Annotated in this window: 58 protein-coding genes and 2 pseudogenes; 41 read left to right on the top strand and 19 right to left on the bottom strand. The window is 74.9% G+C overall.

Features of this window, described 5'->3' with window-relative positions:
* The first annotated feature begins 42 nt into the window (after window positions 1–42).
* A complete protein-coding gene (locus ABZ444_RS24875; RefSeq protein ID WP_358001202.1) occupies window positions 43–513 on the top strand; it encodes a MarR family transcriptional regulator in 471 nt (156 codons plus the stop codon).
* A 26-nt stretch (window positions 514–539) separates the two neighbouring features.
* On the opposite strand, the gene ABZ444_RS24870 is transcribed toward ABZ444_RS24875, so the two are convergent.
* Entirely contained in the window at window positions 540–1,385 is an 846-nt protein-coding gene (locus ABZ444_RS24870; protein WP_358001199.1) for an alpha/beta fold hydrolase, read from the bottom strand.
* A 59-nt stretch (window positions 1,386–1,444) separates the two neighbouring features.
* Window positions 1,445–2,404 (bottom strand): DsbA family protein, encoded by a 960-nt coding sequence (locus ABZ444_RS24865; RefSeq protein WP_358001196.1) that lies wholly within the window; start codon window positions 2,402–2,404, stop codon window positions 1,445–1,447.
* Between the two features lie 57 nt (window positions 2,405–2,461).
* On the opposite strand from ABZ444_RS24865, the gene ABZ444_RS24860 reads away from it, so the two are divergent.
* The 6 genes from ABZ444_RS24860 to ABZ444_RS24835 all read left to right on the top strand — a co-directional run bounded on the left by ABZ444_RS24860 (window position 2,462) and on the right by ABZ444_RS24835 (window position 7,113).
* The gene (locus ABZ444_RS24860) at window positions 2,462–3,025 is read left to right on the top strand and encodes a TetR/AcrR family transcriptional regulator (RefSeq protein ID WP_358001193.1); all 564 of its coding nucleotides are present in this window, start codon (window positions 2,462–2,464) and stop codon (window positions 3,023–3,025) included.
* Between the two features lie 192 nt (window positions 3,026–3,217).
* Window positions 3,218–4,192 (top strand): small ribosomal subunit Rsm22 family protein, encoded by a 975-nt coding sequence (locus tag ABZ444_RS24855; protein ID WP_358001190.1) that lies wholly within the window; start codon window positions 3,218–3,220, stop codon window positions 4,190–4,192.
* A gap of 29 nt (window positions 4,193–4,221) precedes the next feature.
* Complete coding sequence (locus tag ABZ444_RS24850) at window positions 4,222–4,371, top strand: hypothetical protein (protein ID WP_358001187.1); 150 nt, start codon at window positions 4,222–4,224, stop codon at window positions 4,369–4,371.
* A 44-nt stretch (window positions 4,372–4,415) separates the two neighbouring features.
* Window positions 4,416–5,303, top strand: a complete 888-nt coding sequence (locus ABZ444_RS24845; RefSeq protein ID WP_358001184.1) for a pentapeptide repeat-containing protein — start codon at window positions 4,416–4,418, stop codon at window positions 5,301–5,303.
* A 29-nt stretch (window positions 5,304–5,332) separates the two neighbouring features.
* Window positions 5,333–5,812, top strand: a complete 480-nt coding sequence (locus tag ABZ444_RS24840) for an Rrf2 family transcriptional regulator (RefSeq protein WP_358001181.1) — start codon at window positions 5,333–5,335, stop codon at window positions 5,810–5,812.
* A 44-nt stretch (window positions 5,813–5,856) separates the two neighbouring features.
* Window positions 5,857–7,113 (top strand): MFS transporter, encoded by a 1,257-nt coding sequence (locus tag ABZ444_RS24835; protein ID WP_358001178.1) that lies wholly within the window; start codon window positions 5,857–5,859, stop codon window positions 7,111–7,113.
* Between the two features lie 66 nt (window positions 7,114–7,179).
* Here ABZ444_RS24835 and ABZ444_RS24830 read toward each other — a convergent pair whose 3' ends face one another.
* On the bottom strand, window positions 7,180–7,677 hold the full coding sequence (locus tag ABZ444_RS24830) for a MarR family transcriptional regulator (RefSeq protein WP_358001175.1): 498 nt from the start codon (window positions 7,675–7,677) through the stop codon (window positions 7,180–7,182).
* 76 nt (window positions 7,678–7,753) lie between these two features.
* Here ABZ444_RS24830 and ABZ444_RS24825 point away from each other — a divergent pair, with 76 nt between their 5' ends.
* Entirely contained in the window at window positions 7,754–8,665 is a 912-nt protein-coding gene (locus ABZ444_RS24825; protein ID WP_357981480.1) for an EamA family transporter, read from the top strand.
* A 37-nt stretch (window positions 8,666–8,702) separates the two neighbouring features.
* On the top strand, window positions 8,703–9,566 hold the full coding sequence (locus tag ABZ444_RS24820; protein WP_358001172.1) for an SMP-30/gluconolactonase/LRE family protein: 864 nt from the start codon (window positions 8,703–8,705) through the stop codon (window positions 9,564–9,566).
* A gap of 16 nt (window positions 9,567–9,582) precedes the next feature.
* On the opposite strand, the gene ABZ444_RS24815 is transcribed toward ABZ444_RS24820, so the two are convergent.
* Window positions 9,583–10,071: a DinB family protein gene (locus tag ABZ444_RS24815; protein WP_358001169.1), complete on the bottom strand. Its 489-nt coding sequence runs from the start codon at window positions 10,069–10,071 to the stop codon at window positions 9,583–9,585.
* A 66-nt stretch (window positions 10,072–10,137) separates the two neighbouring features.
* Here ABZ444_RS24815 and ABZ444_RS24810 point away from each other — a divergent pair, with 66 nt between their 5' ends.
* The 8 genes from ABZ444_RS24810 to egtE all read left to right on the top strand — a co-directional run bounded on the left by ABZ444_RS24810 (window position 10,138) and on the right by egtE (window position 17,149).
* On the top strand, window positions 10,138–10,536 hold the full coding sequence (locus ABZ444_RS24810) for a VOC family protein (protein ID WP_358001166.1): 399 nt from the start codon (window positions 10,138–10,140) through the stop codon (window positions 10,534–10,536).
* Between the two features lie 245 nt (window positions 10,537–10,781).
* Window positions 10,782–11,375, top strand: a complete 594-nt coding sequence (locus tag ABZ444_RS24805; protein WP_358001163.1) for a sigma-70 family RNA polymerase sigma factor — start codon at window positions 10,782–10,784, stop codon at window positions 11,373–11,375.
* A 40-nt stretch (window positions 11,376–11,415) separates the two neighbouring features.
* Window positions 11,416–11,661 (top strand): zf-HC2 domain-containing protein, encoded by a 246-nt coding sequence (locus tag ABZ444_RS24800; RefSeq protein ID WP_358001161.1) that lies wholly within the window; start codon window positions 11,416–11,418, stop codon window positions 11,659–11,661.
* A gap of 86 nt (window positions 11,662–11,747) precedes the next feature.
* Window positions 11,748–13,013: an ergothioneine biosynthesis glutamate--cysteine ligase EgtA gene (gene egtA / locus ABZ444_RS24795; protein ID WP_357981464.1), complete on the top strand. Its 1,266-nt coding sequence runs from the start codon at window positions 11,748–11,750 to the stop codon at window positions 13,011–13,013.
* Complete coding sequence (gene egtB, locus ABZ444_RS24790; protein ID WP_358001158.1) at window positions 13,010–14,305, top strand: ergothioneine biosynthesis protein EgtB; 1,296 nt, start codon at window positions 13,010–13,012, stop codon at window positions 14,303–14,305. The genes egtA and egtB overlap by 4 nt, the downstream gene beginning before the upstream one ends.
* A complete protein-coding gene (gene egtC / locus ABZ444_RS24785; RefSeq protein ID WP_358001155.1) occupies window positions 14,306–15,016 on the top strand; it encodes an ergothioneine biosynthesis protein EgtC in 711 nt (236 codons plus the stop codon).
* A gap of 19 nt (window positions 15,017–15,035) precedes the next feature.
* Window positions 15,036–16,016, top strand: coding sequence for an L-histidine N(alpha)-methyltransferase (gene egtD / locus ABZ444_RS24780; RefSeq protein ID WP_358001152.1), 981 nt, complete (start codon window positions 15,036–15,038; stop codon window positions 16,014–16,016).
* Complete coding sequence (egtE, locus tag ABZ444_RS24775; RefSeq protein ID WP_358001149.1) at window positions 16,013–17,149, top strand: ergothioneine biosynthesis PLP-dependent enzyme EgtE; 1,137 nt, start codon at window positions 16,013–16,015, stop codon at window positions 17,147–17,149. Before egtD ends, egtE begins: the two co-directional genes overlap by 4 nt.
* A gap of 54 nt (window positions 17,150–17,203) precedes the next feature.
* Here egtE and ABZ444_RS24770 read toward each other — a convergent pair whose 3' ends face one another.
* From ABZ444_RS24770 to ABZ444_RS24760, 3 genes are read right to left on the bottom strand one after another with little or no spacing between them, the layout of a single operon-like run.
* Window positions 17,204–18,451, bottom strand: coding sequence for a cytochrome P450 (locus ABZ444_RS24770; RefSeq protein WP_358001146.1), 1,248 nt, complete (start codon window positions 18,449–18,451; stop codon window positions 17,204–17,206).
* Window positions 18,452–18,467: 16 nt separating this feature from the next.
* Window positions 18,468–19,844, bottom strand: coding sequence for an FAD-dependent oxidoreductase (locus tag ABZ444_RS24765; protein WP_358001143.1), 1,377 nt, complete (start codon window positions 19,842–19,844; stop codon window positions 18,468–18,470).
* On the bottom strand, window positions 19,837–20,037 hold the full coding sequence (locus tag ABZ444_RS24760; RefSeq protein WP_352355003.1) for a ferredoxin: 201 nt from the start codon (window positions 20,035–20,037) through the stop codon (window positions 19,837–19,839). The genes ABZ444_RS24765 and ABZ444_RS24760 overlap by 8 nt, the downstream gene beginning before the upstream one ends.
* Before the next feature lie 131 nt (window positions 20,038–20,168).
* Between ABZ444_RS24760 and ABZ444_RS24755 the strand changes: the two genes are divergently transcribed.
* From ABZ444_RS24755 to ABZ444_RS24715, 9 genes are all read left to right on the top strand, one after another.
* Complete coding sequence (locus ABZ444_RS24755; RefSeq protein ID WP_358001400.1) at window positions 20,169–20,741, top strand: TetR/AcrR family transcriptional regulator; 573 nt, start codon at window positions 20,169–20,171, stop codon at window positions 20,739–20,741.
* Window positions 20,738–22,099, top strand: a complete 1,362-nt coding sequence (locus ABZ444_RS24750) for a DHA2 family efflux MFS transporter permease subunit (RefSeq protein WP_358001140.1) — start codon at window positions 20,738–20,740, stop codon at window positions 22,097–22,099. Before ABZ444_RS24755 ends, ABZ444_RS24750 begins: the two co-directional genes overlap by 4 nt.
* Window positions 22,096–22,602: an FBP domain-containing protein gene (locus ABZ444_RS24745; protein WP_358001137.1), complete on the top strand. Its 507-nt coding sequence runs from the start codon at window positions 22,096–22,098 to the stop codon at window positions 22,600–22,602. The genes ABZ444_RS24750 and ABZ444_RS24745 overlap by 4 nt, the downstream gene beginning before the upstream one ends.
* A gap of 237 nt (window positions 22,603–22,839) precedes the next feature.
* Window positions 22,840–23,229 (top strand): hypothetical protein, encoded by a 390-nt coding sequence (locus ABZ444_RS24740; RefSeq protein ID WP_358001135.1) that lies wholly within the window; start codon window positions 22,840–22,842, stop codon window positions 23,227–23,229.
* 72 nt (window positions 23,230–23,301) lie between these two features.
* Window positions 23,302–23,853 carry a toxin-antitoxin system HicB family antitoxin gene (locus ABZ444_RS24735; RefSeq protein ID WP_358001132.1) on the top strand — a complete coding sequence of 184 codons (552 nt, stop codon included), beginning with the start codon at window positions 23,302–23,304 and terminating at the stop codon, window positions 23,851–23,853.
* Window positions 23,854–23,858: 5 nt separating this feature from the next.
* Complete coding sequence (locus ABZ444_RS24730) at window positions 23,859–24,791, top strand: DUF4097 family beta strand repeat-containing protein (RefSeq protein ID WP_358001129.1); 933 nt, start codon at window positions 23,859–23,861, stop codon at window positions 24,789–24,791.
* Window positions 24,792–24,808: 17 nt separating this feature from the next.
* Complete coding sequence (locus tag ABZ444_RS24725) at window positions 24,809–25,789, top strand: ATP-binding cassette domain-containing protein (RefSeq protein WP_358001126.1); 981 nt, start codon at window positions 24,809–24,811, stop codon at window positions 25,787–25,789.
* Window positions 25,786–26,589 (top strand): ABC transporter permease, encoded by an 804-nt coding sequence (locus tag ABZ444_RS24720; protein WP_358001123.1) that lies wholly within the window; start codon window positions 25,786–25,788, stop codon window positions 26,587–26,589. Before ABZ444_RS24725 ends, ABZ444_RS24720 begins: the two co-directional genes overlap by 4 nt.
* Window positions 26,586–27,092, top strand: coding sequence for a DUF1707 domain-containing protein (locus tag ABZ444_RS24715; protein ID WP_358001120.1), 507 nt, complete (start codon window positions 26,586–26,588; stop codon window positions 27,090–27,092). The genes ABZ444_RS24720 and ABZ444_RS24715 overlap by 4 nt, the downstream gene beginning before the upstream one ends.
* Window positions 27,093–27,153: 61 nt before the next feature.
* Here ABZ444_RS24715 and ABZ444_RS24710 read toward each other — a convergent pair whose 3' ends face one another.
* Window positions 27,154–27,582 carry a hypothetical protein gene (locus ABZ444_RS24710; RefSeq protein WP_358001117.1) on the bottom strand — a complete coding sequence of 143 codons (429 nt, stop codon included), beginning with the start codon at window positions 27,580–27,582 and terminating at the stop codon, window positions 27,154–27,156.
* Window positions 27,583–27,593: 11 nt separating this feature from the next.
* A complete protein-coding gene (locus ABZ444_RS24705; protein ID WP_358001114.1) occupies window positions 27,594–28,034 on the bottom strand; it encodes a hypothetical protein in 441 nt (146 codons plus the stop codon).
* A 160-nt stretch (window positions 28,035–28,194) separates the two neighbouring features.
* Here ABZ444_RS24705 and ABZ444_RS24700 point away from each other — a divergent pair, with 160 nt between their 5' ends.
* Entirely contained in the window at window positions 28,195–29,193 is a 999-nt protein-coding gene (locus tag ABZ444_RS24700) for a helix-turn-helix domain-containing protein (RefSeq protein WP_358001111.1), read from the top strand.
* A 48-nt stretch (window positions 29,194–29,241) separates the two neighbouring features.
* Here the strand turns inward: ABZ444_RS24700 and ABZ444_RS24695 are convergent, their stop codons facing one another.
* The gene (locus ABZ444_RS24695; RefSeq protein WP_358001108.1) at window positions 29,242–31,317 is read right to left on the bottom strand and encodes a prolyl oligopeptidase family serine peptidase; all 2,076 of its coding nucleotides are present in this window, start codon (window positions 31,315–31,317) and stop codon (window positions 29,242–29,244) included.
* A 415-nt stretch (window positions 31,318–31,732) separates the two neighbouring features.
* On the opposite strand from ABZ444_RS24695, the gene ABZ444_RS24690 reads away from it, so the two are divergent.
* A complete protein-coding gene (locus ABZ444_RS24690; RefSeq protein WP_358001105.1) occupies window positions 31,733–32,524 on the top strand; it encodes a putative protein N(5)-glutamine methyltransferase in 792 nt (263 codons plus the stop codon).
* Between the two features lie 87 nt (window positions 32,525–32,611).
* Here the strand turns inward: ABZ444_RS24690 and ABZ444_RS24685 are convergent, their stop codons facing one another.
* From ABZ444_RS24685 to ABZ444_RS24675, 3 genes are all read right to left on the bottom strand, one after another.
* Window positions 32,612–32,959 carry a WGxxGxxG family protein gene (locus tag ABZ444_RS24685; protein ID WP_358001102.1) on the bottom strand — a complete coding sequence of 116 codons (348 nt, stop codon included), beginning with the start codon at window positions 32,957–32,959 and terminating at the stop codon, window positions 32,612–32,614.
* Window positions 32,960–33,142: 183 nt separating this feature from the next.
* A complete protein-coding gene (locus ABZ444_RS24680; protein WP_358001099.1) occupies window positions 33,143–34,513 on the bottom strand; it encodes a diaminopimelate decarboxylase in 1,371 nt (456 codons plus the stop codon).
* Between the two features lie 150 nt (window positions 34,514–34,663).
* A complete protein-coding gene (locus ABZ444_RS24675) occupies window positions 34,664–36,274 on the bottom strand; it encodes a helix-turn-helix domain-containing protein (RefSeq protein ID WP_358001096.1) in 1,611 nt (536 codons plus the stop codon).
* Window positions 36,275–36,319: 45 nt separating this feature from the next.
* Between ABZ444_RS24675 and ABZ444_RS24670 the strand changes: the two genes are divergently transcribed.
* The gene (locus tag ABZ444_RS24670) at window positions 36,320–36,853 is read left to right on the top strand and encodes a hypothetical protein (RefSeq protein WP_358001093.1); all 534 of its coding nucleotides are present in this window, start codon (window positions 36,320–36,322) and stop codon (window positions 36,851–36,853) included.
* A gap of 73 nt (window positions 36,854–36,926) precedes the next feature.
* Here the strand turns inward: ABZ444_RS24670 and ABZ444_RS24665 are convergent, their stop codons facing one another.
* Entirely contained in the window at window positions 36,927–37,691 is a 765-nt protein-coding gene (locus ABZ444_RS24665) for a SpoIIE family protein phosphatase (protein ID WP_358001090.1), read from the bottom strand.
* Window positions 37,692–37,978: 287 nt separating this feature from the next.
* Between ABZ444_RS24665 and ABZ444_RS24660 the strand changes: the two genes are divergently transcribed.
* From ABZ444_RS24660 to ABZ444_RS24630, 7 genes are all read left to right on the top strand, one after another.
* Window positions 37,979–39,169 (top strand): hypothetical protein, encoded by a 1,191-nt coding sequence (locus ABZ444_RS24660; RefSeq protein ID WP_358001087.1) that lies wholly within the window; start codon window positions 37,979–37,981, stop codon window positions 39,167–39,169.
* Window positions 39,166–40,284, top strand: coding sequence for a hypothetical protein (locus ABZ444_RS24655; protein WP_358001084.1), 1,119 nt, complete (start codon window positions 39,166–39,168; stop codon window positions 40,282–40,284). The genes ABZ444_RS24660 and ABZ444_RS24655 overlap by 4 nt, the downstream gene beginning before the upstream one ends.
* Window positions 40,254–40,946 carry a sigma factor-like helix-turn-helix DNA-binding protein gene (locus tag ABZ444_RS24650; RefSeq protein ID WP_352354967.1) on the top strand — a complete coding sequence of 231 codons (693 nt, stop codon included), beginning with the start codon at window positions 40,254–40,256 and terminating at the stop codon, window positions 40,944–40,946. The genes ABZ444_RS24655 and ABZ444_RS24650 overlap by 31 nt, the downstream gene beginning before the upstream one ends.
* A 26-nt stretch (window positions 40,947–40,972) precedes the next feature.
* Window positions 40,973–41,410: a pyridoxamine 5'-phosphate oxidase family protein gene (locus tag ABZ444_RS24645; RefSeq protein WP_358001081.1), complete on the top strand. Its 438-nt coding sequence runs from the start codon at window positions 40,973–40,975 to the stop codon at window positions 41,408–41,410.
* 147 nt (window positions 41,411–41,557) lie between these two features.
* The gene (locus tag ABZ444_RS24640) at window positions 41,558–42,868 is read left to right on the top strand and encodes a hemolysin family protein (RefSeq protein WP_358001078.1); all 1,311 of its coding nucleotides are present in this window, start codon (window positions 41,558–41,560) and stop codon (window positions 42,866–42,868) included.
* On the top strand, window positions 42,865–43,866 hold the full coding sequence (locus ABZ444_RS24635) for a hemolysin family protein (protein WP_358001075.1): 1,002 nt from the start codon (window positions 42,865–42,867) through the stop codon (window positions 43,864–43,866). The genes ABZ444_RS24640 and ABZ444_RS24635 overlap by 4 nt, the downstream gene beginning before the upstream one ends.
* Window positions 43,867–43,948: 82 nt before the next feature.
* Window positions 43,949–44,920, top strand: a complete 972-nt coding sequence (locus ABZ444_RS24630) for a glycosyltransferase family 2 protein (RefSeq protein WP_358001073.1) — start codon at window positions 43,949–43,951, stop codon at window positions 44,918–44,920.
* A gap of 3 nt (window positions 44,921–44,923) precedes the next feature.
* Here ABZ444_RS24630 and ABZ444_RS24625 read toward each other — a convergent pair whose 3' ends face one another.
* The 3 genes from ABZ444_RS24625 to ABZ444_RS24615 form a co-directional block, all read right to left on the bottom strand.
* Window positions 44,924–46,159 carry a glycosyltransferase family 4 protein gene (locus tag ABZ444_RS24625; protein ID WP_358001070.1) on the bottom strand — a complete coding sequence of 412 codons (1,236 nt, stop codon included), beginning with the start codon at window positions 46,157–46,159 and terminating at the stop codon, window positions 44,924–44,926.
* Window positions 46,156–46,608, bottom strand: a complete 453-nt coding sequence (locus ABZ444_RS24620; protein WP_358001067.1) for a hypothetical protein — start codon at window positions 46,606–46,608, stop codon at window positions 46,156–46,158. The genes ABZ444_RS24625 and ABZ444_RS24620 overlap by 4 nt, the downstream gene beginning before the upstream one ends.
* A gap of 174 nt (window positions 46,609–46,782) precedes the next feature.
* Window positions 46,783–47,988 (bottom strand): CoA transferase, encoded by a 1,206-nt coding sequence (locus ABZ444_RS24615; protein ID WP_358001064.1) that lies wholly within the window; start codon window positions 47,986–47,988, stop codon window positions 46,783–46,785.
* A 210-nt stretch (window positions 47,989–48,198) separates the two neighbouring features.
* Here ABZ444_RS24615 and ABZ444_RS24610 point away from each other — a divergent pair, with 210 nt between their 5' ends.
* From ABZ444_RS24610 to ABZ444_RS24600, 3 genes and pseudogenes are all read left to right on the top strand, one after another.
* On the top strand, window positions 48,199–49,032 hold the full coding sequence (locus ABZ444_RS24610; RefSeq protein WP_358001061.1) for an SAM-dependent methyltransferase: 834 nt from the start codon (window positions 48,199–48,201) through the stop codon (window positions 49,030–49,032).
* A gap of 259 nt (window positions 49,033–49,291) precedes the next feature.
* Window positions 49,292–49,417: pseudogene (locus tag ABZ444_RS24605) on the top strand (respiratory nitrate reductase subunit gamma); the annotation flags it as partial.
* A 14-nt stretch (window positions 49,418–49,431) separates the two neighbouring features.
* Window positions 49,432–50,253 carry a MarR family transcriptional regulator gene (locus ABZ444_RS24600; protein WP_358001058.1) on the top strand — a complete coding sequence of 274 codons (822 nt, stop codon included), beginning with the start codon at window positions 49,432–49,434 and terminating at the stop codon, window positions 50,251–50,253.
* An 8-nt stretch (window positions 50,254–50,261) separates the two neighbouring features.
* Here ABZ444_RS24600 and ABZ444_RS24595 read toward each other — a convergent pair whose 3' ends face one another.
* Window positions 50,262–51,341 (bottom strand): hypothetical protein, encoded by a 1,080-nt coding sequence (locus ABZ444_RS24595; RefSeq protein ID WP_358001055.1) that lies wholly within the window; start codon window positions 51,339–51,341, stop codon window positions 50,262–50,264.
* Between the two features lie 306 nt (window positions 51,342–51,647).
* On the opposite strand from ABZ444_RS24595, the gene ABZ444_RS24590 reads away from it, so the two are divergent.
* A complete protein-coding gene (locus tag ABZ444_RS24590; RefSeq protein ID WP_358001052.1) occupies window positions 51,648–52,868 on the top strand; it encodes a class I SAM-dependent methyltransferase in 1,221 nt (406 codons plus the stop codon).
* A 113-nt stretch (window positions 52,869–52,981) separates the two neighbouring features.
* A complete protein-coding gene (locus tag ABZ444_RS24585; protein WP_358001049.1) occupies window positions 52,982–53,755 on the top strand; it encodes a methyltransferase domain-containing protein in 774 nt (257 codons plus the stop codon).
* 44 nt (window positions 53,756–53,799) lie between these two features.
* On the opposite strand, the pseudogene ABZ444_RS24580 reads toward ABZ444_RS24585, so the two are convergent.
* Window positions 53,800–53,981, bottom strand: a pseudogene (locus tag ABZ444_RS24580) (cytochrome P450); the annotation flags it as partial.

The raw sequence follows: 53,981 nt of genomic DNA, 5'->3' as shown, positions 1-53,981 counted from the left end.
ATTTAGTTCGTGTCGCCAACTACTGTCAATTACACTGGGCGCATGGTCGCCACCGAAGCCCCGGCTCTGAGCCTCACCGAGGCGCTCGTCCGCCTGGCGCACCTGGTCGAGCAGGTCTACGGCGAGGTCAGCAGGGAGCACGACCTGACCCCGCAGCAGGCCCAGCTCCTCTGCCTGCTGGTCAACGGGCCCATCGGGATGACCGGGCTGACCCGGGCGCTGCGCCTGGAGAAGTCGAGCCTGACCGGGCTCGTCGACCGCGCAGAGAAGCGCGGGCTGGTGGCCCGGGTGCGCGACGCGCGTGACCGCCGCGCCTGCCTGATCGAGCTGACCGCGTCGGGCGCGGAGACCGCGGTGCGCGCCCACGACGGGGTGGCGGCCCGCCTGGAGACGCTGGCCGCCGGCCTGCCCGCGCGCCACCGCGACCTGCTGGCCGCGGCCATCGGGGAGATCCTGGCCGAGGACACCGCCCGTACCGGCCGCACCTGGGGCCGCCTGGAGCCCGGCCGCTGATCGGCCCCTGGTCAGAGGGGCGGCCGTCAGGGGCGGGGGAAGACCTCCGCGAGGAACGACGTCAACGCCGCCGTCACCTGTTCGGGACGTTCGAGGGGCGCCAGGTGGCCGGTCTCGGGCAGGTCGAGGCGGCGCGCGCCCGGAATGCCCGCCGCCAGGATGTCCGACACCTCCTGGATGCCCGGCACGTCCGACAAGCCGTTGATCACCAGCGTGGGCGCGGCGACCTCGCGCAGCCGCCCCACGGCCGGCGGGGACAGGAACCGCTCCGACGACCTGGGCCCGGTCCAGGACCGCTGGAACACCAGGGCGCACATCTCCACCGCCGCCTCCCACACCGCGCCGGGCAGCGCGTCGCGGCTCCGGCCGGGCCCGGCGACCTGCCAGGTCGTGTGCGCCTCCGCCATCGCCCGCACGTCACGTGGATCGACGCCGGTCGCCCCGCCCTCGCGGTAGCGGGCCAGCCGGTCGGCGGGCACCGAGGAGTGCACGCGTTCGCGGGCCTGCGCCAGCATCTCCGGCGGCCACCGGTGGCCGGCCAGGCCGGAGCCGATCAACGCCAGTGCCGCCACCCGGCCGGGCGCGGCCAGGGCGGCCTCCACGGCGTACGCGCCGCCCATCGAGCACCCGACCAGCGCCGCCCGCCCGACCTCCAGCGTGTCCATCAGCTCCAGCAGGTCTTCGTGGTGGCACACCTCGCCCTCGGCGTCGCCGGACCCGCCGTGGCCGCGCCGGTCGTAGCGGATCACCCGATGACGCCGCGACAGCGCCGCGAACTGGTGCTCCCACATGCGCCGATCGGCCACCCCGGCATGGACCAGCACGACGGCGTCGCCCGACGCGGGCCCGGCCTGGTCATAGGCGATCTTCATCCCCGCAACCTACTCCCGCAGGGGTGCGGGAGCGGGTCGCGTTCGCCACGGGCTCAGCGTCAGGCGTAGTCGGGGGTCATGACGGCGGCCAGGGTCAGGTGGGGGGCGGCCTGCTCCGGGTGGCCCTGGCGGTGCAGGGTACGGCCGAGGAGGTGGCGGGCGTAGGAGTCGTCGGGCGTCTCGGCGACCAGGCCCTCCAGGGCCGTACGCGCCCGGCCGAGCTGGGCCGAGGCGAAGTACGCGCGGGCCGCCAGCAGCCGCACCCCGCGATCCGCGCCGTGCTCGTCGAGCAGCGGGCGCAGCAGCGTGAGCGCGCCGAGCGGGTCGCGCTGGTCGAGCAGCGACTCGGCGTGGCGCAGGCGCTCCACCTCGGCGGGCAGCCGCCGGACCGGGCGACCGGCGGCGTCGGCCAGGAAGTCCCTGATCACGTCCGGCGGCTGGGCTCCGGCCAGGGCGCGGCCGCCCGCCACGATGGTCGGCGACGTGCGCACGCCCTTGGCCTTGCCCGTGAGCAGCAGCTCACGCACCAGCTCGGCGCCCCGGCCGTCCCACGGCACCCCGGTGTCGGCGGCGATCGCCGACAGCACGGCCGGGTCGCCGATGTCGAGGGTCTCGACGAAATGGGCCGACAACACCCGCTCGACCACGGCCGACTGCAGCGCCGCGCCGCCCGTCTCGTACGCCACGGCGATCAGCCGGTGCGCCTCCAGCGTGTTGGGCCGCCAGGCCGCGCCCCACTGCTGCCCGAGCCCTTCGTCGGCGGCGAGGCCGGCCACCCGCGCCCGGTTGCCGGCCGGGGACAGGCCGGGCGAGCAGACCTGAAGCGCCTCCTCGACCATGGGGTCGCTCAGCACCTCCGCCAGCGGCTCGGCCTTCGCCGGCGCCGACGGATCGATCTGGAACGGCCGCCAGACCACCTCGACCGGCTCACCCGCCCAGGAGGCGAGGGCCTTCTCCAGCCGCCGCTTCCCGATGTGGGCCCATCCACAGACCATGTCCGCCCAGACTTCGATTCGCATGACCGGCAATCTATGCGACAACTGTCGATTAGTCAACATGTGTCGTATAGTGGCGGCGTGAACCCGGATGATCCGCGCGCGCGGCGTACGCGCGCCCGTCTCAAGGCCGCCGTGCTGGAGCTGGCCGCCCGGCAGGAGCTGGGCAGCATCACCATGTCCGCGCTGGCCCAGCACGCCGAGGTCAACCGCGCCACGATCTACCTGCACTATCCGGACGTCGACGCGCTGGTCACCGACGCCATGGAGGACGCCGTCACCGCCGTGGCGCGGGCGGCGGCCCTGTGCCCGCTCGACGCCCCCCGCGACCGGCCGCCGGCTCCGCTGGCGGAGCTGTTCGACCACGTGGCCGCCAACGCCACCCTGTACGAGCGCATGCTGGGCGGCCAGGGCAGCGCCCGCTTCGCCGCCCGGATGCGCGAGCGGCTCACCGAGGAGCTGACCGGCCGCTTCGCCGCGGGCAGCCGCCCGGCGGGGTTCGCGGACGTGCCCGCCGACGTGCACGCCGCCTTCCTGGCCGGGGCGCTCATCGGCGTGATCACGCACTGGGTGTGCGGCGGCCGCCGTGACGCCGCCGCGGCCCAGTCGTTCTGGCGCCTGTTCCGGCCCCCGACCCCAGGCTGAGCTCCGATGCCGCCGCGTGCCGCACTCCGGAAACCGGTGCAAGGGGGCTCCGGGCCCTGAGCTCCGATGCCGCCGCGGGCCGCCCGCTTGGTACGCTGCGTCGCGACATCGCCGGACAGGTCAGAGGCGGCACTCCTCGCCTGCAGCGGTCGCCCCCCGTCCCCGACCCCGACCGACCGCCAGGACCACACGATGACCATGCTTCCCGACGAGCTCAGGACCGCCCTGGACTCGGCCCTGGCCCGCTTCGCGCCGCACGACCTGTCCCGCGCGACGGAACAGCTCACCGAGCGCTACCGCACCGGCCCGTCCGCCGCCGCGCCGCACCTGCGCACCCCGGCCGACATCGCGGCCTACGCCGCCTACCGCATGCCCGCCACGTACGCCGCCGCGGGCACGGCCATGCGCATGGCCGCCGCGATGACCCCGGGCTTCGCGCCGCGGACCCAGCTCGACGTGGGCGGCGGCACCGGCGCGGCGGTCTGGGCGGCCGGGCCGGTCTGGCCCTCGCTGGAGCGGGTCACCGTCGTCGAGCACGACCCCCAGATCATCGAGCTCGGCCGGCGGCTGGCCAGGACCGCGCCCGTACGCGACGTCACCTGGCGGCGCGCCTCCATCGACCCCGGGCTCGACCGGCCCGCCGCCGACCTGGTCACCATGTCGTACGCCCTCAACGAGCTGCCCGCGCAGCGCCACGCCGACGTCGTACGCTGGCTGGCCGCGGACGCGACGATGGTGATCGTCATCGAACCCGGCACCCCCGCCGGCTACGCCAACATCGTCGCCGCCCGGGAGACGCTGACCGGGTGCGGCCTGACCGTCGTCGCCCCCTGCCCGCACGACGGCCCCTGCCCGATCCGGCCGGGCCGCGACTGGTGCCACTTCTCCGTACGCCTGCCGCGCACCACCCTGCACCGCCGCGTCAAGTCGGGCACGCTCGGCTTCGAGGACGAGAAGTTCTCCTACGTGGCCGCCGTGCGGGGGCGGTGGCCGCGGGCGGCGGCACGCGTCCTGCGCCACCCGCAGAAGCGCAAGGGCCTGGTGTCGCTGCGCCTGTGCACCGCCGACGAGGGCGTGCGCGACGTGGTCGTCTCCAAGCGGCAGGGCGAGCTGTACCGGCTGGCCCGCGACGTCGACTGGGGCGACGACTGGCCGGGCGCCGAGTGACCCGGTCCGGCGGAACGGACCATGATGAGGTGCTGGCGCTGTTCGACCGGCAGATGCGGCGGGATGCGCGCCCCGACGGCCCGCCGACCTGGCCGGCCGGCTCCTGGCCGCCGGGTTCGCCGCCGGACCCGCCGAGACCCGTCCCGCTGACCACGACCACGCCGTACGTGCGGCCCTGACCCCGCCGGTACCCTGGGCACACCCCGTCGTGACAAGGAGAGCGTTGCCCGAGAGGACCCCGCGCGAGCTCGGCCTGCTGGCCGACTGCGAGAGCTGTTTCGGCCTGTGCTGCGTGGCCCTGCCGTTCGCCGCCTCCGCCGACTTCGCCGTCGCCAAAGACGCCGGCCGCCCCTGCGTCAACCTGCGCGACGACTTCCGCTGCGGCATCCACGCCGAGCTGCGGCAGCGCGGCTTCCCCGGCTGCACCGTCTTCGACTGCTTCGGCGCCGGGCAGAAGGTCTCCCAGGTCACCTTCGAGGGCCGCGACTGGCGCGCCGCGCCCGAGACGTCCGGGCAGATGTTCGCCGTGTTCCCGGTCATGCGGCAGCTGCACGAGCTGCTGTGGTACCTCGCCGAGGCGCTGACCCTCGACGCCGCCGCGGAGATCGCCCCCGAGCTGCGGGCGGCGTACGAGGCGACCGAGCGCCTGACCCGCGAGAGCCCCGGCGTCCTGGCACGGCTCGACGTGGCCGCCTGCCGGGCGGAGGTCAACACGCTGCTGCTGCGTACGAGCGAGCTGGTCAGGGCCGGTCGGCGGGGCAGGGAGCACCGCGGCGCCGACCTGATCGGCGCCAACCTCAAGGGCGCCGACCTGCGCGCGGCCAACCTGCGCGGCGCCTACCTCATCGGCGCGAACCTGCGCGGGGCCGACCTGCGCCTGGCCGACCTGATCGGCGCCGACCTGCGGGGCGCCGACCTGTCCGGGGCCGACCTCACCGGCTGCGTCTTCCTCACCCAGGCCCAGGTCAACGCCGCCAAGGGCACCCCCGCCACGAAACTGCCCGCCGCCCTGACCCGTCCCGCCCACTGGACGGCCGGCGCCGCCGAGCCGGAGCCGCGCGCCCGGCGCGGCAGGGCCGGATCCCGCGGCAGGCAGGGCCGCCGCGGCTGACCTGAAAGGGACATGTAGTATCCCCTTTCATGCGCATGGGTGAAGGCGTCGAGTGGGGGCTCCACTGCTGCCTGGTGCTGGCGTGGCTGGAGGACGAGGCCCCGCTGCCCACCGGGCGGCTGGCGGCGTTGTTCGAGCTGCCGCCCGTCTACCTCAAGAAGCGGCTCCAGGCGCTGGTCCGCGCGGGCATCCTGGCCTCGGTGCCGGGCGCGCAGGGCGGGTTCAGGCTGGCCAGGCCGCCCGCCCGGATCACGCTCATGGACGTCGTCGCCGCCGTCGAGGGCCCGGACGAGGCGTTCCGGTGCACCGAGATCCGGCAGCGCGGCGCGGGGGCCGAGGCGCCCGCCCGCGAGTTCGCGCACCCGTGCGGGGTCGCGGCGGCCATGCGCCGGGCCGAGCTCGCCTGGCGGCGCGAGCTGGCCGCCCAGACGGTCGCCGACCTCATGGACGCGGCTCCGGCGAACGCCCCCGACCGCGCGCGCCGCCACTACGAACGCCTTCGCGGCTGAACTCGACCCCGCCCGCCGGGCGCACACCTGGAAGGAGAATCGGGATGTTGAATGTCCCGAACAAGACGGAGTCCCGGGGTCTCGCCCCGACGCTGGTGCTGGCGCTGGGGACGTTCGCCGTGGGGACGGACGCGTTCGTGGTGGCCGGGTTCCTGCCGGACCTGGCCGCGTCGCTGGAGGTCACCGAGGCGGCGGCCGGGCAGTCGGTGACGGTGTTCGCCGTCGCGTACGCGGTGTTGTCACCCGTTCTGGCCACCGTCGCCGCGCGGGTCCCGCGGCGGGCCCTGCTGGTGACGGCGCTGGTCGTGCTCGGGCTGGCCAACCTGGGGTCGGCGCTGGCGCCGTCGTTCCCCGTGCTGGTGGTCAGCCGGGTGCTGGCGGCGGCCGGGGCGGCGGCGTACACGCCGGGCGCGGGCGCGGTGGCGGCCGTCCTGGTGCGGCCCGAGCTGCGGGCGCGGGCGCTGGCCGTGGTGGTGGGCGGGCTGACGGTCGCGACGGCGCTCGGCGTGCCGCTCGGCGACCTGGCCGGCGAACGGCTCGGCTGGCGGTACGCGCTGGGGGCGGTGGCCGTGGCCTGCCTGGCGGTCGCCGCCGGGGTGTACGCGATCATGCCGGTGCTGCCGGGCGCGCCGCGGGTGCCGCTGCGCACCAGGCTGGACGTGCTGAGGCGGCCGGCGGTGACGGCCATCCTGCCGCTCACCGTGCTCGGGATGGCCGGCAGCTACACGGTGTACGCCTACAGCGTGCCCGCCCTGCGCGCCGTCGGCGTGGCGGGGACGGCGGGCATGTTGTTCCTGTACGGGCTCGGCGCCGTCCTCGGCAACCTGGCCGCCGGGTACGCCACCGACCGGTGGGGCGCGCATCGGGTGCTGCCGGTCGCGTACCTGGTCATGGCCGTCAGCCTGGGGCTGCTCGCCTGGATGGCGGCCGGCCAAGTGGATGGCCCAGTGGATGGCCCGGCGGATGGCCCGGCGGATGGCCCGGCGGATGGCCCGGCGGATGGCCCGGCGGATGGCCCGGCGGCCCTGGTCGGCGTGCTGGTCCTGGCGTGGAGCGCGAGCAGCTGGTGCCAGACGCCGCCGCAGCAGCACCGGCTCATCGCCGCCGCGCCCGGAGAGGCGCCGCTGGTGGTCTCGCTCAACTCCTCGGCGATCTACGCGGGGATCGGCGCGGGCACGCTGCTCGGCGGGCTCACGCTGCCGTCGGGCGCGGCCCTCACGTACGCGACCGGCGCGGCGCTGGCGGCCGTCGCCCTGCTGTTCGCCCTGGCCACCAGATCGGCGGGCGGCGCCCCGGAGTGACCGGCACGACCCGCGGCCGGAGGGACGGCCCGCGTCGGTGGCGCGGGTCGCGTGGGGCGGGTCGCGTCAGGGGGTGTTGTCGCCGAGGGATTCGAGCAGGTCGCGCAGGGTGGCGGCCAGCTCGTCGCGCCGCCGGCCGGTGAGCGCCGACAACAACCGCTGCTCGGTCGCCAGGTGGTCGGGCAGCGCGCGGTCGATCAGCGCGAGCCCCTCGGCGGTGAGCGTCACGTGCACGCCGCGCCCGTCGGAGTCGCTGGGCGTGCGCCGCACCAGCCCCCGCGACTCCAGCCGGTCGAGCCGCTGGGTGACCGCCCCGGAGGTGACCATGGAGGCGCGCATCAGGGCGGCGGGGGTCAGGCGGTGGGGCGGCTCGCTGCGCCGCAACGTGGCCAGCACGTCGAACGAGGCCCGGTCGAGCCCGTGCCCGGCGAACGTACGGCCCAGCTCGGCCTCGATCAGCCGGGACAGCCGCGACAGCCGCCCGATCACCGCCATGGGAGAGACGTCCAGGTCAGGGCGCTGCGCGTGCCACTGCCTGAGGATGTAGTCGACCTGGTCAGCCACCCTCGCAGCCTACAAGTGTCTTAGCGGTGAGGAAAATCACCTGGCCGGAACGTCGGCGTTCGGTTAATTTGTCTTAGTGCTAAGTAATCGAACGGGAACCGTTCTGCTGACCGCCCTCACCCCCGCCATCTGGGGGACCACCTATCTGATCACGACCGAACTGCTGCCGCCCGGCCGCCCCTTGCTGGCCGCGTTGATCCGCGCGCTGCCGGCCGGGCTGATCCTGATCGCGATCACCCGCCGGCTGCCCCAGGGGAACTGGTGGTGGCGAGCCCTGGTGCTCGGTGCGCTCAACATCGGGTTGTTCTTCGCGTTGTTGTTCGTGGGCGCGTACCGGCTGCCCGGAGGGGTGGCCGCCACCGTCGGGGCCATCCAGCCGCTGCTGGTCGCGTTGTTGTCGGCGGGGTTGCTGGGGGAGCGGCTGACCTGGCGCGTCGCGCTCGCCGCGGCGGCGGGCGTGGCCGGGGTGAGCCTGCTGGTGCTGCGCGCCGACGCCCGGCTCGACCTGCTGGGCGTGGCCGCCGCCCTGGGCGGCGCGGTGGTGATGGCGGTCGGGGTCGTGCTCAGCAAGCGCTGGAAGTCGCCCGCGCCGCTGCTGGCCACCACCGGATGGCAGCTCACGGCCGGCGGCCTGCTGCTCGCTCCGGTGACGTTCCTGGTCGAGGGGCCGCCGCCCGCCCACCTGACCGGCGAGAACCTCGCCGGGTACGCCTACCTCGCGATCATCGGCTCGGCCCTGGCCTACACCCTGTGGTTCCGGGGCATCCGCGAGCTGTCGGCCACCAAGGTCACCTTCCTCGGGCTGCTCAGCCCCGTGGTCGCCACCGCGCTCGGCTGGCTGGTGCTCGGCCAGCGACTCACGCTCGCGCAGGTGGCCGGCGCCGTCATCGTGCTCGCCGCCCTCCTCGTGGCGCAGCTCCAGCCGGTACGGCACCGCGCCGCGCCGGAGCCGCTGGAGGCCCCCGTGCCCGCGGGCGGGAAACGATGATCGCGTCCGCCGCTAGGATCGGGCCGAGGAGGCCGGTATGAGCGTGCAGGCGTACCCCGTGACCGGGCCGGTGGCCGAGCACGGCGAGGGGCCCGTGTGGTCCGCCCGCTGGGGCGGGCTGCGGTGGGTGGACATGCTGGCCGGCGACGTGCTCGCCCTCGACGACTCCGGCGGCGTGCGGCGGCGGCACGTCGGCGCGGTCGCCGCGGCCCTGCGCCCGCGCGTGTCCGGCGGTTACGTGGTCGCCGGCGAACGCGAGCTGCTGCTGGCCGGCTCCGACGACCTCGACGCGCCGCTGCGCCCGCTCGGCCAGGCGTGGAGCGACCCCGGCGTGCGCATGAACGACGGCGGCTGCGACCCCGAGGGCCGCTTCTACATCGGCAGCATGCCCTACGACGAGACCCCCGGCGCCGGCTCCCTCTACGTGGCCGGGCCGGACGGCGCGCTCAGCCCGGTGATCACCGGCGTGACCGTCTCCAACGGCCTCGACTTCAGCCCCGACGGCAGCCTGGCCTACTACGCCGACACCGCCACCGGCCGGGTGGACGTCCTCGACCACGACCCGGCGGGCGGGCTCACCGGACGCAGGCCGTTCGTGACGATCGACCCCGGTCAGGGCGCGCCCGACGGCCTGACGGTAGACGCCGAGGGCGGGGTGTGGGTGGCGCTCTGGCAGGGGTTCGCCGTGCACCGGTACACCCCCGGCGGACGGCTCGACGCCGTGGTCGGGCTGCCGGTCGGCAAGGTCACCGCGGTCACGTTCGGCGGCCCCGGCCTCGACCGGCTGTTCGTCACCACGTCGAGGCTCGGGGTGGACGCCCGGGAGCAGCCGGAGGCGGGGGCCCTGTTCGCGGCCGACCCCGGCGTGCGCGGACGAGCGGTGCTGCCCACCACCCTGTGACCGGAGCGCGGGATGGTCAGCCGGGATGGTCGCCGGTGGCGCCGTCGATCAGCTCGCGCAGGATGTCCATGTGGCCCGCGTGGCGCACGGTGTCCTCGATCATGTGGATGAGCACCCAGCGCAGGGTCACCCGGCGGCCCGCCCACGAGGTGCCGGGCTCGTCGAGGGGGAGGTCGGAGATCACCTTGTCGGCGGCGGCGCGGGCCCGGCCGTAGAAGGCGACGATCTGCTCGGTGGTCTCCCGCTCGCCGATCGCGAAGTCGTCCTCGGGGGCGAACCACAGCGGCTCGCTCTCGCGGCCGAACGTCGAGCAGAACCAGCCGTACTCGACGGCGGCCAGGTGTTTGACGATGCCGAGCAGCGACGTGCCGGACGGTGTCATCGGCCGCCTGACCTGCTCCTCGCCCAGGCCCTGGAGCTTCCACACGATGACGTCGCGGTGCCGGTCGAGGCTGGCGTGCAGGCTCTCCTTCTCACCGCCGGACGGCGGCACTCCTGTTCCCATGCCCGCGACCGTAACAGCCGGGACCGACACGTTGCCGTCGCCCGCCGGGGCCGCGATACTCCCTGCATGATCGGTCATATCGGCATCAACGTCCCCGACATGCGGGCGGCCAAGGAGTACTACGACGCCCTCCTGCCGTACCTCGGCTTCAAGGAGTTCTTCAGCAGCGAGGAGGAGATCGGCTACATGCCGGCGGACGACAAGCCGGGCACGTACCTGTTCCTCTACCCCTCGCAGGAGCCCGGGGACTACTCGCGGCACCGCACCGGGCTGCAACATCTGGCGTTCGCGCTGCGCAGCCGGTCCGCGGTGGCCGAGGCGCACGCGCGGGCGGTGGAGCTCGGCTCGGAGGTGCTGCACGAGCCCAGGGAGTTCCCCGAGTACCCGCCGCCCTACCACGCCGCGTTCTGGCTCGACCCGCACGGCGTCATGCTGGAGGCCGTCTGCCACTACGACCGCGACTGACCGCGACCGGCCTCGCCGATCCCGGTCCCGCGCCCGGGGGCAAGACGCCCCGAGCCGGGGAAGGCTCCTTGTCGGTGCCGCCGAAACGACGTGCGGGCGCGGACCGGTGTGCGATCTTCAGGTGCGAGGGGGCGAGGGCTAGCCTGGAGCATGACGTCCCGCACGGGCCCGGCGGCAGGCCGGGCGTGGACGACGCGCGGCCCGATGTCATGATGTCCCCGACGCTCGACCGGGAGGAAACGATCGTGGGGCCTTTCGCGGGCGGTGGGCTGCCCCCGGACGACGTCGTCATAGCGGCGCTGCGGGCCGGGGACGAGTCGATGTTCGCCGCGCTCCTCGACACCTGGTCGCGGGGGATGTTGCGGGCGGCCAGGTCCTACGTGTCCACCGACGACTCGGCCGAGGAGGTCGTGCAGGACACGTGGCTGGCGGTCATCGGCGCCATCGACGCGTTCGAGGGGCGTTCCTCGGTCAAGACGTGGGTCTACCGCATCCTGGTCAACACCGCCAAGAAGCGCGGCCTGCGCGAGAGCCGCACGCTGCCGTGGAGCGCGTTCGAGCCACCCGCCGAGCCGGCCCAGAAGGAGCACGGCCCGACGCCGGAGGGCGCGGTGCTCGCCTCGGAGGCGCGCGGTCTCATCGGCGCGGCGCTGGCCGGGCTGCCGCCCCGGCAGCGGATCGTCATCACCCTGCGTGACCTGGAGGGATGCACGTCCGAGGAGGTTTGCGAGATCCTGGAGATCTCGGCCGCCAACCAACGGGTGCTCCTGCACCGGGCAAGAGCCACGGTCCGCGACCGGCTCGAAGGCTACTACCAGTCCGTGAAGCGGTCAGAATAGGTTAAACGGTTCAACGTTCAGAGGTGAGGCGGTCAACGTCGTGAAGCGGTTCACGTGCGACGAACTGGTGGAACTCATCACCGCCTACCTTGACGGCGCTCTTGACCGGCCCGAACGTGAGGGGTTCGAGGCGCACGCGGCGGCCTGCGCCGACTGCGCGCGGCAGCTCGACCGGTTCCGCGAGACCGTCCGGGCCCTGCGCGAGCTCCCGCCGGAGCGCGAGTTGTCCGACGGCACGCGCGACCGCCTGATGTCCGCCTTCAGGGCCCGCCGCCATCGCGGATGACGGCCCAAGGGCCGCAAAAAGGGCAAATCTCGGCAGATCCCCAGATTTCCGTGTAACGCTGGCGGGTCTCGCGGCTCTGTAAGCACATGCGCCACGCGATGACCGGCCCGGCGGCCGGTGGGTCCGGCGCCTCGGGAGCGGCCGGCGAGCCGCTCCGGGGCGTGCCGGAGGTGGAGGAGTTCGCACGCCGGTGCTTCGCCCCCGCCCCGGGCGACCGGGTGGGGGCCGAGCTGGAGTTCCTGGTCTTCGACCGGGCGGACCCGGCCCGGCAGGTGCCGATGGACCGGGTCGAGCGGGTCGTCCCTGCGCTGGCCGGCGGGAGCCGGGTGACGTACGAGCCGGGCGGCCAGATCGAGCTGTCGGGCCCGGCCGGGCCGCCCGCCGAGGCCATCGGACGGCTGGCCGCCGACGTGGCCGCGGTACGCGCGGCGCTCGGGCGGGCCGGGCTGGTGCTGGGCGGCGTGGGGCTCGACCCGCTGCGCCCGGCCCGGCGGCAGCTCCGCCAGCCGCGCTACGACGCCATGGCCGAGTTCCTGGGCCGCCCGTACGGGCCGCTGATGATGTGCTCGACCGCGTCCGTCCAGGTGAACGTGGACCTGGGGGAGCGGCCGGCGGTCCGGTGGGAGCGCGCCAGGCTGCTCGGCCCCGTCCTGATCGCGGCCTTCAGCAACTCGCCGCTGAGCCGCGGACGCCCCTGCGGCTGGATGTCGGGCCGCCAGGCCGTCTGGGAGAACCTGGACCCGACCCGCACCGCGCCCGTCCCCGGCTCCGGCGACCCGGCGGCGGCCTGGGCGGCGTACCTGCTCGACGCCCGGCTCATGCTCGTCCGCGAGGACGAGCGCCGCTACCGCACGGTCGGCGACGGCTCGACCTTCCGCGACTGGCTCGACGGCGCGGGCGAGCGCCCGCCCACCCCCGACGACCTCGCCTACCACGCCACCACGCTGTTCCCACCGGTCCGGCCGCGCGGCTGGCTGGAGATCCGCTACCTCGACGCCCAGCACCCCGACGACTGGCCGGTGTGCGTCGCCGTCACCCACGCGCTGATCACCGACGACCGCGCCGCCGACGCCGCCCTGTCGGCCGCCGAGCCCGTCGCGGGCCTGGCGGAGGTGGCCGCCAGATGCGGCCTGACCGACCCGCGGCTCGCCCGCGCCGCCGAGGCGGCCTTCCGCGCCGCCGTCGAGGCGCTGCCCCGGCTCGGCGCGCCCGCCGATCTGGTCGACGGCGTGTCCGGCTTCGCCGCCCGGTACGTGAGCGCGGGCCGCTCCCCGGCGGCCGACCTGATGGACCTGATGACGGACCCGGTGCGGCGCCTGCCGGCCTGGCTGAGCGGAGAAGGACGGGCATGAACGACATCAAGGAACGCATCGCCGCCGAGCTGACCGCGGTGCGCGACCGTTCGCTGACCTACACCGAGGCCGAGGACGACCTCCTGCTGCGCCAGCACTCCCCGCTGATGTCGCCGCTGGTGTGGGACCTCGCGCACGTCGGCAACTACGAGGAGCTGTGGGTGCTGCGCGAGGCCGCCGGCATCACGCCGCTGCGCCCCGAGATCGACGACATCTACGACGCGTTCAAGCACCCCCGCAAGGACCGTCCCACCCTGCCGATCCTCGGCCCGGCCGAGGCCAGGAAGTACATCGGCGGCGTACGCGGCCGGGTGCTCGACGTGCTGGACGCGATCGACCTGGAGGCCGCCGCGCCGCTGCACCGCGACGGGTTCGTGTTCGGCCTGGTCATCCAGCACGAGCACCAGCACGACGAGACGATGCTGGCCACCTGGCAGCTGTCCCGGCAGCCCGGCCTGGTCCGCGACGGCGACCTGCCGCCGGGCCGCGCCACCGGCCCCGACGAGGTGTACGTGCCCGCCGGCCCCTTCCAGATGGGCACCGGCACCCTGCCCTGGGCCTACGACAACGAGCGCCCCGCCCACCGGGTCGACCTGCCCGCCTACTGGATCGACCGGCTGCCCGTCGGCAACGCCGCCTACGCCGCGTTCGTCGAGTCCGGCGGCTACGAGGACCCGCGCTGGTGGCACCCGGACGGCTGGCGCTGGCGGCAGGAGAGCGGGGCCACTGCGCCGCTGTTCTGGACCCGCGAGGGCGGCACCTGGTGGCGTACCCGATTCGGCCGCGCCGAGCCCGTCCCGATGGACGAGCCGGTCCAGCACGTGAGCTGGTACGAGGCCGACGCCTACGCCCGCTGGGCGGGCCGGCGGCTGCCCACCGAGGCCGAGTGGGAGAAGGCGTGCGGCTGGGACCCGGAGGCCGGGCGGGCCCGCAAGTACCCGTGGGGCGACGAGGACCCCCGTCCCGACCTCGCCAACCTCGGTCACCGGGCGGCCCGGCCGGCCCCGCTGGGCGCCTACCCCGCCGGGGCGAGCGCGTACGGGGCCGAGCAGATGGTCGGCGACGTGTGGGAGTGGACCGGGTCGTGGTTCCAGCCCTATCCCGGGTTCCGCAGCTTCCCCTACAAGGAGTACAGCGAGGTCTTCTTCGGGCAGGAGTACCGGGTGCTGCGCGGCGGCTCGTGGGCGGCCGACCCGGCGGCGGTGCGGACGACGTTCCGCAACTGGGACTACCCGGTCCGGCGGCAGATCTTCACCGGCTTCCGCTGCGCCCGCGACGCCGAGCGGGCCTAGATGTGCCGGCACGCCGCCTGGCTGGGCGCCCCGCGCCCGCTGACCTCGCTGATCCACGAGCCGGCGCACGGCCTGCTCGCCCAGTCGTACGCGCCCCGGCGGCAGCGCCACGGCACGGTCAACGCCGACGGCTACGGCATGGCCTGGTACGACCCCGCCAGGCCGGAGCCGGTGCGCTACCGCCGCGCCATCCCCATCTGGGCCGACGCCAACCTGCCCGCGCTCGCCGAGATCGCCCGCTCCGGCTGCCTGATCGCGGCCGTGCGGTGCGCCACGACCGGCATGCCGGTGGAGGAGAGCGCCACCGCGCCGTTCGCGGGGGGCGGCTGGCTGCTCAGCCACAACGGCCGGGTCGAGCGCGACGCGGTCATGGACCTGGCCGACGACCTGCCCGAGAGCCCCTGCGACTCGGCCTGGCTGGCCGCCGCCGTGTTCGCCCGCGGCAGCGCGGGTCTCGGCCTGGCCGCGGCGCTGGCCGACGTCGTCGTGCGCGCCGGGGAGAAGGACCCCGCCGCCCGCCTCAACCTGCTCGCCTGCGACGGCACGGCGCTCGCCGCGACCGTCTGGGGCGACACCCTGTTCTTCCGCGCCGACCAGGACGGCGTGTACGTGGCCAGCGAGCCGCTCGACGACCGGCCCGGCTGGCAGGCGGCGCCCGACCGCAGCCTGCTCACCGCCACGCCGGACGACGTACGCGTCCAGCCGTTGTGACCTTCCGAAGGAGGATCTCGTGCCCGTCACCCAGCCGACCGTCCATGTGATCAACCATCTTGACCCCGGCTACCTGCGCCAGGCGCTCGAACACGACGTCAGGACCGGGCTGACGGCCACGCCCAAGTGGCTGCCGCCCAAGTGGTTCTACGACGAGGCGGGCAGCGACCTGTTCTCGCGCATCACCCGGTTGCCCGAGTACTACCCGACCCGCCGCGAACTGACGATCCTGCGCGCGCGGGCGGCCGGGATCGCCGCCGCCTCCGGCGCGGACACGCTGGTCGAGCTGGGCTCGGGCACGAGCGAGAAGACCGTGCTGCTGCTGGACGCGCTCACCGCCGCGGGCACGCTGCGCGCGTACACGCCGGTGGACGTGGACGCCGTCACCCTGGAGGCGGCGGCGCGCCGGCTGGGCGGGCGCTTCCCCGGGCTGGAGGTGCGGGCGGTGTGCGCCGACTTCGAGCGGCACCTGCGGCTGCTGCCGCGCTCGGGCAGGCGCATGGTGGCCTTCCTCGGCGGCACGATCGGCAACCTCGAACCGGCCGCCCGCGAGGTGTTCCTGAAGGAGGTCCGCGCCACCCTGCGGCCCGGCGACACGTTCCTGCTCGGCGCCGACCTGGTGAAGGACACCGGGCGGCTGGTCGCGGCCTACGACGACGCCGCCGGGGTGACGGCCGCGTTCAACCGGAACGTCCTGCGCGTGGTCAACCGGGAGCTGGCGGCCGGGTTCGAGCCGGAGGCGTTCGAGCACGTCGCCCTGTACGACCAGCGCAACGAGTGGATCGAGATGCGGCTGCGGGCCACCCGGGACATGCGGGTGCGGGTCGGCGCGCTCGGCCTGACCGTCGACTTCGCCGCGGGCGAGGAGATGCGGACGGAGATCAGCGCCAAGTTCCGGCTGGAGCCGCTGGGGGAGGAGCTGGCCGCGGCCGGGTTCACCGTCCTGCGGTCGTGGACCGACCCCGACGGCGACTTCGGGCTGCTGCTGGCCGGGATGTGATCGCCGGACGCTGGCGGGCCGCCCGCTCGGCCGCGCCGCCCGGCCACCTGGACGCGGCCGGCTGCAACGTGCCCAGCGACCGGGCGCTGGCCGCGACGGTCGAGCACCTGCGGCGCGAGCGCGAGCTCGGCGGGTACGCCGCCGTGCCGGGACTGACCGCGCCCAGGGCCGCGCTGGCCGTCCTGACCGGCGCGGCCGCGGCCGACGTCGCCTTCCTGGAGAGCGGCACGGCCGCGATGGCGGCGCTGCTCGGCGGCTGGCGCCTGCCGCCGGGCGCCCGGGTCGGCTTCACCCGGTCGGAGTACGGCAGCACGCTCATGCTGCTGCGCCGCCTGGCCGCCGAGCGCGGCTGGACCCTCGCCGAGCTGCCCGCCGACGACGACGCCCGCCTCGACCTCGACGCCCTGTCCGCCGCCCTGCGCCGCGGCCTGGACCTGGTCACCCTGCCGCACCTGCCCTCCCACCGGGGCACCGCGCAGCCGGTCGGCGAGATCGGCCGCCTGTGCCGGGAGGCCGGCGTGCCCCTGGTCCTGGACGTGTGCCAGTCGCTCGGCCACCTCGACGTCACCGGCGCGCGGGCCACCGCCTACGTCGGCACCTCCCGCAAGTGGCTGGCCGGGCCGCGCGGGGTCGGTTTCCTGATCGTGCCCGGCCTCACCGAAAACATGGACGCGGCGGCCCCCGCGCTCGGCGGCCACGTCTGGCTGGAGGACCCGCCGCGCACCGGGCCGCTGCCCGGCGCCGCGCGCTACGAGAGCGCCGAGTCGGCGGTCGCGGCGCGGATCGGCCTCGGCGTCGCCGTCCTGGAGCACCACGAGCTGGGGCCGGACGCCGTCCGCGCCCACCTCGCCGAGCTGGGCGCGGCGGCCCGGCGCACGCTCGACGGCAGGGGCGGCTGGCGGGTGGTGGAGCCGTACGACGAGCCGACGGCCATCGTCACCCTGCGCCCGCCCGGCGGCGCGGACCCCACCAGGACGGCCGCGGCGGCGGCCGGGGCGGGCCTGCTGGTGGGCGTCGCGCCGGTCGCCCGCGCCCCGCTCGACCTGCGGGAGCCGGTGCTGCGCGTCTCGCCGCCCCCGGGCACCCGGCAGGAGACCCTGGACGCCCTGGCCCGCGTCCTCGACGGGCACTAGAGCAGGCGGGCCTCAGACCAGGCAGGGGTCAGAGCAGGGCCTCAGAGCAGGGCCTCAGAGCAGGCGGTCGAAGCCCACCACCAGGTGCGCGGGCCCGCGCAGCGACGCGCTGTGCCGGTACGGCGGCGGGCCGGCGGCCAGTTCCGGCCCGACCAGCCTGCTCACCAGCGCGCCCAGCGCGACCCGCGCCTCGATCCGGGCCAGCGGCGCCCCCACGCAGTAGTGGACGCCCCCGCCGAACCCCAGATGCTGGTTGTCCCGCCGCGCCGGGTCGAAGCGGTCGGCGCCGGGGAAGCGGGCCGGGTCCCGGCTGCCCGAGGCCAGCAGCAGCGCCACGTCCGCGCCCTGGGGGACGGTGACCCCGGCGATCTCGATGTCGGCCAGCGTGGTGCGGGTGCGGAACTGCACCGGCGGGTCGTAGCGCAGCACCTCCTCGACGGCCGGCACGATCAGCCCCGGGTCGGCGCGCAGCCGCGCCAGCGCCTCCGGGTTGCGCAGGAACGTCAGCATGCCGTTGGCGATCAGGTTGACGGTGGTCTCGTGACCCGCGATGAGCAGCAGGGCCATCGTCGCGATGATCTCCGGGGCGTCCATGCGCTCGGCCTCGCCGTCGGTGAGCAGCGCCGACAGCAGGTCGTCCGACGGGCGGGCGCGCCGCTCGCCGGCCAGCTCCACCAGGTACGCGCGCAGCTCCGGCGCGGCCGCCTCGGCCTGCCGCACCTCCTCCGCCGACAGCCCCTCGGGCGGGTCCAGCGTGCGGGCCAGCGCCGAGGCCCAGCCGTGGAAGCGCGGCTCGTCCTCCTTGGGCACGCCGAGCAGGTCGCAGATCACCGTGACCGGCAGCGGGTAGGCCAGGTCGTCCACCACGTCCATGGAGTCCTGGCCGGCGCGCCGGTCGAGCAGCTCGGCCACCAGCGGCACCACGTGCTCCCCGAGCCGGTTGACGCGCTCAGGGGTGAAGTGCCGCATGACGATCCGCCGCAGCCGGTCGTGGTCGGGCGGGTCGAGGAAGATGAACGCCGGTTTCCGTGACTCCTGGCCGTCCTGGGCGTTCTGTCCGGCCATCAGCCTGCCGGAGGCGCCGAACGAGCCGGAGCCGCTCCTGCTCTTGCGCTCGTCGGAGCTGATCCGCGGGTCGTGCAGCAGCGAGACGATCTCGGCGTACGTGCTCACCGCGTACAGGTCGTCCCCCTGGCGGGAGACGGGCGTCTCGCGCAGCCGGGCGTACAGCGGGTAGGGGTCAGGGCGGCTCGCCTCGTCCAGGACCTGCGCGAACAGGCTCTGCGTCACCTGGTGGGCCATGGTCGTCCTCCGGCTCTCATTCCAGCGGCGGCGCGGTCAACGGCGAGCGGGGGTCGCGCTCGCGCGGCACCTCGCGCGCGGTCGGGCCCTGCCCGGTCACCGCGGCCGTCGGGCTGTGCGTGGACTGGCCGTCCACGGCCAGGCCCGCGGGCACCGGGAGCAGCGTGCGCGGCCCGTCGGCGGCCCGCAGGTCGGGCGGGAAGGGCGCGGCCGCCTCGATGAGGCCGGCGTAGGCGGGCAGCGAGCGCGGGGCGTCCACCGCGACCGCCGCCACGCACCGGCCCTGGCGGCCGAAACAGGCCACGAAGCGGCGCTCGGCCACCGAGCCCTGCGTGACCACCACCTCGTCGGCGATCGTCGGCAGTCCGACGGACTTGATGCTGACGCCGAACTGGTAGGACCAGAACGCCGGCAGCCCCCGGTGCGGGCGCGGCCGGTCGGCGACCATGTTGTGCGCGGCGGTGGCCGCCTGGCGCACCGCGTTGTCCCAGTGCTCCACGGCCAGCAGCAGCCCGTCGTAGTGCGGGTGCGGCCAGCGCGCCACGTCGCCGGCCACGAACACGTCGGAGGTGACGATCGCGTCGGCGTCGAAGGCCCGGCAGGCGGCGTCGCACACCACCCCGCGCGCGTCGGCCGCCAGGCCCGACCCGGCCAGCCATTCGGTGTTGCGGACGGCCCCGAGCGCCACCACCGCGACCTCGACGGGCAGGACGTCGCCGTCGGACAGGTGCGCCGCGCGCAGCCGGCCCTCCGCGTCGGCCTCCAGCGCCATCACCGTGGTGTTCACCCGCAGGTCCACGCCGTGCTCGCGATGCAGCCGGGCGGCCACGCTGCCGGCCGCCGCGCCCAGGGCGCCGGCCAGCGGGGCGGGGCCGCGTTCCGCGACCGTCACGGCCAGGCCCATCTCGCGGCACACGGAGGCGATCTCCGAGCCGGTGAAGCCGCCGCCGATGACCAGCACCCGGCTCGGCCCGGCGGCGAGTGCGGCCCGCAGGCTCGCCGCGTCGTCGCGTCCGCGCAGGGTGAACACGCCGGTCAGGGCGGCCTCGGCGGGCTCGGGCCAGGGGCGCGCCCGGGTGCCGGTGGCGATCAGCACCCGGTCGAAGCCGATCTCGCGCCCGCCGGCCAGGCGTACCTGCCGGGTGTGCAGGTCCAGGCCGGTGGCGGGCTCGCCGAGCAGCCGGCGCGCCCGCAGGTCCCGCGCCGTGACGAGCGCGGTGTCCGCGGGCGCGGCCCGTCCGGCCAGCACCTGCTTGGACAGCGGCGGCCGGTCGTAGGGCTCGTACGGCTCGTCGCCGATCAGGGTCAGCTCCCCGGTGAAGCCCTCGGCCCGCAGCGTCTCGGCGGCCCGCAGGCCGGCCAGCGAGGCGCCCACGATCACCGCGCTACGCATGGTCGTCCGGCGAGCAGGTGATCGCCTGCACCGGGCAGGCCGCGGCGGCCTCGCGCACCTGCTCGCGCAGCGCGTCGGCCGGGGCGTAGTCGTACTCGAGGGACTCGGCGCCGTGGAACCGGAAGACCGCCGGCGCCGCGAACACGCACTGGCCGTAGCTCAGGCAGCGGTTCAGATCGACGAGCACTCTCATGTCCGCCACGTTACGAACGGCTGCTCCAGCCACGGTCCAACCTGATCCCAAGTTTTCCTGATTTGCGAAACCTAGGGCTCCTAGGATAAAACCTAGGAAGGTTAGGTTTTCTGCTGCGGAGGTGGATCATGATGGCTCGGGCCGGTCTGACGGCGGACCGCGTGACGGAGGCGGCCGGGGAGCTGGCCGACGAGGCCGGGTTCGACAACCTGACGGTCTCGGCCCTGGCGCGCCGCTTCGGCGTCGCGGACGCCAGCCTCTACTCCCACGTCAGGAACCTCCAGGACCTGCGCGTCCGGGTGGCGCTGCGCGCCGCCCGCATCCAGGCCGACGCCCTGACCGCGGCGGTGGCCGGCAAGGCGGGCAAGGACGCGCTGGCCGCCTTCGCCGCCGCCTACCGCGACTTCGCGCTCGCCCACCCGGGCCTGTACGAGGCCACCCAGCTCCGGCTCGACCCCGAGATCGTCGCCGGGTGCGCCGACGTCCAGCGCATCTTCACCACCACCAACGCGGTCGTGGCCGCGTACGGGCTGCCCGAGCCGGCCCACACCGACGCCATCCGGCTGCTGCGCAGCACCTTCCACGGCTTCACCAACCTGGAGGCCCGCGGCGGCTTCCAGGCGGCCCGCGACGTCCGCAGCTCGTGGGACTCGATCATCGACGCGCTCGACGGCGCACTGAGACATTGGCAGGTTTCCCCATGACCGGAACGACCGCGACCCGGTCCGGCCTCGACCGGCGGCTGCTGACGGTCGCCGGGGTGCTCACCCTGGGCGCGTTCACCGCGCTGCTCGACGGCACGATCGTCGGCGTCGCCACGCACACCCTGGCCCGCGCGTTCTCCGCCGACCTGGCGGCCACCCAATGGGTGACGACCGCCTACCTGCTCGCCCTGGCCGCGGTCATCCCGGCGACCGGGTGGGCGGCCCAGCGGTTCGGCGCCGGCACGGCCTGGACCGGCTCGCTCGCCGTGTTCCTGGCCGGCTCGATCCTGTGCGGGTCGGCCTGGTCGCTCGGCAGCCTCGTCGCCTTCCGCGTCGTGCAGGGGGCCGGGGCGGGCATGCTCTTCCCGCTCAGCCGGATCATCGTCGTCGAGCTGGCCGGGCGCGAGCGGCTCGGCCGGATGATGGCGCTGATGGCCGTGCCCGCCGTGTTCGCGCCCGTCCTCGGGCCGGTCGTCGGCGGCGTGCTGCTGGAGACGCTGTCGTGGCGGTGGGTGTTCCTGGTGAACGTCCCGTTCGTGGCGGCGGGCGTCGTCCTGTCGGCCTTGTACGTCCGCACCGCCCGGCCCGGCGGGCCTTCCGAACGCCTCGACGTGGCCGGCCTGCTCGGCGTGAGCGGCGGCCTGACCCTGCTGCTGCACGGGCTGAGCGGGGCCGGTGAGCCCGTGGCCGCGCTGACCGCGGCCGCCGGCGCGCTGCTGCTGGCCGCCTGCCTGTGGCGGGCCGCCCGCACCTCCGGGCCGCGGATCGTCGAGCCCGGCCTGTTCCGCGACCGGGCCTTCGCCGCCTCCGCCGCGCTGGCCTTCCTGGCCAACTTCTCCCTGTTCGCCGCCGTGTTCCTGGTGCCGCTGTTCGTCCAGACGGCCGAGGGGGCGGGCGCGCTCGGCGCCGGGCTGGTGCTCGCGCCGCAGGGGCTCGGCATGCTCGTCGCGGTGCTGGCCGCCGGCCGGCTGATCGACCTGAACGGCAACCCGCGCCGGATCGTCGTCACGGGCCTGGTCCTGCTGGCGGCCGGCACGCTGCCGTTCGCGCTGGCCGATCCCGGCGCGGGCACGGCGCTGCTGCCGGTGGCGCTGTTCGTCCGCGGGGTGGGGGCCGCGCTCGCGGTCTCACCCACCATGATCACCCTCTACCATTCGCTGCCGCCGGCCAAGGTGCCCGCCGCGACCACCGCCAACGCCATCGGCCAGCAGGTCGGCGCGGCGGCCGGCACCGCCTGCGTGGCCGTGCTGCTCCAGCACGGCGGCTACCGTCCCGCCTTCTGGGTCACGCTGGCCGCCGTCGCGCTCTGCCTTCTGCCCGCCCTGTTCCTCCCGTCCTCGAAAGCAGGCACGTCATGAACCCCGTCACCGAGAACGAGATCCGCTCGTCCTTCGTCAACTGCTCCAGGGGCGAGGCCCGCCGGCTCGCCGTCCCGCGCGGGCTGCCCGAGCTGCCCTGGCCCGACCTCGACTTCCTGGGCTGGCGCGATCCGGGGGCGCCCGAGCGGGCGTACCTGGTGGCCGAACGCGGCGGCGCGCCGGTCGGCGTCGCGCTGCGGCTCGGCCAGGAGGTGCGCAGGAGCTTCACCAAGAGCACGCTCTGCTCGGTCTGCGTGACCCCGCACGCCGGGACCGGCGTCGCGCTGTTCACCGCGCCCCGGGTCGGCGCGGCGGGGCGGCAGGGCAACACGGTGGGCGCCTACATGTGCGCCGACCTGGCGTGCTCCCTGTACGTCCGGGAGCGCAAGCAGACCGAGCTGGGCGTCCGGTTCGAGTCGCTGAGCGTGGCCGAACGCGTCGCCAGGACCACGGTCAACCTGGACGCCTTCCTCGACAAGATCCTCGACGACACCCTGGCGTGATCGCGTGGAGGGGGCGGCGTCCAGCTCGCGCCGCAGGGCGGGAAGGGCCACCCGCGGCGTCGGCCGGTCCGTCGGCGCCGCCGGGACGCATGGTCGCCGTCCCGGGCGCCCGACGCCGGCGCGGAACGTCGCCCTTGACTTGGACCCCCGCGAACGCCGCCCGGTTCCCCTCTTTCGAAGCCCGACGGCGGGCCGGACGGCCCATGATCTGTCGGGGCCGCCTGCGACACTGCCCCGATGCTGATACTGGAACTGTTGCGGCCGACGTTGCGTGCCGCCTGGGGGCCCGACACCTGCGACACCGCCGCGCGGGAGGAGTGGCGGGCCGACAACCCGGCCAGGGGGCAGTGCGGGATCACCGCGCTGGTCGTCCAGGACCTGCTTGGAGGAGACCTGATCCTGGCCGAGGTGCACGCCGACGGCGTCAAGGTGGGCCACCACTACTGGAACGTGCTGCCCGGCGGCACCGAGGTCGACTTCACCTCCGACCAGTTCCACCCGGGTGAGGTCGTCGTGAATCCCCAGGTCCAGCAGCGTCCCCCGGACGCGCCGCGCCGGTGCCGCGAGGAGTACGAGCTGCTGCGCCACCGCGTCGTCACCGCGCTGTCCGGGCCGCCGCCCGCCTGAGGCGTCATCTGACGCCATGGTGACGTCATTGCGGGATTGTCATGGCGCCACTCCGCGTGTCATGATGACGTCATGGACCTTGCCCCGTATGTCGATCAACTCCGGCGCGAGCTCATGCTCGTCGCCGGTACGGGCGGCGAGGAGGCCCGTGCGCTGGCCGAACGCTTCGCCGCGACACTGGCGTCGGCTGCCCGGCTCGCCCTGCTGGAGGCCCTGTCGGCCGCCGCGGACGAGATCACCCAGGACCTCGCGCCCGGCTCGGTCGAGGTGCGCCTGCGCGGGCGCGACCCCGCCTTCGTCGTGACGTCACCGCCCGCCGCCCACCCGTTCCCGGAACAGGACGAACCGTCCGCGAGCGCCGGGCCGGGCGACCGGCCGCCCGCGCCGCCGACCCCGCCCCCGGCCCCCGAGGCCGACGAGGGCGGCACGTCCCGGATCTCCCTCCGAGTGCCCGAGGCGCTCAAGCCGCGCATCGAGGAGGCGGCCGCGCGCGACGGGCTGTCCGTCAACGCCTGGCTGGTCCGCGCCGTCTCCGCGGCGCTCGACCCCGGCGACGCCACCCGCCGTGCCACCCGGCGCCCGGCCCCGCAGACCGGCGACCGCTACAGCGGCTGGGTGCGCTGATGACCATGCCGACCGATGACAGGGAGATCGGAATGCCGGCCTTCGACACGCCCAGCCCCATCGTCGCCGTCCTCGACCTGGCGACCGCCGCCGTCCGCGTCGTCGCGGGCGACCGCGCCGAGACCGTGGTCGAGGTCCGCCCGAGCGACGAGCACAACGACGCCGACGTGCAGGCCGCCCGGCACGTCCAGGTCCATTACGCCGACGGCAGGCTCACGGTGAGCGCCGACAAGGAACAGGGGGCGCCGGCGCTCGGCTGGGGGCTCTCGCTCGGCAAGCTCGTCGAGTCGCCCGCCGACTGGGCGCGTTCGCTGCTGCTCGGCACGGGCTCGGTGGAGGTGGCGATCGAGCTGCCGGCCGGCTCCCGCCTCGACGCCAGGACGTCCGGCGGCCTGTCGTGCCGCGGGCCGCTCGGCGACGTCACGGCGACCACCACGTACGGCGACATCCGCGTCGAGGAGGCCGGCCGGCTGCGCCTGAAGAGCACCCACGGCACCGTCTCCGTCACCCGCGCCCGCGGGCACGCCGAGATCACCACGAACCACGGCGACGTCCGCGTCGGCGAGATCGACGGCACCGCCGCGGTCAAGACCGCCCACGGCGACGTGCGCCTCGGCGAGGTCACCGGCGAGCTGCGGGTCAACAGCGCCCACGGCGACATCACCGTGGAGCGCCCGCTGGCCGGCGTCGTCGCCAAGACCGCCTACGCCGGCGTGGAGATCCACGAGGTGGCGTCCGGCACGGTCGTCATGGAGACCACCGGCGGCGGCCTGGACGTCGGCGTCCCCGAGGGCACCTCCGCCTGGCTCGACGTCAGCTCCCGGTACGGCACCGTGAACGTCGCCCTCGTCCCCGGCGACGACCCGGGCGACGCGGCGCGGGCCGTCGAGATCCACGCCCACACCACCCACGGCGACATCGACATCCACCGTTCCTGACGACCGAGGAGACCGACATGCCAGACGCGATCGTGGTCGAGGGGCTGACCAAGAGGTACGGCGACGTGGCCGCCCTCGACGGCGTCGACCTGACCGTCCCTGAGGGGACGGTGTTAGGACTGCTGGGCCCCAACGGCGCCGGCAAGACCACCACGGTGAGGATCCTCACCACACTCCTGCGACCGGACGCCGGCCACGCCACGGTGGCCGGGTTCGACGTCGTCCGCGACGCCCACCGGCTGCGTGCCCACATCGGCGCGTCCGGCCAGTACGCCGCCGTGGACGACCACCTCACCGGCGCCGAGAACCTGGAGATGGTCGGCCGCCTCTACCACCTGGGCGCCCGGCGCAGCCGCGAGCGCGCCCGCGAGCTGCTGGCCCGCTTCGACCTCGCCGACGCCGCCGACCGCCCGGTACGCGGCTGGTCCGGCGGCATGCGCCGCCGCCTCGACCTGGCCGGCGCGCTGGTCGCCGACCCGCCCGTGCTGTTCCTGGACGAGCCCACCACCGGCCTCGACCCCCGCGCCAGGATCGCCCTGTGGGACGTCATCGCCGAGCTCGTCCGGGAGGGCACCACCGTCCTGCTCACCACCCAGTACCTGGAGGAGGCCGACCGGCTCGCCGACCGCATCGCGGTGGTCGACCACGGGCGGGTGATCGCCCGCGGCACGGCCGAGGAGCTGAAGGACCAGGTCGGCGGCGACCGCATCCAGCTCTCGCTGAGCAGCGCGGCGAGCCTGGAGAGCGCCGCCCGCGCCCTGGCGCCGCTGGCCCTGGGGGAGGTGCGGATCGACGCCGCCGCCCTGCGCATGACGATCCCGGTGACCGGCGGCGCGGCCGCGCTGACCCAGGCGCTCGGCCACCTGGCCGCCGAGCGGATCGCCGTACGCGACGCCGGGCTGCGCCGGCCCACCCTCGACGACGTGTTCCTCAGCCTCACCGGACGCCAGGCCGACGAGAAGACCGCCGACGAGAAGACGGGGGAGACCGTCCGATGAACGCCCTCCAGCTGGCCGCCGCCGACGGCCTGACCATCGCCAGGCGCAACGCGCTCAAGATCCGCAGAGCCCCCGACCTGCTGGGCGGCGTGATCATGCTGCCCATCGTGTTCGTGGTGCTGTTCACCTACGTCTTCGGCAGCATGATCGAGCTGCCCGGCATGTCCTACGGCGAGTACCTGCTGCCCGGGATCTTCGTCATGACGATCGTCACCAGCGCCCAGATCACCGGCTACACGCTCACCCAGGACCTGCAGAAGGGCATCTTCGACCGGTTCCGCACCCTGCCGATGTCCCCCACGGCGGTGCTCACCGGCCAGACCGTCAGCGACGTGATCATGAACGTCACCAGCATCGCCACCATGGCGCTCGTCGGCCTGCTGGTCGGCTGGCGCGTCCACAGCTCGCCGGCGGAGGCGGTGCTCGGGTTCGCGATGCTGCTGCTGTTCTCCTACGCCTTCTCCTGGGTGACGGCCACGGTCGCGCTGGCCCTGCGCACGCCCGAGGTGTTCAACAACATCGCCACCATCACGTCGTTGCCGCTGGTGTTCCTGTCCAACGCGTTCGCCGACAGCACGCGGCTGCCCGGCCCGCTGCGGCCGATCGCCGAGTGGAACCCGGTCTCCACGCTCGTCCAGGCCGCGCGTGAGCTGTTCGGCAACACCAGCGCCGCCCTGCCCCAGCCCGCCGCCTGGCCGCTGCGGCACGCCGTGCCGGTGTCGCTGCTGTGGTCCGTGCTGCTCCTGGCCGTGTTCGTGCCGCTGGCCACGCGGTTGTACAAGAGGGCCGTCAGCCGATGAACACCGTCTCGGGCGCGGACCGCGAGCGCGCGGTCGAGCTGGTCCAGCAGGCGTACGCGGACGGCCGGCTCGACCCCGACGAACTGGAGCAGCGGCTCGAACTGGCGCTCACCGCCACCTCCGCCCGCGAGCTGGAGCCGATCGTCGCCGACCTGCCGGACGAGGTGGTCCGGCTGACCTCCACCGGCGGCGCCGTCACCCGGACCGGCGACTGGGCGGTCCCGCGCCGCCTGTGCGTCGACTCCAAGTACGGCCAGGTGCGGCTCGACCTGTCGCGGGCCCACGTGCCGTACGCGCGCATCGACATCGAGCTGCTGCTGGCCTACGGCAGCGCCACGATCGTCCTGCCCGCGGGCGCCACCGCGAACGCCGACGGGGTGCGGTCCGAGTGGGGGCGCGTGAGCTGCAAGGTCCCCGGCCGCCCCCGCCCCGGCCACCCGCACGTCCAGGTGACCGGCGACCTCCCTTACGGCCGCCTGCTCATCCGCCCCGCCCGCCGATGACCCCGCGCCTGGCGAGCCCCCGCCCGTGCTCGGCACGGACGGGGGCTCGTGCGGCGCCGGCTCAGCCGTAGAAGCCGGCCGGGCAGAGCTTGACGCCGGGGATGGCCTGGTAGTCGCCGCCGTAGGAGACGGCGGTCGCCGGGATCCACCCCCACCCGCCGTGGAGCCTGCTGGTGTCGCCCTGGGTGTAGAGCCAGTAGTTGTTCCGGCCGCCGCCGTACTCGGGGTTCTCGCCGCTCTTGCGCTGGCAGACCATCCAGTTGTCGCCCGGGAACAGCACCCCCGTCGTCTCGGCGCCGGGCAGCGCGGCCTGGTCGAGCACGGCGGTCTGGATCCAGGTCGGGCAGGTGCTGGTGGAGAAGGTACGGCCCTTGTAGTCCGTCACCGTCGGACCGCCCCAGCAGGACGCCTGCCGCGCCTCGGCGGGCGGGGCGAACGCCAGGGACGCGACCAGGACGGCGCCGGCGGCGAGCGTGCGGCGAAGGTTCACGACGGTTCCTCTCACGGGAATCTGGGGTTGGTGCCGGTGCACCACGGCACACCGGGGATGGCCTGGTAGTCGCCGCCGTAGGAGACGGACGTCGCGGGGATCCAGCCCCACCCGTTGAACTCGTGCTCCTGGGTGTCGCCCTGGGTGTAGAGCCAGATGTTGTTGCGGCCGCCGCCGAGCTGGTCGTTCTCGTCCCCCTTGCGCTGGCAGACCACCCAGTTGTCGCCGGGGAACAGGTAGCCGGTCGTCTCGCCGTTGCGCGCGGGGATCTCCCGCACGCGGGTCTGCGTCCAGGTCGGGCAGACCCTGGTGGCGTACGTCCTGCCGTTCGGGATGGTGACCGTGGGGCCGCCCCAGCAGGACGCGGCGCGCGCGGTGGCCCCGGACGGCGCGCCGAGACAGCCCAGCGCGAGCACGGCGGCGCCGAGCGGGATGAAGACACGACGGGTCATGCGTGATCCTCTCCATGAGATGCGGGTCAGGTCCGGGACCAAGTTCAGCCCGGACCGGCGCCGCGGGTCACCCTGTTCCTGGCGGGGCCGGAACACGCAGGTCGGAGGCCGTCAATCCGATGATGATCGTGCTGCCAGCCGGCCGGGTGAGGATGCCGGCATGACCAGGGGAACCTTGAGGATCATCTTCACCGGAGAGGACCTGGCCCGGGTGCGCATCGCCTCCCGCATCGACGAGCTGTGGGAGATGGCGATGAGCCTGCACGTGCTGCAGAGACCCGGCGGGGGCGACGACATGGCGGCCTGGCGGCGGCGGGCGCGCGCCGACCTGGCCGGATCGGGACTGCTGCGGCCGGTGCGCGAGACGCTGGCCCCGCTGATGCCGATCAAGGCCTACTTCCCGGACTTCCTGACCCCGTACGAGGCCCAGGCGGGGCTGACGACCGGTGTCGAGGCGCTGGCCGACACCCCGGCCGTCCGCGTGCGGCACGAGATCGACCAGCTCCGCCGGCACGTCACCCTGCCCGCCGGCCTCGACGGCCTGGCCCGCGGGCACCGGCGGGCCGTCCGCCACGTGGCCCGCCTGGCGGGCCGCTACTGCCAGGTCACCTTCGCCCCCTGCCGCGCCGCGATGGAACGCGCGCTGGGCCGCGAACGCGCCAGGCTCACCCGTCTGCTCACCGACCAGGGCGTGGAGGCCATGCTCTCCGCCCTCACGCCGAGCACCCGCTGGCGGTCGCCCGTCCTGGAGACCGACTACGCCCCCGGCCGGTACGAGATCCACCTCCGCGGGCGCGGCCTCACGCTGATCCCGTCCTATTTCTGCCGGTTCACCCCGGTGGCGCTGGCCGATCCCGCGTTGCCTCCCGTGCTGATCTACCCGGCTCCGCGCCGCGCCCCGGAACCGGGCCCCGGCGACCCGCTGCCCGACCTCCTCGGCGCGAACCGGGCCCGCATCCTGCGCTGCGTCGCCGCCACCACCGGCTGCACCACCAGCGAGCTGGCCCGCCGCACCGGCACGTCGTTGTCGTCGGCCAGCGCCCACGCCCAGGTGCTGCACCGGGCCGGCCTGATCGCCAGCACCCGGCACGCCAACATGGTCATCCACCAGGTCACCCGCCTCGGCGCCGGCCTGCTCAGGACCGGAACCCCGTCCTGACGCGGGCGGGCGACCGGGGCGCCCCGGTGACGGCGACGGTCGCCGCGGCTACCGGTTCAGGTGGCGGCGGAGGAAGTCGAGCTGGAGGAGGAGCATGCCCTCGAAGACGTCCTCGTCCGAGGTGGGGGCGTGGGAGGCGCCGGACAGCGGCAGCACCTCGTGCGGGCGTCCGGCGGCCAGCAGCGCGGCCGACAGGCGCAGCGTGCCCGCCGGGAACACGTTGTCGTCGGACAGGCCGTGGATGAGCTGCAGGGGCCTGGACAAGGTGTGCGCCTCCACCAGGGTCGAGCAGGCGTCGTAGCGTTCGGGGTGGCGGTCCGGGTGGCCGAGGAAACGTTCCCGCCAGTGGGTGTCGTACAGGCGCTGCTCGCTGGTACCGGCGCCGGCGACGGCGGCGTGGAAGACGTCGGGACGGCGCAGCACCGCCATGACGGCCAGCGTGCCCGCGAACGACCAGCCGCGCATCGCGACCCGGCGCAGGTCCAGCTCAGGATGCCGGGCGGCGACCGCGTGCAGGGCGGCCACCTGGTCCGCCAGCACGGGGCCGAACATGTCGCCGTGCACCTCGCGCTCCCAGCCGGGTCCGCGGCCCGGCGTGCCGGCCCCGTCGGTGACCAGGACGGCGAAGCCCTGCTCGGCGAACCACTGCGAGACGAACATCATCGCCGCCTGCTCGTCGGTGACCCGGCGCCCGGCCGGCCCCGCGTACGGGTCCAGCAGGACCGGCAGCGCCGGGTCGCCGGGACGGTGCCAGGAGGGCAGGTGCAGGTGGCTGCGCAGTTCGCGGCCGGTGGTGACGAGCGACAGCCGGCGCAGCGCCAGCACCGGCCGCTCCGCCACCGACGCCACCTCGACCCCGCCCCGCGTCGAGGGGGACGCCGTCCCGGCCGTAGGGCGTTCCACGCGGGCGCGCTCGCCCGGGTGTTCGGCGGTGCGGACGACGTGGACGAGGGTGCCCGCGCGCCGGGTGCCGCCGTGCACCCCCGGTGCGACGCTGAGCCGGCGGGCGCCCGCCGCCGCGGTGTGCAGCCACAGGTGTGTCTGCGCGGGGTCGTCGGAGGCGGTGAAGAGCACGTCCTCGCCGTCCACGCCGAGAACCGCCTCCAGGTGCAGGCCGGGCGGCGTGACCGGGACGCCGCCGACGGTGAGCCGCCGCGTGCCGTCCAGGTCGGCGTGGGCGACCAGGCGGCCGGAGCCCGTACGGGCGGGCGTGCCCGGCACGAGCTGCACCCAGTACGGATCGTGCTGCTCGGCCAGCAGCCGCGTGCGGCCGGAGTCCGGATCGGCGGCCAGCACCCGGACCGTCCGCTGGTCCCTGCTCTGCACCGAGAGGTACGGGCCGTGGGCGTCCCAGCCGGCGGCCGTCACGTACTCGAAGGCGGTCCGGTCCCAGGCGACCTCGACGCGCCCGCCGTCCACCCCGGCGATCCAGAGGGTGACGTCGGCGTTGGCGGTGCCGGCCGCCGGGTAGCGCACGGCCCGGGGCGGACGCGCGGGCTCGGCGGGGTCGCCCACGTGCCAGAGCGCGACGCGGGCCTCGTCCACCCGGGCCGTCAGCAGGCGGGCGCCGTCGGGGGACCACCAGTAGCCGCGGGAGCGGCCCATCGAGGCGGACGCGGCGTACTCGGCGACGCCGAACCGCACGTCCGGCCCGTCGGGCTCGGCCACGGCGCGGTCGCCGGCGCCGTCCGCGCCGATCACCCGCAGGCCGCCGCCGGAGAGGTAGGCGACCAGCCGCCCGGCCGGGTCGGGCCGCGGGTCGCGGGCCGTGCCGAGCGCCGGGAGCGTACGGGCCGCGCCGGTCGGGACGTCCACCGCCCACAGCGCGCCCGCCAGGGTGAACACCGCCAGGCCGGCCGCGTCGTCCGTGGCGTAGGAGCCGATCCCCTGGGTGCCGCCGCCGGTCAGCGCGGCGGGGTCGGCGAGCAACCGCTCCTCGCCGGAGGCGGCGTCCAGGGCCCAGAGGCAGGTGACCGGGTCGTCGCCGGCGCGGCTGCGCAGGAACAGCACGACGGAGCCGTCCGCCGAGACGGTGAAGGCCGAGGGGGCGCCCAGGGTGAACCGCCGGGTGCGGGCGAACTGCCTGGGCAGGCTGATCTTGTTGTCGTCGTCGTGGTGCGGCATGCGTGCCTGGTTTCCTCTCACTGCGGTCCGGCTTTCGGGCACGACAAAAAGCGCACACCGTAGTGGTGTGCGCTTCGTCTGTGTCGTGTGATCGGCGGGATCTCTCGCGCGGCTCCCGCGGCCGCCTGGTGCTCGCCGGGACGATCTCCGGGACGATCTCCGCGGCCGAGCTCCCGGACATCTTACTACATGATCATCCGCATGGCGGCGGGCGCGTGACCGGGGGAGATACCCGGTGGCCGCCCGCGTCGGGCCGGATCGGCTCTGGTACTGTGACGGTCTCTGGCCGAGATCGTCCGTAGGAGGTGAGACCCATTACCGCTTCGTCAGGCTGGGGCTCCCTTCCGGCACACGTCCGGCCCGCCGGGGTCGGGTGACCGCGGGGAGCGCCCATCGGCATCCCGGAAGGCTCCCCATGTCCCCCTCTTCGATCCCCATGTCCGCCGTCGTCACCCGGCTGCGCGCCGCCGGCTGCGTCTTCGCCGAGGACGAGGCCGAGCTGCTGGTCTCCACCGCCCGTACCCCCGCCGAGCTGGCCGCGATGGTCGAGCGCCGGGCCGGCGGGCTGCCCCTTGAGCACGTCCTGGGCTGGGCGCGGTTCTGCGGGCTGCGCATCGCCGTCGAGCCCGGCGTGTTCGTGCCGCGGCCGCGCACCGAGTTCCTCATCCGTCAGGCCGTCGCGCTGGCCCGCGGGGCCGGCCGCCCGCCCGTCGTCCTCGACCTGTGCTGCGGCACGGGCGCGATGGGCGCCGCGGTCGCGGCGGCCCTGGGGGAGGGGACCGAGGTGCACGCGGCCGACCTCGACCCCGCCGCCGTGCGCTGCGCCCGGCTCAACCTGCCCGGCGGCCACGTCCACCAGGGCGACCTGTACGACGCCCTGCCCGGCTCGCTGCGCGGCCGCGTCGGCATCCTGATCGCCAGCCCGCCCTACGTGCCCACCGGGTCGGTCGGCCTGCTGCCGCCCGAGGCCCGCCTGCACGAGCCGCTGACGGCGCTCGACGGCGGCGGCGACGGGCTCGACGTGGTGCGGCGGGTGATCGCGGGGGCGTCCGGCTGGCTCGCGCCGGGCGGGCACCTGCTGGTGGAGACCAGCGAACGGCAGGCCGCGGCCACCGTCCGGGCCGCCGTGGCCGCGGGGCTCCCGGCGCGGGCCACGGTCTCGGCGGAACTGGACGCCACCGCCGTCGTCGCCACCCGCCCCGCCTGAGGGCCCTGCCCGCACCGGCTGCGACCCAGGGGCGGGCAGCGCGGTGCCCGGCGCGCCGGAGCGTGCCGGGCACCGCCCGCCTCCTTCTTACGGACGCTGCGGACGGGTGGGGTTGGCGGTGGTCCCCGTCGTGGTCCCTGTCGTGGTGCCGGTGGTCCCGGTGCTACCGGTGGTGCCTGTGGGACGGGTGGTCATGTGCTCAGCCGTCCCCACCGGGTTGCGGCCCTTGCGCAGGCCCGCGAGCCCCAGCAGTCCGAGCAGCCCCAGCAGGCCCCACAGACCGCCGTTGCCGCCGCCCTCGTCGTATCTGGTCTCGGTCGGTTGCGGGCTCGGCGTCGCCTGGCTCTGGACGACGGGCGTGTCCGCCACAGCGGTGGCGGCCGGGGCCAGCGCCAAGCAGAATGCCATCCCCAGGCCGGTGAGCGTCTTGCGCATGTGGGTTCCCCCGGATCCGGCGGCCCTCAAGGCGGAGAGCCGCCTGTCGCGCCTTCCGGGCAACGGCCCGGAAGGTTCCCCCGAAATGGAGCGAGAACTCCATACTCGCTGGTAGACATACCCCCACCCGCGAAAACAATCCCCACAAACCAGGACATAGCGCCATAGTTGGGACGGCAGGCTTCAGGCGATGGCCGCCAGGAGGCCGGTCAGCGCGTCGGCCTGCGCCAGCCCGCTGGCCGCGGCGATCTCGTCCAGGGTCTGCGCCGGACGCACCTCGCTCAGCCGGACGTCGCCGTCCGCCGTGACGGTGAAGCCGTGCACCGCCGGATAGGGCAGGCTGTTGTAGGCCCACGGGGTGGAGAAGTAGTAGGCGCCGGTGTCGTGCAGCACGACGATGTCGCCCTCGGCCAGCTCCGGCAGCTCCCTGGCGTGCGCGACCACGTCACCGGCGAAGCAACACGGGCCCGCGACGTCCTGGGCGAGCAGCGGGCCGTCCTTGGGGTCGCCCGCCGGGCCGTACGCGCCGACCCGCAGCGGCCAGGCGTCCGGCATGAGCACCGTGCGGGTGGCGACCTGCGCGCCCGCGTGGGTGATCGCCACCCGCCGCCCGCCCGCGTCCTTGGTGTACTCCACCAGCGCCGCGACGAAGCCGTTCTTGGCCAGCAGCGACCGGCCGAACTCGGTGACCAGCGCGTACCGGCCGTCGAACAGCCCGGGGACGGCCGCGCGCAGCGTGGCGACGTAGTCGGCGTAGGTGGGGGCCACCTCGTCGCCGTCGAAGTTCACCGGCAGGCCGCCGCCGATGTCGATGCTGGTGATCTGCCGGACCCCGAGCGTCGCGTTGACCTCCTCGGCCAGCCGGTACGTCTCGGCGATGCCCGCCGCGATCAGCTCCAGCGGGCAGCCCTGGGAGCCGACGTGCGCGTGCAGCCGGGTCAGCCAGGGGCGTTCGGCGAAGGCGCGGACGACGGCCTCGCGGGCGCCCGGGTCGCGCAGCGCGACGCCGAACTTGGAGGTGGCGGTCGCGGTGCTCATCGCGCCGATCGTGCCGGTGCCGACCTGCGGGTTCACCCGCAGCCCCAGCACCGAGGAGGAGTCCGGCGCGCGCAGCTCGTCGATGCGGCGCAGCTCGGCCAGGCTGTCGGCGTTGACCGCGATGCCCAGCGAGAGGGCCTGGCGCAGCTCCTCGCGGGTCTTGGCGGGGGAGTCGAAGACGATCGTGCCCGGCGCGAACCCGGCGTCCAGCGCGATCCGCAGCTCGCCGGGGCTGGCCACCTCGCACCCCATGCCCGAGGCGGCGAGCAGCCGCAGGACGGGGATCAGGGACGCGGCCTTGGCGGCGAAGGTGTGCAGCACGTCCGGAACCTCGCCGAACGCCTCGTGCAACGCCCTGACCGAGTCCCGCACGCCGGCGGTGTCGACGAAGCCGGCGACCGGCTCCCCGAGGCCGAGCGCGCCGGCGCGTACGGCGTGGCGCAGCACGTGGGCGGCGCGTTCGGCGGTGGTGCCGCGGGCCGGGGCGGGCGCGAGCGTGGCACTGCTCTGGATCACGTCCAAGGCTCCTGGATGCATCGGGAAAGAGGGAGTTTCGGAGGGGGCCAGACGAGATTCGGCCATGACCGCAGGCCAAGTCTTCAGCCGGGTGGACAAAGCCCGCCTACGGCTTTGTCCACCCGGCCAAGGAAGATCCGGAGCCCCAGGTCAGGCGGCCAGGCGGACGGCGAGGGTGAGCAGCAGCCGGGTGTCGGGGTCGTCGAGGTCGACGCCGAAGCGCTCGCGGACGCGGCGCAGCCGGTAGCGCAGGGTGTTCGGGTGCAGGACCAGCCGGCGGGCGGCGCGGCCGACGTCCCCGGCGGCGTCGAGGTAGGCGGCGATCGAGCGCACCAGCTCGCCGCCCGCGGCCAGGTCGGCGTGGACCAGGTCGTACACCGGGCCGCTGCCGCGCTCCCACACCGGGCGGACGGCGTCCAGGACGCGCAGCACGTCCAGGGCGGGGCCGAGGTCGGCCGCCAGGGCGTGGCGGGGGCCCGCGTCGCGGGCGCGCAGGACCCGTACGACCAGGTCCGCCTCCTCCCGCGAGCCCGCCGCGACCAGCGGCGAGGCGGCCACCGACCCCGCCCCCACCAGCACCGCGGCGGCGCCCGGCGTCGAGGCGGCCAGCCCGTCCAGCTCGCGGGCCAGCCCGAGCACGTCCCGCTCGTCGCCGCCGCGCACCGGCACCAGGGCCAGCACCCGGCCGGTCTCCCGCAGCACCCGCACCCCGGTCCGGTAGGAGGCGGCGTGCAGCGCGAGCACCTCCAGCACCCGCTCACCGGCCGAGCCCGGGGCCACCGCGCCCTCGCCCGCCGCGTCGGGGCCGGTCTCGGCGATCACCACGGCGCAGCGCAGGTCGGGCGGCAGGCCCAGCGTCCAGGCGTGGGTGCTCATGTCGCCCTCGCCGCCCAGCAGCCCGCGCAGCGCGTGCTCCTCGCGCAGCCGCGCGCCGCTCTCCCGCAGCCGGTGCTGCACCAGGTACGGCACCGCCACCTCCGCGGCCCGGCTCAGCGCGCTGGCCGCGTTGGGCGACAGGCTGCGGCCGTCGGCGGCGGCCCAGATCGAGCCCAGCATCTCCCGCCCGCTCCGGATGGCGATGATCAGCCGCTCGGGGGTGTCGCCGTCGGCGGGCCGGTGGATCACCTCGCCGGAGGACCACAGGGTGCGCAGCAGGCCGCTGCGCCGCAGCTCGTCCACCCGCCAGTCGGGCACCCGGCCGCCCAGGATGGTGGAGCGGCGCAGCTCGTCGGCCTCCGGCCCGGTGGCCGAGTGCGCCAGCACGCGGAACTGGGTGTCCTCGATGGTGATCGAGCCGCCGGTGAACTCGGCGACCACCGACGCCAGCGCGGCCAGCCCGCCGCCCGCCGTGGCCTCGGCCATCCGGTCGCCGCGTCCCGCCTCGCCGTAGGCGGCGGCCGAGCGAAGCAGGGTCGCCACGTCGTCCCAGTCGGCCCACTCGGCACGGGCCAGCAGGGCGATGCCGACCTGCTCGGCCGCGTCGAGCGCGTCGTCGGCCAGGTCCTCGCCCGCCCGCACGACCACCGCCGCGGCGCCGCGCCGCGCCGCCTCGCGGATGGAGGCGGTGGCCGCGCCGGTGGAGTGGAACAGCCCGGCCGCGAGCACGATCCGGCCGGCGTACGAGCGGGCGGGCCCCTCGTCGCCGATGATCATCCCGGACACGTGCACGTCCTGGCCCGACGGCGCGAGCAGCAGCCGCAGGACGCCGCCCTCGTCGAAGGCGAGCAGCTCGCGGAGGGTGATCTGCCCCCGTTTGTTCATGACGGGGAGCATACGCAGGTCACGACGCCTGGCAGGCTGGGGGCCATGCGATTCGGCGTACGCCAGTTCGAGCTGGCCCTGATGCACCGCATGCGCGACCTCAACCCGCGACGCGTGGAGCAGGCGCTGGCCGACCTGGACGCCTCCCGCGCCGAGCTGCGCGCCGCCCACACCCACTGGACCCGGCTGGCCCACTCCCCGGCGGCGCCCAAGGGCCGGGCCGCGCTGCGGATGGCGCTCGGCCCGCCCGCGTACACGGGCGCGACCCCGTTCGGCAGCCTGACCTGCGACGTGGCCCGCTGGCGGCTGCCGTCCTGGCCGGAGCTGGAGTTCGAGGCGCTGACCGGCCCCGGCGGCGAGGTGTGGAACCTGTGGTTCGTGCGGCCCGGCGGCGACCGGCGGCTGTCGGCCGCCGACCTGACCCCGTGGGGATGCGTCGTGGCCGACGTGGGCGCGAGCTTCCCGGTGAGCTTCCAGGGTGAGGGGTCGGCCCCGCACCACTGGGCGGTCGACTTCGCCTGCGAGGGCACGCCCCGCCGCGCCCTGTTCGTGTACGGCCTCCTCCAGCGCCTGGCCTGACGCTCGGTACGCCTCCGTGCCACCCGGCCCCCGCCCTTCGTGTCGGGTGGCACGTTCCAGAGGCGGCCGGAGGTCAGGCGGTGACGAAGTCGGCGACGACCATCGTCGCGTCGTCCTTGGGCGCCGCGGCGGCCACCTCGTCGTACAGCCGGTCCAGGCAGGAGGCCGGGGACGGGCCGACGGCGAGCAGCTCGGTCAGCCGGTGCTCGCCCAGCGCCTTGAGCACGCCGTCGGTGACGACCGCCACGCGGTCACCCGGCCGCAGCGGCACGGTGCCGACCTCGGGGTTCAGCGTAGAGGCCAGCCCGATCCCGCGCAGCAGCGGGCCGTCGTCGAAGGAGTGCGACGTGGTGAGCCGGCGCGGCTTGCCGCCCTTGGCGCAGTGCCAGATCGCGCCGTTGCCCACGTGGACGAAACGCAGGCACGGCGTCTCCCCGGGGACGAGCACCAGCAGGTCCATCGTCGTGACCAGCGCCGGCCTGGACGGCGTGCGCAACGCGGCCCGCCGGACGGCCCGGTGGGCGGACTGGGCGCACTCGTCCATGTCCTCCTCCCGCCGGGCGGAGTGCTGCGGGCGGGCGGCGACCACGGCGCCCAGGGCCAGCGCGGCCGCCGTGTGCGCGACCTCCGTGCCGCCCTGCCCGTCGGCCAGCGCGATCAGCCGCTCCTGGACGACGTAGGCGTCGGAGGGGTGGCCGTGCGAGCCGTCGTACGTGCCGCCCGCGGTCACCAGCCGGGGCCGCGTCGCCGGCATGCCGGGCGGCCAGTCCCCCCGGCGGCCGCGGACCGCCATCACCGAGAGGCAGCCGAGCAGAATCGAGATCGAGAAAACAGTCATGATCGTCCCTCCCGTCGCGCGCGACGACACGCGTCCAGTACATCCCTCTTGCGTGGAATGCGACTGACGGCTGATCGGCCGTCGTAGCGGCACGACGGCCGATCAGCCGTCATGCCGCCCCGGGCCCGCGCGACCCACAGTGAGGCAGGGCGGCGCACGCGCACCGGAGAGCCGCCGGCCCCCCGAGGAAGAGCCATGGAAACAGCCGACCGTCATGACGGGAACAAGCCTGCTGGAAGTCGATATTGTGAGACCCGTCCTGTGCCCTCTTCGCGGGCGGATCGCACATGGCTCTCCCCGGCTCCACGGGTCTCGGCAAGAGGCCCGACCCGAGATACGACACGAGGTACGACTCCGCGACCCGGCAGCTCGACAAGGCCGTCGCGCGTACCGCCGCGGGCGCGCGCGGGGCCGTCGGCCTGGTGTCGGTGGTCGCGGCCGGCCTCGGCGCGGTCCCGCCGGTCTCGGCCGCGTGGCTGGCGCCCGCGCTGGCGGCCGGCCTGGTGTGGACCGGGCTGTACCTGCGCCGGCTGCGCCGCGAGGAGCCGCTGCCGCACTGGCTGGTGGCCGGTGACGCGGCGACCACCGTGGCGGCCTGCCTGGCCCAGCGCCACCTCGTGCCCGTCCGGGCGTTCGACGCCGGGTCGAGCTGGATCGCGGGGCTGGTCACCATGACGATCGTCGTCATCGGGGTGGCCTGGCGGCCCCGGATCGCCGTGCCGGCCGGGCTGGCCGTGGCGGGGGCGTACCTGGCGGGGGTGCGGCTCGCGGCGCCGTCCCAGGACGTGGCCGGCACGCTGGGCATCCACCTCGTCCAGCTGCTGGCGATCGTGATGCTGATGACGCTGCTGCGCCGCTCGGCCGCCTCCGCCGACGCGTTCCTGCGCGAGAGCGCGCGGGCCGAGATCGCCCTCATGGTCGAACGCCTGCGCCGCGAGGACGAGCTGCGCCAGGTCGCCAGCATCCACGAGACCGCCCTGCACACCCTGACCATGGTCGGCCTCGGCACCTACGACGAGCCGTCGCCCACCCTGCGCTCCCAGGTGGGCACCGACCTGGCCGCGCTGGAGAAGCTGCGCGACCGGCCACGCCCCGAGACCGCCCTCATCGCCCTGGACGCCCTGCTGGACGAGGTGGCCGGCCGCGTGCCCGGCCTGGACGTGCGCCGCCGCCTGATCCCGCAGACCGTCCCCGGCGACGTCGCCGAGCACTTCGCCCGCGCCGTCACCGAGGCCCTGGCCAACGTCGCGCTGCACGCCGGCGTGGCCGAGGCCGTCCTGGTCTCCAGCGGGCACGACGGCGAGGTCCGGGTGGAGGTCGCCGACAAGGGCCACGGCTTCGACCAGGACCGCCTGCCGCCCGACCGGTTCGGCGTGCGCGGCTCGATCCTCGACACCATGAACGAGCTGCGCGGCGGCGGCGCCCGGATCTCCTCCGGCGACACCGGCACGCGGGTGAGCATGTGGTGGCGGCCGTGACCGACGACATCGAGCAGGTCGCCCAGCGCTACGCCCGCTACACCGCGCTCGGCGCGGCCGTCATCGCCGGCTTCTGGCACACCGGCTACGACCTCACCGTCACCGTCACCGGCTGGAGCTCCTTCCGCTGGCCGCTGCTCGCCGCGGCCGCCTGGATCGTCTACACGGTGGTCGGCGTGATCGCGGGCCTGTCGCTCGCGCGCACCTCGCGCGGCCCCGACCGCATCCTCGGCCTGGCGGTCGCGGCGCTGGCCGCCGACGTCGCGGTGATCGTGGCCTGCCGCCCGCAGGACCTGCTCGGCATCAGCGACTGGGGATGGGGCTCGGTCGGCTGGCTGGGCGTCATGCTGGCCTGGAACCGGCCGCGCTGGCGGGCGGAGCTGGGCGCGTTCCTGGCCGTCAACGCCGCCGTCATGCTGGCCGCGATGGCCGTGGCCGGGGCGCTCGACCGGGTCTCGGTCGCCAAGTACCTGGTGGTCATCGTCGGCGGCGTCACCATGCAGCTCGGCTACACGGCCGGCTGCGCCCTGCTGCGCGCCCGCGCCGAGGACGCCGTGCTGCTGGCCCGCCGGCTCGCCGCCGACGACGCCTGGCGGGAGTCGGCCAGGAGCATCCACGCCGACCGCATCCGCAGGTACGCGGCCATCAGGGACGTGGCCGAGTCGCTGCTCCAGCAGCTCGCCGACGGCGCCGACCCCGGCGACCCCCGCGTCCGCGAGGACTGCACGGCCGGCGCCATGCGGCTGCGCCGCCTGATCACCGAGCGCGAGGACGTCCCGGACGCGCTGGTGGCCGCGCTGCGCGAGCGCATCGACGCGGCCGAGCGGCGCCAGGTGCTGGTGACCGCGCCGCCGTTCGGCGAGAACCTGCCCGCGCTGCCCGAGGGCGTGCGGGAGGATCTGCTCAGGGCGCCCGTCCTGGCGCTGGACGGCGCCCGCTCGCGGGCCAGGGTCACCGTGTCGGCGATGTCGGCCATGGTGAGCGTGGCCGTCGTCGCCGACAACGACGACCTGCCGGTCAGCCCCACCCCGGTGCGCGAGCCCAGCGGGGTCGTGGTCACCTACCAGCGCCAGGGAGGGGAGGTATGGGTCAACAGCATCTGGCAGCGCCCGTGACGGTCGCCCTGGTCGAGGACCACCAGGTGGTGGTGGACGGCGTGCGCTCCTGGTTCGGGCCGGGCAGCGGCGTCGAGCTGGTCGCCCAGGGGCCCACGATCGAGTCGGTCCGCGGCGTGGCCGCCGACGTGCTGCTGCTCGACCTCAACCTCAACGGCACGATGGTCGCCGACCGGGTGGGCGGCCTGTGCGCGGGCGGCCAGCGGGTGATCGTCTTCTCCGAGCACGAGGAGCCCGAGATCGTCCGGGCGGTGCTGGACGCGGGCGCGTCGGCGTTCATCGGCAAGGGGCGCGCCACCCGGGAGTCCTGCCTGGAGACGATCATGGAGGTGGCCGCCGACCGGCCGTCCGTGACGCTGCCCATGGCCCAGGCCATCGCCACGGACGAGGGCCCCCACCGCCCCCAGCTGTCGGACAAGGAACGGGCGGCGCTGCTGTTCTGGTTCCAGTCGATGTCGAAGGCGTCGGTCGCGGCCCGCATGGGCATCAAGGAACGCACCGTGCGCCAGTACATCGACCGGGCCAGGGTCAAGTACGCGGCGGCCGGCCGGCCCGCGCCGACCAAGGAGAAACTGCTCATCTGCGCCATCCAGGACGGCCTGATCCGTCCCGACGAGGTCGGGATCTACACCTCGCACGCCCGCCAGGGCCCGCCCTCCTGAGCCGCCCCTTCACCGGGCGATATACGATGTCGCTCGCCCGGAAGCCCGACGCGGCGCCCGACAGCCCGAGGAGGATCGTGGACCTGGCCGAGCTGGGCGAGGCGTTCGCCGCGTTCTGGCAGGAGCGGCACCTGTGCACGCTCGCCACCGCCCGCGACGGCGGCCCGCCGCACGTCGTGCCCGTCGGCGCGACCCTCGACCTGGACACCGCGACCGCCCGCGTGATCACCTCCGGCTCCTCCCGCAAGGCCCACCTGATCGGCGCGGACGGCGCCGCGGTGTCGCTGTGCCAGGTCGACGGCCGCCGCTGGTCCACCCTGGAGGGGCGGGCCGTGGTGCGCGCCGAGCCCGAGCAGGTCGCCGACGCCGAACGCCGGTACACCGCCCGCTACAAGCCGCCCCGGCCCAACCCGTCCAGGGTGGTGCTGGAGATCCAGGTGACGCGCGTGCTGGGCAACGTCTGATCACTGGCGGTTCGTCATGACTTCCGCACGCCCGAGCCGGATGCTAGCTTTCGCCCGTGGAGTCTGAGTACGGCCGACGGCCCGCCGCGGACCTTCCGCGCCCGCCCGCGGCCCTGCCCGGGGCGTTACCCGAAGGCCCGGGCTGACGTGCTCCTCGACGCCGTCTACCTGCTCGCGGCCCTGGCCCTGATCCTGGCCAACGGCATCTTCGTCGCGGCCGAGTTCTCCCTCGTCACCGTCGAACGCGGCCAGGTCCGCCAGCTCGCCGAGGACGGCGACCGGGGCGCCCAGGGCGTCGAGGCCGCGGTGCAACGGCTGTCGTTCCACCTGTCGGGCGCCCAGCTCGGCATCACCGTCACCTCGCTGCTGCTCGGCGTCGTGGCCGAGCCCGCCATCGCCGACCTGCTCGACCCGCTGCTCGGCGGCGTCCCGGTCGTGCCGGTGGTGCTGGCGATCGCGCTGTCCACCGTGGCGCAGATGGTGCTGGGCGAGCTGGTGCCCAAGAACGCCGCCCTGTCCAGGCCGCTCGCGGTGGCCCGGCTGGCGACGCCGCCGCAGCGGGCGTTCTCGGCGGCGTGCGGGCCGCTGATCCGGCTGTGCAACGCGGTGGCCGACGCGATCGTCCGACGGCTCGGCGCCGAACCGCAGGAGGAGCTGGCCTCCGCCCGCTCGCCCGAGGAGCTGGGCCTCCTGGTGCGCCTGTCGGCCGAGGCGGGCGTGCTCCAGCCCGGCACCGCCGCCATGCTCCAGCGGGCCCTGCGCTTCGGCGGCAAGACCGCGGCCGAGGCCATGACACCGCGTACGGACTGCGTGACCGTCCCCGGCACCACCAGCGTCACCGAGTTCCTCAAGCTGGCCAGGAGCCGCCGCCACCTGCGCATCCCGGTCTGCGGCGCGGAACGCGACGACATCCTCGGCATCGCCAGCGTCCCCGGCGCCTGCGCGGTGCCCCCGTCCGAACGCGACACGACCCCGGTGGCCGCGATCGCCAGGCCCGCCCTCCAGGTGCCCGAGACGCTGCGGCTGGAGGTCGTGCAGGAGCGCCTGGCCTCCGCCCGCGCCGAGATGGCCGTCGTGATCGACGAGTACGGCGGCCTGGCCGGCGTGGTCACCGTCGAGGACCTGGTGGAGGAGCTGATCGGCGACATCGCCGACGAGTACGACCTGCCCGAGGAGCAGTCCGACGAGCCCTCGCCCGTGCTGCTCGCGCCGGGCGCCTCCGTGGGCCTGCCGGCCCTGCTGCGCGCCGACGAGGTCGAGGAGCGCACCGGCTTCCGCATGCCGCAGGGTCCGTACGAGACGCTCGCCGGGCTGGTGCTGGCCGCGCTCGGCCGCATCCCGGACCCGGGCGAGGAGGTGGCGGTGCGCGAGTGGGTCCTGCGGGTGGAGACCATGCGGGGACGCCGGATCGAGCAGGTCACGCTGACCGCCCCGGACCGGACGGGGGAGCGCCGGTGAGCCTCGCCCAAGGGCTGGTCATCGTGCTGCTGCTGGCCGTCAACGGCTTCTTCGTGGGCGCGGAGTTCGCGCTCATCTCCGCCCGCCGCACCCTGATCGAGCCGCGGGCGCGCGAGGGGTCGCGGCGGGCGCAGGCCGTGCTCGCCGCCATGAACGCCGTCCCCACCATGCTGGCGGCGGCGCAGCTCGGCGTGACGCTGGCCTCGCTCGTGCTCGGCGCGGCCGGGGAGCCGGTGGTGGCCGGGGCGCTCGGGCCGCTGCTGGCCGCCGCGGGGCTGCCCGAGCGGCTGGTCCATCCGATCGCCTTCGCGCTGGCCCTGCTGCTGGTGGTCGCCGCGCACGTGATCATCGGCGAGATGGTGCCGAAGAACCTGGCGCTGTCGGCGCCCGACGTGGCCGCGTTGTGGCTGGTGCCGCCGCTGTTCGTGCTGGCCAGGGCGACCCGGCCGGTGCTGACGCTGGTCAAGGCCATGGCGGGGGTGGTGCTGCGGCTGCTGCGCGTCCCGTCCGCCGAGGAGGTCCGTACGGTCTACACCTCCGGCGAGCTGCCCGTGCTCATCGAGGAGTCGCGCCGCCACCGCCTGCTCCGCCAGGACGAACGCGACCGCCTGATCGCCACCCTCGCCCTGCACGCCCGCCCGGTCGGCTCGGTGATGGTGCCGATGAGCGAGGTCGTCAGCGTGCCCGAGACCATCGACAGCGCCGGCCTGCAACGGTACGCCGGCCGCCACGGCCACTCCCGCTTCCCCGTGCACGGCGCCGACCCCGCCGAGCTGCGCGGCTACCTGCACGTCCTGGACGCGCTGAACGGCCACGGCGCCCGCGAGCCGCTGCCCGTGCGCGCCCTGCCGCAGGTGCCCGCCACCGCCACCCTGGCCCAGGTGCTGGCCGTCATGCGCGCCCGCCGCGCCCAGCTCGCCGCCGTCACCGACGAGTCCGGACGGGTGCTCGGCGTCGTCACCCTGGACGACGTGCTCGGCGGGATCCTGACTGGCTGAGGCGGGGGTCTGTGCGGGATCATGGAGCAGGGCCGCGGGCCGTGGTGACCGCGACCGGGGAACTCGCCGGAGGGCAACGCTCGTGACGACGGTTTCGCTGATCGTGCCGTGCTACAACGCGGCCAGGACCCTGCGCCTGTGCCTGGAGTCGGTGCTGGCCCAGACCCGCCTGCCCGACGAGATCGTGGTCGTCGACGACGCCGGCTCCGACGGCTCGGCGGCCATCGCCGAGGAGCTGGGCTGCCGGGTCGTGCGCCTGCCCGCCAACCGCGGCGTGTCGGCGGCCAGGAACGCCGGCGTCGAGCACACGACCGGCGAGGTGATCTTCTTCCTGGACAGCGACGTGGCGCTGCGGCCCGACGCGGTCGCGGGCGCCCTCGCGATCCTGGAGGCCGATCCCGGCGTCGGCTGCGTGCACGGCGTCTACGACACCGAGCCGCTGATCGACGACGGCCCGGTCGAGTGGTACCGGCTGCTGCATCAGGTCCACTGGCGGCGCCGGCACCTGGGCGAGGTCAACAGCGTCGTGTTCGCCCTGGCCGCCATCCGCCGCGAGGCGCTGACCCGGGCCGGCCGGCTCGACGAGAGCCTGCGCGACTGCGAGGACGTCGAGTACAGCAGCCGCCTGGCCGTCCACACCCGGATCGTGCTGACCGACGCCGTCTCCGGCCGGCACGACGAGGGCCACCGGTTCCTGCCCGTGCTGTCGGAGCAGTGGCGGCGGGCGCTGCCGCTCATCCCGCTCGCGCTGGCCACGGCCAGGCGGGGCGCGGCCAAGCCGGAGAACGCCAACAGCCGGGCCGGGATCCTCGCCTGCGCGCCGGCGCTGGCCTGCCTGCCGCTCGGCCTGTTCGCGCCGGCACTGTTCGCGGTGCCGGTCGTGCTGGTCGCGTGGTTCGTGGTGGCCGATCCGGAGCTGCTGCGGTTCGTCCACCGGCAGCGCGGCCCGGCCTTCACCGCCTACTTCATGGCCGTGCACCTGGCCGTGCACGTGGTGCTGGTCACCGGCCTGGCCGTCGGCTCCCTGCGCGTCCTGCGGGGCGGCCCGGCCTGACACTCAGGAGCCGGGCGGCCTGAGCGCCGCCCGGTAGACCGCGGCCGTCGCCGCCGCCGCGCGCTCCCAGCTCAGGCTCTCGCGGACGAACCGCTCGCCGCGCTCGCCCAGCGACCGCCGCAGCGCCTCGTCCGTCATGACGTCGATGATCCCGCGCGCGATGTCGGCCGGCTCGGCGGCCCGGACGAACCGCGCGGCGGGCCCTGCCGGGTCGTCCCCGAGGAAGATCCGCGAGAAGCCGTCGCCCAGGACCGTCGCCCGTCCCAGCGCCATCGCCTCGGTCGCGACCAGCCCGAACGGCTCGAACAGCGAGGGGAACACGCAGGCGTCGGCCAGCTCGTAGTACTCCAGCAGCTCGCGGCCCGTGACGAACCGGCCCGAGGTGAGCACCCGCCCGCGCAGCCCGGTCGTGGCCACGATGCGCCGGACGCCCACCTCGTCCCCCTCGCCGACGATCAGCAGCCGCAGCCCCGGCACCGCGGCCGACGCCGCGCGCATCGCCTCCAGCAGCTGGTAGACGCCCTTCTGGCGTTCGATCCTGCCGACGAACAGCAGCACCCTGTCCCCCTCGGACAGTCCCAGCCGCCGCCGCAGCGCCGCCGCGCCCCGCCGCAGCGCGTCCCGGTCGAAGGCCGGATCGGCGACGACCCGCTCGTACGTCCCGCCGAGCGGCACCACGTCGATGGGCGTACGCCGCCAACGCGCGGCGAGGAGCTGCTCGCGCACCTCGGGCGTGGCCACCACCACCCGCCGCGAGATCCGGGCCAGATGGCGTTCCAGCGCCGCGAACAGGTTCAGCGGGTCGCGGATGCTGCGCTGCGTCGCCACGCCGTACTCGGTGGTGTGCACGTGCAGGACCACCGGCAGCCGCAGCAGGTGGTGGCAGAGCAGGCCGGCCAGGAAGTTCGTCGAGTCGTGCACGGCGACCAGGTCCGGCCGCCCGCCGCGGCGCAGCCGCCGCACGTACCGCCAGTCGCTGACCACGACCTGCGCGGCCAGCAGCAGGAACTCGGCGCGGCGGGTGCGGTTGAGCCGCCGCCGGGCGCCGGGCAGCCGGACGCGCGGCCGGTGCACGGTGACGCCGTCCACGCGCTCGTCCACGGGCAGGCCGCCGATGTTGAGCGTGTGGACGGTGAGCTCGTGGTCGCGGGCGAGCCAGGGGGTGATCAGCTCGACGTAGCGGCCGAGCCCCGCCGTGACGTTGGGCGGGAACTGGTTGACGACGCAGGCGATTCTCATGACAGGTCCTTGAGGTAGACGCGCGCGGCCGTCACGGCCACGACGGCCAGCAGCAGGAGGTTGACCAGCACGAACCCGGCCAGCCCGCCGGCCACCCCGTGCCACCGGACGCACCAGGCCGGTACGGCGAGCGCGACCGGCGCACTCGCGAGCAGGCAGCCGATCAGCACGCGGGCGCCGCGCACCCCGTCCATGGACAGCGCCACCGAGTACAGGTTGAACGCCGTGTGCGCCCCGATGCCCAGCGCCGACAGCGTCATCAGCCCGGTGGAGCAGGGGTACTCGCCGCCCATCAGCAGGAAGAACACCGTGCTCGCGGCGAAGGAGAAGAGCGCCGTCACCCCCGCCACGGCCGGGACCAGCCGGGCGATCCGCCGCAGCAGCACCGGTTTGTCGGCGGTCGCCATCGCGGGCAGCAGCACCAGCAGCACGCCGTCGGTGAACACCACGCCGAGCAGCCGTTTGGGGAAGCCGTTTGGTGTTCCGCTCGGCGCTTTATGCGTGAAACTTGCATCATATTTGGATAAGTCCAGCTAGGCGGGCATTTCAGTCTGTTGGGAGCGCTCCCGCACCTTCTCATTTTCGTGCCCGTAACCATTGTTTCGGGCATGTTCAAACTGCCGTCAGCCGACCACGCCCTCCGCGCGCAGGTCGGCCACCTGCGCGGGGGACAGGGACAGGAGCTCGCCCAGCACCTCCTCGGAGTGCTCGCCCAGCTCCGGCGCGGGCGACGGCGGGACCTGCCGGCCGTCCATGAGCAGGGGGCCGCCCGGGGCCAGGTGGGGGCCGACGCCCGGCTGGTCGAGCGGGGCCAGCAGCGGCTCGGCGCGCAGCGCCGGCGCCCCGCCGGCGGCCAGCTCCGCCAGCGTCCGGTACCGCGACCGGAGCACCGACGTGCCCTCCAGCGCCTCCTCGGCCTCGGCCGCCGTACGCGCGGCGAACCACGGCGCGAGCAGCCCGCCCAGCGCCTCCCGGTGTGCGTAGCGGTCGGACTCGGAGCGGAAGTCGGCGGGCAGCGCCTCCTCCAGTGCCGACACCACGTGCGACAGCCCGGTGGCCGCGACCAGGTCGCGCCAGTGGCGTTCGGTGAGCACCAGGACCATGAGCCGCCGCCCGTCGGCGGTGGCGAAGTCGCGGCCGAAGTCGCCGTAGAGGTCGTTGCCGACGCGCGGACGGCCGGCGCCGCGGAGCTGGGCCTCGGCCAGGAAGCCCAGGTTGCCCATGGTCGCCAGGGCGACGTCGTGCAGGGCCACGTCGAGGCGGCGTCCCCGGCCGGTCGCGGCCCGGTGGCGGTCGGCCGCGAGCAGGCCCACGGCCAGGTACAGGCCGCAGGCGACGTCCCAGGCCGGCAGCACGTGGTTCACCGGGCCGTCGTGGTCGGCGGGGCCGGTCACGTACGGCAGGCCGAGCTCGGCGTTGACCGTGTAGTCCACGGCCGGACGGCCGTCGCGGTGGCCGAGCAGCCGCGCGTACACCAGATCGGGACGGCGCCCGGCCAGCTCCTCGTACGACAGCCCGGCCCGGGGCGGCGCGTTGGTGAGCACCGTGCCCGCGGCGACGGCCAGGTCGGCCACCAGCGCGCGCCCCCGGGCCGACCGCAGGTCGACGGTGACCGAGCGCTTGCCCTTGTTCAGCCCCGCCCAGTAGAGGCTGCGGCCGGACGGCGCGAGCGGCCAGCGCCGGGCGTCGGGCCCGCCGCCGACCGGATCGACCCGGACGACCTCCGCCCCGAGCTGGGCCAGCGTCATCCCGCCGAGCGGCGCGGCGACGAAGCTGGACAGCTCCACGACCCGCATCCCGGCCAGCGGTGCGGCATGCTCCTCCGCCACGGCCACCTCCACGTCGATCCGCTGATCCTACGCGCGGACGGCGGCCTGATGATCTCGCCCGGAAGTTCTGGTAACAAACATTTCCCGAAATAACCGGTCTGCCCCATTGTCATTAACTGGAATTGTTGGAACATATGGTCTGAGTCACGAGTGAAGTCCAAAGATCGCCTACCGCAAGAGGGTGGCGGCGAGGGGAAAGGGGCAACGCTCATGCGCCAGCGTGCTGTCCGCAACTTGGCCAGGCTTGGCACGGCGCACGCCAGGATCACGCGGATACTTGACGCCGCCGCGGGCGGGAAGAACAACTTCCTCGCCGACAGAGACCTGGTTCGCCATTTCGATCAAGTTACTCCCGTCGCCACCACCGCGGCCCGTGCCGTTCTTGAATACCTGTCGCGGGTGATCCGTCATTTGGCCGCCGTCGAAGGCGTGGACCAGTTCATGATCGTGGGGAGCGGGGTGCCGAACGGCTCTTCGGGCGGCAGCCGCCTGCACGAGGTGGCCCGCCTGACCTCGCCCGGCCCGTACGTCCGCGTCGTGTACGTCGAGAGCGACCCGATGGCCCTGACGCTGGCCCAGGCCACCATCGAGCCCTTCTGCGACCTGGTGCGCGTGGTCGACGGCGACGTCCGCGAGATGGACGAGATGCTCGGCGACCCGGTGGTGCAGACGTTCCTCGACTGGGACCGGCCGATCGCCGTGCTGCTGCTGTCGGCCCACAGCCTTGACGACGAGTGCGCCCGTACCGTCGTCAAGCGGCTGCGGCACGCCGTCCCCGAGGGCAGCTTCCTCGGACTGCTGCACATCACCTTCGACGGCGTGCCGGGGGAGCTGGCCCCGGCCGTGCGGGGCATGCTCGCCATGACGTTGCCCGGCCTCAACGTGCGCACCCGCGCCGAGGTCGCGGACCTGCTGGACGGTCTCGACCTGCTGGAGCCGGGTCTGGTGTGGGTGCCCGAGTGGCGTCCCGCGGGCGGCGACCCCGCCTGCGCGGACGCCCCCGCCTCCTCCGGCAACTACGGAGCCGTGGCCCGCATCCCCTGACCTTCCGCGGACGGCCCCCGCCGCCTCCCCCCGCCGTGAACGATGATGCGGCCTGCGGGAGACAGCGAGGTGACCGCCGTCCTCGTGGAAGGAACGATGTGACCCTGCAGAACCTCTCGGAGCAGGACGACGCGGAGGTGATCCTCCGTTCCCGGGACGGCCCCGAACAGTTCGCCGCGCTGTTCGACCGCCACGCCCGGCAGATCCACCTCCACGTCGCGCGCCGGCTCGGCACGCAGGCCGCCGACGACCGTTCGTGTTCCAGGCGCACACGCTGCTCGGCCTGGCCCTGTTCGCGCTGTGGCCGTTCAGCCGCCTCGTCCACGCCTTCGCCGCGCCCGTCGCGTACCTGGCCAGGCCGTACATCGGCTACCGCTCCCGCGGTGGCGCGCTGCCCCGATGAGCGCCGAAGCCGCCGCGGAAGGGGCAGAAGGCGCGGAGGGAGCGGCCGGGGGCCGGGCCCGGGAGCGGGGGGCGGTCAGGGCGCGGGTCGCCGGGGCGTGCGCGGTCGCCGGGAGGGCCGCGGCGTGCATCAGCGTGCCCGCCCTGGTCGCCTGGCTGGCCCACCAGCCGTTCGTGATCGTGGCGCTGGGCTTCCTGCGCACCCCGCTGAACCTGGCCGTCCTGCTGACCGCCGTGGTGCTCACGACCCTCGTCCTGCTCGCGCTCGGACGCCTGCGCGCTTCCCGCGTGGTAACTTCGCAGAAGAAGTTACTTCTTGGAGGATTTATCTTCTCAAGAAGGAGGACAGGAAGTGAGGACCGCGTGCCGAACACCCCCGACCCGTCGGACGCCGGCCGGCGCTACCGCCGCTACCTGAGCGCGGTCATGCTGCACGGCCACGCCGGCGCCAAAGCCTGCGGCCTGGGCGCCACCGACCTGTACGCGCTGAACATCCTCGAACTGGCCGGCCCGATGACCCCCGGCGAGCTCGGCGTCCGCACCGGCCTGACCACCGGCCCGACCACCCGGCTGATCGACCGGCTGGAGCAGGCCGGGTACGTCCGCCGCGTCCCCGCCCCCGACGACCGCCGCAAGGTGATCGTCGAGCCGGTCGGCAAGCCCGCCGAGCTCGACGCGGTCATGGCCCCCGTCCGGCAGAAGATCGGCGACATCCTCGCGGGCTACCCGGCCGAGCACCTCGACGTGCTCTACGACTACTTCGACCGGGCCGCCCGCGCCTACCAGGAGGCCGCCGAGGACCTGCGCTCCGGCTCCTGACCCGGCGGTCAGCGGAAGTCGGAGATGCGCAGCACCGCCAGCATGTCCGTCGCCCGCGAACCGGTCGAGAACGACGCTTCCGCCCCGACCCAGCCGCGGAAGGCCCCCGTGTCGTCGATGATCTGCATCAGCGGCTTGACGTGGGAGTTGCCCGTGTAGCAGAACTCGCCGCGCTCCATCGCCAGGCACGTGCACCAGTGCCACAGCGTGTCACGGCGGTCGGACTTGGAGATCGTCGTCAGGTAGTACTGGATGGAGCTGACGTTGGCCCGCGTGCCGCCGCCGTACTTGGGGCAGCCGCCCGACTTCTGGCACGCCCCCCGCGAGGACGGCTGCAGGTAGGTCAGGCACGAGGTGGTCGACTTGCAGGCGCGGAAGGAGGAGTGGCCGAACGGCTGGTTCGCCGAGTTGACCAGCGTGCCGCTCGCCCAGCTCGTCAGGTCCTGCCTGAGCGAGCCGGGGAAGGCCCGCACCGAGCTCATCGCGCGCCGGGTGCCGATCGCGGCGTTGCTGCCGTAGCCGTAGCCGTGCGTGGCCAGGCTGCTGCCCTTGAGGTCGAGGCGGGCCAGCCTGCCGTCGGGCGAGGTGCGCACGTACCACTGCTCGGTCCAGGTCTGGGCGATCTTCCACCGGATGGTGAGCACGTTGCCCGCCAGCGTGTACGTCCCCGTACGGGTCTCGCTCGGGCCGCCCGTGTAGCCGCCCGCGGTGAGCACCTCGCAGCCGCGCGGGCGCGACGCGACGCCGCCGGCCTTGGTGGTGCAGCTCGGGTCGGGCACGGTGCCGGTGCGCTGCCTGGCCTTGGGGAAACGCTGCCACCACAGGTACAGGGCGGCGCTCACCGTGCCGTTCGCGGCGAAGCGGTAGGTGCCCAGGCGCACCCAGTTCTGCCGGGAGGCGGCCTGGAGATGGCCCTGCGAGACGACGAAGGTGGACTTGCCGCCCGGCAGCGCCGAGGCGGCGGTCCTGGTGGCGGCGGTGGTCGCGGCGGTGGTCCCGGCAGTGGCCGCGACAGTGGCCGTCACCGGCTGGACGGGGAGAAGGGCGAGGGCGAGCACGAAGGAGAGGACTGCCGCTGCGGTACGCATGGAGAGACTCCGTAGGGCTTGCGGGCGTTGGCTGATCGTCAACGGCCCACCGTATTCCGGCCTGACCGGATCTGTCCTCGAAACGCGGTCAGGAGGAACCTGACCGCGCTCGACGCCCGCCCGTGAAGCTAGGATGAGGACGTTTCCAGCACCGCGAGGAGGTTGATCATGTCGTTCCCACCGCCCGGCATGGTTCTCGGCGACGCCCCGGCGCGCACTTCCTCGCGGGAGGCCGCCACCGGCTGACCCTCTCCGCGTCGAAGTGCTTCTCATGGCCATCACTGGTTCGATCATGAGGAGCCCTGAGTGCTCGAGATCCGCTGGACCGAAGACGGCGAGGCCCGGTCGGCCCGCTGGCGTTCCGAGAACGGCTCGCCGCCGCCCGCGCGCGTGGTGATCGCCGACGAGCGCCTGGCCGCGGCCACGGCGTACCGGCTGGCCTGCGAGGGCACCGCGCTGCTGTGGCGCGGAGACTTCCACGCCGCACGCCGGCTGCTGCGCGCCATGGCCCGCCGCGCCGACCGTCGCCCACCCAACCTCACCCCCACCCGTCCACCCCGCCCTTCCCACACCCCCTCACCCCCGCCCGCCTCCTGGCCTTCGCGCTCGTCCGCCTCCCCACCGGCTCTCGCGGCCGCTGACCCGCCCGCGCCTTCGCTCGCGCAGGACTTCCACCAGTACCGTCGGGCCCGCTCCCAGCGGGCCGTCACGCTGGGCCGGTTGCTGGTGCCGCTCGACCCGGACCACAGCGTCCCCCTGCGGCGCGCCCCTGACGTGCGGGGCGCCTGCGCGCAGGTCTACGGGCCCGCGACGGAGGCTTCGGTCATCTCGCTGCGCGAGCTGCTGGGCATCGTCGGGGCGGACGAATGGCGCAGGCGCGGCGTCGAGGTGCCCGCCCTGAACGACCGCATCCACCCCCACTACGGCGTCTTCTCACCGGTGCGCGGCGAGTACGTCGACCTGGTGGCCGCCGCCCCGCTGGTCTCGCGCGTGGGGGCGTTCGACATCGGCACCGGGACGGGCGTGCTCGCCGCGGTCCTGGCCCGCAGAGGTGTCCAGCGCGTCGTGGCCACCGACCGCGACCCGCGCGCCGTGGCCTGCGCCCGCGACAACCTGCGGCGGCTGGGGCTGTCCGGCCGGGTCGACGTCCTGGACGCCGACCTCTTCCCGCCCGGACGCGCGCCGCTCGCCGTCTGCAATCCGCCCTGGCTCCCGGCCAAGCCCGTCTCGCCCCTCGACCACGCGGTCTACGACCCCGGCAGCCGCATGCTCCGCGGCTTCCTCGACGGCCTCGGCGAGCACCTGACACCGGAGGGCGAGGGCTGGCTGATCCTGTCGGACCTGGCCGAACGGCTGGGCTTACGGACCCGCGCCGACCTGCTGTCCGCCTTCACGAGCGCGGGCCTGCGGGTCGTGGACCAGCTCCGGACCCGGCCACGGCACCCACGCGCCTCCGACCGGACCGATCCCCTGCACGCGGCCCGCGCCACCGAGATCACCTCCTTGTGGCGCCTCCGCCGTACCTGACCCCCCTCCACCCACGTCCGGCCGGGCCCGCCCCGCGCGGCGGGGGGTTCGGGTGCACGGAACCTTCACCTGGTGTCCGTGGGATCTGCGAACCCGTCTGGTTGGGTGGGGTCATGATCGACATTGATCCCGCCTCCCGACCCGACCCGATCGCCTACCTCGACCACGTCGCCTCGACCGACGTCGGCAGGGGCTACAAGCGGCAGGTGCTCGAACTGCTGGACCTGCGGCCCGGGCAGACCGTGCTCGACCTCGGCTGTGGCCCCGGGACCGACCTCGCGGCCATGGCCGATGCCGTCGCCCCCGCCGGACGGGTGATCGGCCTCGACCGCGACCCGGCGATGGTCGCCGAGGCGGGCGTCCGTCTGGCCGGACGGCCTCAGGTCGAGGTGCGTCCCGGAGACGTGCACGAGCTGCCGGTCGCGGACGGGAGCATCGACCGCGCCCGTACCGACCGGGTCCTGCAGCACGTGGACGACCCGGCGCGGGTGCTGGCGGAGTTCCGCCGGGTGGCGCGTCCCGGGGCGCGGATCGTCATGGCCGAGCCCGACTGGGAGGGCATGCTCATCGACTCCCCACGCCCGGACGTCGGCCGGACGCTGGCCCGGTTCATCTCCACCGAGATGGTCCGCCACGGCACGCTCGGCCGCAGCCTGGCCCGGTTGTGCGAGGAGGCGGGCCTCACGGTGCGGTCGGTGGTGACGGTCGCGCCGGTCCTCCGCGACCTGGCCACCGCCGACCAGGTCCTCGGCCTGCGCCGCAACCTGGTCAGGGCCGTCGGCGCCGGATATCTCGAACCCGGCGCCGAGGAGTGGTTCGACGACCTGCGCTCCCGCCCCTTCCTGGCCTCGGCCCTGCTGTTCCTGGTGACGGCCGAAGTGGGCTGATCGCCAGGCCGGCCCCGATGGGGGCAGGGGCGGTGAAGGGAGGGTCAGGTGATGCGGAGCGGGAGGGTGCGGGGGCCGCGGACCTGGCCCGTCGCCCAGGTGACGGCGTCGGGGTCGGCGAGGGTGAAGGCGGGGATGCGCTGGAGCCAGACGTCGAGGGCGGTGCGGAGTTCCATGCGGGCCAGGTGGGAGCCGACGCAGCGGTGGATGCCGAGTCCGAAGGCGG

The sequence above is a fragment of the Nonomuraea sp. NPDC005730 genome (genome assembly GCF_040630865.1).
In the GTDB taxonomy this organism is placed as follows: Bacteria; Actinomycetota; Actinomycetes; order Streptosporangiales; family Streptosporangiaceae; genus Nonomuraea.
Note: the sequence above shows the minus strand (reverse complement) of the source record. Positions and strands in the feature narration are given on the sequence as shown.

Excerpts from the sequence above, each read along its gene's own strand:
- ABZ444_RS24750 (WP_358001140.1), top strand. The coding sequence starts at position 20,738 with ATGACCGGAACGACCGCGACCCGGTCCGGCCTCGACCGGCGGCTGCTG.
- ABZ444_RS24840 (WP_358001181.1), top strand. The coding sequence starts at position 5,333 with ATGCGCATGGGTGAAGGCGTCGAGTGGGGGCTCCACTGCTGCCTGGTG.
- ABZ444_RS24585 (WP_358001049.1), top strand. The coding sequence starts at position 52,982 with ATGATCGACATTGATCCCGCCTCCCGACCCGACCCGATCGCCTACCTC.
- ABZ444_RS24650 (WP_352354967.1), top strand. The coding sequence starts at position 40,254 with ATGGGTCAACAGCATCTGGCAGCGCCCGTGACGGTCGCCCTGGTCGAG.
- ABZ444_RS24685 (WP_358001102.1), bottom strand. The coding sequence starts at position 32,959 with ATGCGCAAGACGCTCACCGGCCTGGGGATGGCATTCTGCTTGGCGCTG.
- ABZ444_RS24695 (WP_358001108.1), bottom strand. The coding sequence starts at position 31,317 with ATGCCGCACCACGACGACGACAACAAGATCAGCCTGCCCAGGCAGTTC.
- ABZ444_RS24865 (WP_358001196.1), bottom strand. The coding sequence starts at position 2,404 with ATGCGAATCGAAGTCTGGGCGGACATGGTCTGTGGATGGGCCCACATC.
- ABZ444_RS24875 (WP_358001202.1), top strand. The coding sequence starts at position 43 with ATGGTCGCCACCGAAGCCCCGGCTCTGAGCCTCACCGAGGCGCTCGTC.
- ABZ444_RS24700 (WP_358001111.1), top strand. The coding sequence starts at position 28,195 with ATGACCAGGGGAACCTTGAGGATCATCTTCACCGGAGAGGACCTGGCC.
- ABZ444_RS24670 (WP_358001093.1), top strand. The coding sequence starts at position 36,320 with ATGCGATTCGGCGTACGCCAGTTCGAGCTGGCCCTGATGCACCGCATG.
- ABZ444_RS24770 (WP_358001146.1), bottom strand. The coding sequence starts at position 18,451 with ATGGCCCACCAGGTGACGCAGAGCCTGTTCGCGCAGGTCCTGGACGAG.
- egtC (WP_358001155.1), top strand. The coding sequence starts at position 14,306 with ATGTGCCGGCACGCCGCCTGGCTGGGCGCCCCGCGCCCGCTGACCTCG.
- ABZ444_RS24815 (WP_358001169.1), bottom strand. The coding sequence starts at position 10,071 with ATGGGAACAGGAGTGCCGCCGTCCGGCGGTGAGAAGGAGAGCCTGCAC.
- egtB (WP_358001158.1), top strand. The coding sequence starts at position 13,010 with ATGAACGACATCAAGGAACGCATCGCCGCCGAGCTGACCGCGGTGCGC.
- ABZ444_RS24745 (WP_358001137.1), top strand. The coding sequence starts at position 22,096 with ATGAACCCCGTCACCGAGAACGAGATCCGCTCGTCCTTCGTCAACTGC.
- ABZ444_RS24765 (WP_358001143.1), bottom strand. The coding sequence starts at position 19,844 with ATGCGTAGCGCGGTGATCGTGGGCGCCTCGCTGGCCGGCCTGCGGGCC.
- ABZ444_RS24835 (WP_358001178.1), top strand. The coding sequence starts at position 5,857 with ATGTTGAATGTCCCGAACAAGACGGAGTCCCGGGGTCTCGCCCCGACG.
- ABZ444_RS24820 (WP_358001172.1), top strand. The coding sequence starts at position 8,703 with ATGAGCGTGCAGGCGTACCCCGTGACCGGGCCGGTGGCCGAGCACGGC.
- ABZ444_RS24725 (WP_358001126.1), top strand. The coding sequence starts at position 24,809 with ATGCCAGACGCGATCGTGGTCGAGGGGCTGACCAAGAGGTACGGCGAC.
- ABZ444_RS24625 (WP_358001070.1), bottom strand. The coding sequence starts at position 46,159 with ATGAGAATCGCCTGCGTCGTCAACCAGTTCCCGCCCAACGTCACGGCG.
- ABZ444_RS24855 (WP_358001190.1), top strand. The coding sequence starts at position 3,218 with ATGACCATGCTTCCCGACGAGCTCAGGACCGCCCTGGACTCGGCCCTG.
- ABZ444_RS24730 (WP_358001129.1), top strand. The coding sequence starts at position 23,859 with ATGCCGACCGATGACAGGGAGATCGGAATGCCGGCCTTCGACACGCCC.
- ABZ444_RS24645 (WP_358001081.1), top strand. The coding sequence starts at position 40,973 with ATGTCGCTCGCCCGGAAGCCCGACGCGGCGCCCGACAGCCCGAGGAGG.
- ABZ444_RS24810 (WP_358001166.1), top strand. The coding sequence starts at position 10,138 with ATGATCGGTCATATCGGCATCAACGTCCCCGACATGCGGGCGGCCAAG.
- ABZ444_RS24675 (WP_358001096.1), bottom strand. The coding sequence starts at position 36,274 with ATGAACAAACGGGGGCAGATCACCCTCCGCGAGCTGCTCGCCTTCGAC.
- ABZ444_RS24595 (WP_358001055.1), bottom strand. The coding sequence starts at position 51,341 with ATGCGTACCGCAGCGGCAGTCCTCTCCTTCGTGCTCGCCCTCGCCCTT.
- ABZ444_RS24715 (WP_358001120.1), top strand. The coding sequence starts at position 26,586 with ATGAACACCGTCTCGGGCGCGGACCGCGAGCGCGCGGTCGAGCTGGTC.
- ABZ444_RS24665 (WP_358001090.1), bottom strand. The coding sequence starts at position 37,691 with ATGACTGTTTTCTCGATCTCGATTCTGCTCGGCTGCCTCTCGGTGATG.
- ABZ444_RS24740 (WP_358001135.1), top strand. The coding sequence starts at position 22,840 with ATGCTGATACTGGAACTGTTGCGGCCGACGTTGCGTGCCGCCTGGGGG.
- egtA (WP_357981464.1), top strand. The coding sequence starts at position 11,748 with ATGCGCCACGCGATGACCGGCCCGGCGGCCGGTGGGTCCGGCGCCTCG.
- ABZ444_RS24600 (WP_358001058.1), top strand. The coding sequence starts at position 49,432 with ATGAGCGCCGAAGCCGCCGCGGAAGGGGCAGAAGGCGCGGAGGGAGCG.
- ABZ444_RS24760 (WP_352355003.1), bottom strand. The coding sequence starts at position 20,037 with ATGAGAGTGCTCGTCGATCTGAACCGCTGCCTGAGCTACGGCCAGTGC.
- ABZ444_RS24705 (WP_358001114.1), bottom strand. The coding sequence starts at position 28,034 with ATGACCCGTCGTGTCTTCATCCCGCTCGGCGCCGCCGTGCTCGCGCTG.
- ABZ444_RS24755 (WP_358001400.1), top strand. The coding sequence starts at position 20,169 with ATGGCTCGGGCCGGTCTGACGGCGGACCGCGTGACGGAGGCGGCCGGG.
- ABZ444_RS24735 (WP_358001132.1), top strand. The coding sequence starts at position 23,302 with ATGGACCTTGCCCCGTATGTCGATCAACTCCGGCGCGAGCTCATGCTC.
- ABZ444_RS24720 (WP_358001123.1), top strand. The coding sequence starts at position 25,786 with ATGAACGCCCTCCAGCTGGCCGCCGCCGACGGCCTGACCATCGCCAGG.
- ABZ444_RS24660 (WP_358001087.1), top strand. The coding sequence starts at position 37,979 with ATGGCTCTCCCCGGCTCCACGGGTCTCGGCAAGAGGCCCGACCCGAGA.
- ABZ444_RS24870 (WP_358001199.1), bottom strand. The coding sequence starts at position 1,385 with ATGAAGATCGCCTATGACCAGGCCGGGCCCGCGTCGGGCGACGCCGTC.
- ABZ444_RS24690 (WP_358001105.1), top strand. The coding sequence starts at position 31,733 with ATGTCCCCCTCTTCGATCCCCATGTCCGCCGTCGTCACCCGGCTGCGC.
- ABZ444_RS24610 (WP_358001061.1), top strand. The coding sequence starts at position 48,199 with ATGCGCCAGCGTGCTGTCCGCAACTTGGCCAGGCTTGGCACGGCGCAC.